Annotated in this window: 55 protein-coding genes, 1 pseudogene and 1 riboswitch; of the genes and pseudogenes, 14 read left to right on the top strand and 42 right to left on the bottom strand. The window is 71.7% G+C overall.

What is annotated here, in order from left to right:
• Positions 1-53: 53 nt before the first annotated feature.
• From KJS59_RS07155 to eccB, 9 genes and pseudogenes are all read right to left on the bottom strand, one after another.
• A complete protein-coding gene (locus KJS59_RS07155; protein WP_213451514.1) occupies positions 54-1,220 on the bottom strand; it encodes an ABC transporter permease in 1,167 nt (388 codons plus the stop codon).
• Complete coding sequence (locus KJS59_RS07150) at positions 1,217-1,888, bottom strand: ABC transporter ATP-binding protein (RefSeq protein ID WP_213451513.1); 672 nt, start codon at positions 1,886-1,888, stop codon at positions 1,217-1,219. The genes KJS59_RS07155 and KJS59_RS07150 overlap by 4 nt, the downstream gene beginning before the upstream one ends.
• 4 nt (positions 1,889-1,892) lie before the next feature.
• Entirely contained in the window at positions 1,893-2,690 is a 798-nt protein-coding gene (locus tag KJS59_RS07145; RefSeq protein WP_213451512.1) for an efflux RND transporter periplasmic adaptor subunit, read from the bottom strand.
• A gap of 55 nt (positions 2,691-2,745) precedes the next feature.
• A complete protein-coding gene (locus KJS59_RS07140) occupies positions 2,746-3,201 on the bottom strand; it encodes a hypothetical protein (protein WP_213451511.1) in 456 nt (151 codons plus the stop codon).
• Between the two features lie 216 nt (positions 3,202-3,417).
• Positions 3,418-3,822 carry a hypothetical protein gene (locus KJS59_RS07135; protein WP_213451510.1) on the bottom strand — a complete coding sequence of 135 codons (405 nt, stop codon included), beginning with the start codon at positions 3,820-3,822 and terminating at the stop codon, positions 3,418-3,420.
• 970 nt (positions 3,823-4,792) lie between these two features.
• A pseudogene (locus KJS59_RS32450) lies at positions 4,793-5,705 on the bottom strand (IS982 family transposase).
• A gap of 355 nt (positions 5,706-6,060) precedes the next feature.
• A complete protein-coding gene (locus KJS59_RS07125; protein ID WP_213451509.1) occupies positions 6,061-6,351 on the bottom strand; it encodes a WXG100 family type VII secretion target in 291 nt (96 codons plus the stop codon).
• Positions 6,352-6,366: 15 nt separating this feature from the next.
• The gene (locus tag KJS59_RS07120; protein ID WP_213451508.1) at positions 6,367-6,690 is read right to left on the bottom strand and encodes a WXG100 family type VII secretion target; all 324 of its coding nucleotides are present in this window, start codon (positions 6,688-6,690) and stop codon (positions 6,367-6,369) included.
• A 153-nt stretch (positions 6,691-6,843) separates the two neighbouring features.
• Positions 6,844-8,214 carry a type VII secretion protein EccB gene (eccB, locus tag KJS59_RS07115; RefSeq protein ID WP_213451507.1) on the bottom strand — a complete coding sequence of 457 codons (1,371 nt, stop codon included), beginning with the start codon at positions 8,212-8,214 and terminating at the stop codon, positions 6,844-6,846.
• A gap of 345 nt (positions 8,215-8,559) precedes the next feature.
• On the opposite strand from eccB, the gene eccE reads away from it, so the two are divergent.
• The 4 genes from eccE (at position 8,560) to rarD (ending at position 12,386) form a co-directional block, all read left to right on the top strand.
• Positions 8,560-10,362, top strand: coding sequence for a type VII secretion protein EccE (gene eccE / locus KJS59_RS07110; RefSeq protein WP_213451506.1), 1,803 nt, complete (start codon positions 8,560-8,562; stop codon positions 10,360-10,362).
• 128 nt (positions 10,363-10,490) lie between these two features.
• Entirely contained in the window at positions 10,491-10,889 is a 399-nt protein-coding gene (locus KJS59_RS07105) for a phage holin family protein (RefSeq protein ID WP_376771138.1), read from the top strand.
• Between the two features lie 74 nt (positions 10,890-10,963).
• The gene (locus KJS59_RS07100; RefSeq protein ID WP_213451504.1) at positions 10,964-11,398 is read left to right on the top strand and encodes a GNAT family N-acetyltransferase; all 435 of its coding nucleotides are present in this window, start codon (positions 10,964-10,966) and stop codon (positions 11,396-11,398) included.
• Between the two features lie 52 nt (positions 11,399-11,450).
• Entirely contained in the window at positions 11,451-12,386 is a 936-nt protein-coding gene (rarD, locus tag KJS59_RS07095) for an EamA family transporter RarD (RefSeq protein ID WP_213451503.1), read from the top strand.
• Here rarD and KJS59_RS07090 read toward each other — a convergent pair.
• Together KJS59_RS07090 and KJS59_RS07085 are read right to left on the bottom strand one after the other, a co-directional pair.
• On the bottom strand, positions 12,367-13,065 hold the full coding sequence (locus tag KJS59_RS07090) for an anti-sigma factor family protein (protein WP_213451502.1): 699 nt from the start codon (positions 13,063-13,065) through the stop codon (positions 12,367-12,369). The genes rarD and KJS59_RS07090 overlap by 20 nt on opposite strands.
• Positions 13,062-13,556 (bottom strand): sigma-70 family RNA polymerase sigma factor, encoded by a 495-nt coding sequence (locus KJS59_RS07085; RefSeq protein ID WP_249713953.1) that lies wholly within the window; start codon positions 13,554-13,556, stop codon positions 13,062-13,064. The genes KJS59_RS07090 and KJS59_RS07085 overlap by 4 nt, the downstream gene beginning before the upstream one ends.
• A 232-nt stretch (positions 13,557-13,788) precedes the next feature.
• Between KJS59_RS07085 and KJS59_RS07080 the strand changes: the two genes are divergently transcribed.
• Complete coding sequence (locus KJS59_RS07080) at positions 13,789-15,900, top strand: PhoX family protein (RefSeq protein ID WP_213451500.1); 2,112 nt, start codon at positions 13,789-13,791, stop codon at positions 15,898-15,900.
• Between the two features lie 28 nt (positions 15,901-15,928).
• On the opposite strand, the gene KJS59_RS07075 is transcribed toward KJS59_RS07080, so the two are convergent.
• The 19 genes from KJS59_RS07075 to mqnC all read right to left on the bottom strand — a co-directional run bounded on the left by KJS59_RS07075 (position 15,929) and on the right by mqnC (position 37,492).
• Complete coding sequence (locus KJS59_RS07075) at positions 15,929-16,714, bottom strand: IclR family transcriptional regulator (RefSeq protein ID WP_213451499.1); 786 nt, start codon at positions 16,712-16,714, stop codon at positions 15,929-15,931.
• A gap of 225 nt (positions 16,715-16,939) precedes the next feature.
• Positions 16,940-18,001, bottom strand: coding sequence for a polyprenyl synthetase family protein (locus tag KJS59_RS07070; protein ID WP_213451498.1), 1,062 nt, complete (start codon positions 17,999-18,001; stop codon positions 16,940-16,942).
• Positions 18,002-18,053: 52 nt separating this feature from the next.
• Complete coding sequence (gene nuoN, locus KJS59_RS07065; protein WP_213451497.1) at positions 18,054-19,586, bottom strand: NADH-quinone oxidoreductase subunit NuoN; 1,533 nt, start codon at positions 19,584-19,586, stop codon at positions 18,054-18,056.
• Positions 19,583-21,109, bottom strand: coding sequence for an NADH-quinone oxidoreductase subunit M (locus KJS59_RS07060; protein ID WP_213451496.1), 1,527 nt, complete (start codon positions 21,107-21,109; stop codon positions 19,583-19,585). The genes nuoN and KJS59_RS07060 overlap by 4 nt, the downstream gene beginning before the upstream one ends.
• Positions 21,106-22,974 carry an NADH-quinone oxidoreductase subunit L gene (gene nuoL / locus KJS59_RS07055; protein WP_213451623.1) on the bottom strand — a complete coding sequence of 623 codons (1,869 nt, stop codon included), beginning with the start codon at positions 22,972-22,974 and terminating at the stop codon, positions 21,106-21,108. Before nuoL ends, KJS59_RS07060 begins: the two co-directional genes overlap by 4 nt.
• A 61-nt stretch (positions 22,975-23,035) precedes the next feature.
• Entirely contained in the window at positions 23,036-23,341 is a 306-nt protein-coding gene (nuoK, locus tag KJS59_RS07050; protein WP_249713940.1) for an NADH-quinone oxidoreductase subunit NuoK, read from the bottom strand.
• Entirely contained in the window at positions 23,338-24,096 is a 759-nt protein-coding gene (locus KJS59_RS07045; protein WP_283775751.1) for an NADH-quinone oxidoreductase subunit J, read from the bottom strand. The genes nuoK and KJS59_RS07045 overlap by 4 nt, the downstream gene beginning before the upstream one ends.
• A gap of 11 nt (positions 24,097-24,107) precedes the next feature.
• A complete protein-coding gene (gene nuoI / locus KJS59_RS07040) occupies positions 24,108-24,698 on the bottom strand; it encodes an NADH-quinone oxidoreductase subunit NuoI (protein WP_213451494.1) in 591 nt (196 codons plus the stop codon).
• A 1-nt stretch (position 24,699) separates the two neighbouring features.
• Complete coding sequence (nuoH, locus tag KJS59_RS07035; RefSeq protein WP_213451493.1) at positions 24,700-26,079, bottom strand: NADH-quinone oxidoreductase subunit NuoH; 1,380 nt, start codon at positions 26,077-26,079, stop codon at positions 24,700-24,702.
• Entirely contained in the window at positions 26,076-28,589 is a 2,514-nt protein-coding gene (locus KJS59_RS07030) for an NADH-quinone oxidoreductase subunit G (RefSeq protein ID WP_213451492.1), read from the bottom strand. Before KJS59_RS07030 ends, nuoH begins: the two co-directional genes overlap by 4 nt.
• A complete protein-coding gene (gene nuoF / locus KJS59_RS07025; RefSeq protein WP_213451621.1) occupies positions 28,589-29,905 on the bottom strand; it encodes an NADH-quinone oxidoreductase subunit NuoF in 1,317 nt (438 codons plus the stop codon). The genes KJS59_RS07030 and nuoF overlap by 1 nt, the downstream gene beginning before the upstream one ends.
• An 11-nt stretch (positions 29,906-29,916) precedes the next feature.
• Positions 29,917-30,738, bottom strand: coding sequence for an NADH-quinone oxidoreductase subunit NuoE (nuoE, locus tag KJS59_RS07020; protein WP_213451491.1), 822 nt, complete (start codon positions 30,736-30,738; stop codon positions 29,917-29,919).
• Complete coding sequence (locus KJS59_RS07015; protein ID WP_213451490.1) at positions 30,738-32,063, bottom strand: NADH-quinone oxidoreductase subunit D; 1,326 nt, start codon at positions 32,061-32,063, stop codon at positions 30,738-30,740. Before KJS59_RS07015 ends, nuoE begins: the two co-directional genes overlap by 1 nt.
• Positions 32,060-32,755 carry an NADH-quinone oxidoreductase subunit C gene (locus tag KJS59_RS07010; RefSeq protein WP_249713951.1) on the bottom strand — a complete coding sequence of 232 codons (696 nt, stop codon included), beginning with the start codon at positions 32,753-32,755 and terminating at the stop codon, positions 32,060-32,062. Before KJS59_RS07010 ends, KJS59_RS07015 begins: the two co-directional genes overlap by 4 nt.
• Before the next feature lie 89 nt (positions 32,756-32,844).
• On the bottom strand, positions 32,845-33,519 hold the full coding sequence (locus tag KJS59_RS07005; RefSeq protein ID WP_213451488.1) for a NuoB/complex I 20 kDa subunit family protein: 675 nt from the start codon (positions 33,517-33,519) through the stop codon (positions 32,845-32,847).
• Between the two features lie 4 nt (positions 33,520-33,523).
• The gene (locus KJS59_RS07000; protein WP_213451487.1) at positions 33,524-33,889 is read right to left on the bottom strand and encodes an NADH-quinone oxidoreductase subunit A; all 366 of its coding nucleotides are present in this window, start codon (positions 33,887-33,889) and stop codon (positions 33,524-33,526) included.
• Positions 33,890-33,948: 59 nt separating this feature from the next.
• The gene (locus KJS59_RS06995; protein WP_376771137.1) at positions 33,949-35,220 is read right to left on the bottom strand and encodes a geranylgeranyl reductase family protein; all 1,272 of its coding nucleotides are present in this window, start codon (positions 35,218-35,220) and stop codon (positions 33,949-33,951) included.
• Positions 35,221-35,425: 205 nt separating this feature from the next.
• Complete coding sequence (locus KJS59_RS06990) at positions 35,426-36,115, bottom strand: demethylmenaquinone methyltransferase (RefSeq protein WP_213451485.1); 690 nt, start codon at positions 36,113-36,115, stop codon at positions 35,426-35,428.
• A 186-nt stretch (positions 36,116-36,301) separates the two neighbouring features.
• A complete protein-coding gene (gene mqnC, locus KJS59_RS06985) occupies positions 36,302-37,492 on the bottom strand; it encodes a cyclic dehypoxanthinyl futalosine synthase (protein ID WP_213451620.1) in 1,191 nt (396 codons plus the stop codon).
• A gap of 175 nt (positions 37,493-37,667) precedes the next feature.
• On the opposite strand from mqnC, the gene KJS59_RS06980 reads away from it, so the two are divergent.
• A complete protein-coding gene (locus tag KJS59_RS06980) occupies positions 37,668-38,285 on the top strand; it encodes a Uma2 family endonuclease (protein WP_249713949.1) in 618 nt (205 codons plus the stop codon).
• Positions 38,286-38,318: 33 nt separating this feature from the next.
• Positions 38,319-39,269: an aldo/keto reductase gene (locus tag KJS59_RS06975; RefSeq protein WP_213451619.1), complete on the top strand. Its 951-nt coding sequence runs from the start codon at positions 38,319-38,321 to the stop codon at positions 39,267-39,269.
• Here KJS59_RS06975 and paaE read toward each other — a convergent pair.
• The 5 genes from paaE to paaA all read right to left on the bottom strand — a co-directional run bounded on the left by paaE (position 39,257) and on the right by paaA (position 43,044).
• Positions 39,257-40,348: a 1,2-phenylacetyl-CoA epoxidase subunit PaaE gene (paaE, locus tag KJS59_RS06970; RefSeq protein WP_213451483.1), complete on the bottom strand. Its 1,092-nt coding sequence runs from the start codon at positions 40,346-40,348 to the stop codon at positions 39,257-39,259. The two genes, KJS59_RS06975 and paaE, sit on opposite strands and share 13 nt — an antisense overlap.
• Positions 40,349-40,819 carry a 1,2-phenylacetyl-CoA epoxidase subunit PaaD gene (gene paaD, locus KJS59_RS06965; protein WP_213451482.1) on the bottom strand — a complete coding sequence of 157 codons (471 nt, stop codon included), beginning with the start codon at positions 40,817-40,819 and terminating at the stop codon, positions 40,349-40,351.
• Between the two features lie 17 nt (positions 40,820-40,836).
• A complete protein-coding gene (gene paaC, locus KJS59_RS06960) occupies positions 40,837-41,577 on the bottom strand; it encodes a 1,2-phenylacetyl-CoA epoxidase subunit PaaC (RefSeq protein ID WP_249713948.1) in 741 nt (246 codons plus the stop codon).
• A 148-nt stretch (positions 41,578-41,725) separates the two neighbouring features.
• Positions 41,726-42,010, bottom strand: coding sequence for a 1,2-phenylacetyl-CoA epoxidase subunit PaaB (paaB, locus tag KJS59_RS06955; RefSeq protein ID WP_213451480.1), 285 nt, complete (start codon positions 42,008-42,010; stop codon positions 41,726-41,728).
• Positions 42,007-43,044 (bottom strand): 1,2-phenylacetyl-CoA epoxidase subunit PaaA, encoded by a 1,038-nt coding sequence (gene paaA / locus KJS59_RS06950; protein ID WP_213451479.1) that lies wholly within the window; start codon positions 43,042-43,044, stop codon positions 42,007-42,009. The genes paaB and paaA overlap by 4 nt, the downstream gene beginning before the upstream one ends.
• A 207-nt stretch (positions 43,045-43,251) precedes the next feature.
• On the opposite strand from paaA, the gene KJS59_RS06945 reads away from it, so the two are divergent.
• Positions 43,252-44,178 carry a serine hydrolase gene (locus KJS59_RS06945; RefSeq protein WP_213451478.1) on the top strand — a complete coding sequence of 309 codons (927 nt, stop codon included), beginning with the start codon at positions 43,252-43,254 and terminating at the stop codon, positions 44,176-44,178.
• Here the strand turns inward: KJS59_RS06945 and KJS59_RS06940 are convergent.
• A complete protein-coding gene (locus KJS59_RS06940; RefSeq protein WP_213451477.1) occupies positions 44,175-45,023 on the bottom strand; it encodes a menaquinone biosynthetic enzyme MqnA/MqnD family protein in 849 nt (282 codons plus the stop codon). The genes KJS59_RS06945 and KJS59_RS06940 overlap by 4 nt on opposite strands.
• Positions 45,024-45,318: 295 nt before the next feature.
• On the opposite strand from KJS59_RS06940, the gene KJS59_RS06935 reads away from it, so the two are divergent.
• From KJS59_RS06935 to KJS59_RS06915, 5 genes are all read left to right on the top strand, one after another.
• The gene (locus KJS59_RS06935) at positions 45,319-47,319 is read left to right on the top strand and encodes a HelD family protein (RefSeq protein WP_249713939.1); all 2,001 of its coding nucleotides are present in this window, start codon (positions 45,319-45,321) and stop codon (positions 47,317-47,319) included.
• A gap of 64 nt (positions 47,320-47,383) precedes the next feature.
• Positions 47,384-48,061, top strand: coding sequence for a transporter (locus tag KJS59_RS06930; protein ID WP_249713938.1), 678 nt, complete (start codon positions 47,384-47,386; stop codon positions 48,059-48,061).
• Positions 48,058-48,387 carry a winged helix-turn-helix domain-containing protein gene (locus tag KJS59_RS06925; RefSeq protein WP_249713937.1) on the top strand — a complete coding sequence of 110 codons (330 nt, stop codon included), beginning with the start codon at positions 48,058-48,060 and terminating at the stop codon, positions 48,385-48,387. The genes KJS59_RS06930 and KJS59_RS06925 overlap by 4 nt, the downstream gene beginning before the upstream one ends.
• Positions 48,384-49,283: an ABC transporter ATP-binding protein gene (locus tag KJS59_RS06920; protein ID WP_213451476.1), complete on the top strand. Its 900-nt coding sequence runs from the start codon at positions 48,384-48,386 to the stop codon at positions 49,281-49,283. Before KJS59_RS06925 ends, KJS59_RS06920 begins: the two co-directional genes overlap by 4 nt.
• 10 nt (positions 49,284-49,293) lie before the next feature.
• Positions 49,294-50,031: an ABC transporter permease gene (locus KJS59_RS06915; RefSeq protein WP_213451475.1), complete on the top strand. Its 738-nt coding sequence runs from the start codon at positions 49,294-49,296 to the stop codon at positions 50,029-50,031.
• Between the two features lie 20 nt (positions 50,032-50,051).
• Here the strand turns inward: KJS59_RS06915 and KJS59_RS06910 are convergent, their stop codons facing one another.
• The 6 genes from KJS59_RS06910 to mqnE all read right to left on the bottom strand — a co-directional run bounded on the left by KJS59_RS06910 (position 50,052) and on the right by mqnE (position 55,025).
• Positions 50,052-50,825: an ABC transporter ATP-binding protein gene (locus KJS59_RS06910; RefSeq protein WP_213451474.1), complete on the bottom strand. Its 774-nt coding sequence runs from the start codon at positions 50,823-50,825 to the stop codon at positions 50,052-50,054.
• On the bottom strand, positions 50,822-51,862 hold the full coding sequence (locus tag KJS59_RS06905; protein WP_213451473.1) for a FecCD family ABC transporter permease: 1,041 nt from the start codon (positions 51,860-51,862) through the stop codon (positions 50,822-50,824). Before KJS59_RS06905 ends, KJS59_RS06910 begins: the two co-directional genes overlap by 4 nt.
• The gene (locus tag KJS59_RS06900) at positions 51,859-52,791 is read right to left on the bottom strand and encodes an ABC transporter substrate-binding protein (RefSeq protein ID WP_213451472.1); all 933 of its coding nucleotides are present in this window, start codon (positions 52,789-52,791) and stop codon (positions 51,859-51,861) included. The genes KJS59_RS06905 and KJS59_RS06900 overlap by 4 nt, the downstream gene beginning before the upstream one ends.
• 121 nt (positions 52,792-52,912) lie before the next feature.
• Positions 52,913-52,977: riboswitch (cobalamin riboswitch) on the bottom strand.
• Positions 52,978-53,147: 170 nt separating this feature from the next.
• Complete coding sequence (locus KJS59_RS06895) at positions 53,148-53,438, bottom strand: DUF4229 domain-containing protein (protein WP_213451471.1); 291 nt, start codon at positions 53,436-53,438, stop codon at positions 53,148-53,150.
• A complete protein-coding gene (locus KJS59_RS06890) occupies positions 53,435-53,851 on the bottom strand; it encodes a hypothetical protein (protein WP_213451470.1) in 417 nt (138 codons plus the stop codon). The genes KJS59_RS06895 and KJS59_RS06890 overlap by 4 nt, the downstream gene beginning before the upstream one ends.
• 4 nt (positions 53,852-53,855) lie before the next feature.
• Positions 53,856-55,025: an aminofutalosine synthase MqnE gene (gene mqnE / locus KJS59_RS06885; RefSeq protein WP_213451469.1), complete on the bottom strand. Its 1,170-nt coding sequence runs from the start codon at positions 55,023-55,025 to the stop codon at positions 53,856-53,858.
• A gap of 224 nt (positions 55,026-55,249) precedes the next feature.
• Between mqnE and KJS59_RS06880 the strand changes: the two genes are divergently transcribed.
• On the top strand, positions 55,250-56,628 hold a 1,379-nt coding region (locus KJS59_RS06880), incomplete at its 3' end, for a C40 family peptidase (RefSeq protein ID WP_213451468.1).

Below are 56,628 nucleotides of genomic sequence, written 5' to 3'. Positions count from 1 at the left end.
AGCAGCACGTAGCCGTACCGGGGCGCCGAGGGGCGAGGGTCTGCGAAGCGGCGTCAGGCGCGCATAACGGCGGCGATCGGCAGGCGGGCTGCACGGATCGCGGGGATCAGCCCGCCGAGTAGTCCGGCGAGGGCTCCGACGGCGATGCCGATCAGTGCTGCGCCGAGCGGGAAGGCGGGTCGGCTGTCGGCGGGGAAGAGCCGGGCCGCCAGCGGCGCGAACAGGCCGGCGGCGATGGCTACCGCGCTCACCGCACCGGCCAGTCCGACCAGGACGGCCTCGAAGAGCACGAGGAGCGCGATGTCCCGTCGGGTGGCGCCCAGTGACCGGCGCAGGGCCAACTCCTCGGCGCGTTCCCGGATGGTGGCCAGCCCGATGTTGAGCATGCCCATCACTCCAACCAGGACAGTGATGACACCGACGATCAGGAAGCCGATCCGGATGGTCCGCAAGGTACCGCCGAGGCCAGGGTCGGACCGTACCGGCTCGACGGCGCCGTCCAGCGGTATCTGATGGCGGGAAGCGAGGGCGTCGAGCCGGGCGACGCTGTCCGTAGGCCGGCCGGAGCCGTCTCGTACCAGCAGCGTGATGGTGGTTGACTGGCTGCTGCCAGCGTGTGCGGCCAGCGCCTGCCACGGCATATACGCCCTGGCTTCGAACTCGCCGTCACGGACTGTGCCGCGCACCCGCACGGGTGTGCCGACGTCCCCTTTCGCCACGCTCAGGCGCAGCGGCTGACCTGTCGTCAGCTGCCGGGCCGCCTCCTCGTTGACGAGGATCTCGGGTACCACGATGGCCTCCGTCGAGGGCCAGCCGCCAGCGACGGTGTCCCACGGGCGGATGGTTCGCAGGGCGCCTGCATAGGCGATCAGGCCCACCCGGCGGCCGCCGGCGTCTATGGTCGCACCGGTGTCCCGACCGATCGCGGCAACGGCGGTGCCGTCGGCGCGGTCCGGACTGATCGGATCGTTCACGCCGTCCAAAGTGGCCTGCGTCCCCAGCGGTCCGCCGCGCACACTGGCCCAGGCGGTGCCGGCGCGGCCGGTGGTCAACTCGGACTGGTTGATGATGATCTGGCGGGCGGCGCCGGCGGTCGCCTCGATCGCGGTGATCGCGAGGACACCGATGACCAGGCTGATGCCGGCCAGCGCACTGCGACCCAGCCGGGTGCGCAGCTGCCGGGCACTGATGGTGAGCAGGGTTCCGATCCGTGGCCTCATCCGGCCCAGGCTCCTTCCACCAGGTGGAGGACCCGGTCAGTTCGTGCGGCGACCTGCGCATCGTGGGTAACCACCACGACCGCGGCACCGCGGGACCGTGTGGTCTCCATCAGCAGGGACATCACCGAGTCGGCGGTCTGCTCATCGAGCGCTCCGGTGGGCTCGTCGGCCAGCACGATCGACGGGTTCCGGACGAGTGCGCGGGCAATGGCGACCCGTTGCTGTTCCCCGCCGCTGAGCTGTACAGGTCGGTGAGTGACCCGATCGGCCAGGCCGACCTGGCTCAGGGCCTCCATGACCAGTTGACGACGTCGACGCCGGGGCACCGGGCCGCCGTGGTGCAGCGCGGTTTCGACGTTCTCATAGGCGGACAGGTGAGACAGGAGGAAGAACCTCTGGTACACAAAGCCCAACTGTTCGCTACGGATACGGGCCAGGGCCCCGTCGCGTAGCCCGATGGTGTCTCGACCGTCGATCTCGTAACGTCCGGAGTCCGGCTGGTCGAGCAGACCGAGGATGGCCAGCAGGGTGCTCTTGCCGGATCCGGAACGGCCGAGGATGGCCGTACTGCTGCCAGCATCGACCACCATGGAGATCCCGCGAAGCACGCTGACCGTCGAGCCGTGCGGTCCGATGAAGGTCTTGTGCACGTCCGTCAAATTCAGCATGGGATCACCGTTGGCGGGACGTTGGGAGGATTGGTGCTTGTCGGCGGACCCGGTCACCGGCGGCGAGTCCGTCGAGGATCTGAACGAAGGACCCGTCGTTGATGCCGAGCCGGACATCACGTTCCTCGAACTTGCCGGGGCTGGTCTCGACGGCTACCCGACCACGCTCGGCTGATCCGGCCACCGCCTCCATCGGCAGGGCAAGCGCCGCGGTCGCCCGGGCCGTGTCCACCGCCATGATTCCCTTGAGCCCGGGGTAAAGCCGTAGGTTGCCCGGGGGCGCGCAGGTCACCGAGACGCCTTCGCCCTCCTCAACGGGGCCACCCAGCACAGGACAAGGTACCGGCCCGGGCCCCTTTTCGATCTGCATCCTGGCCGTACCGGGAAGGTCGAGCAGCCGGTAGCGCACCGCATCGGCGATCTGCGCCCGCAGACCGAACCCGCTGGCCTGGAAGACGATGAGGGGGAGCCCCGCCGGAACGTGTGCACCGATGTTGGCGGCCACCTCGACCAGTTTGGCCTCGACGGGAAGGGTGACCGGTGTCCGCTCGGCGTCCTGCTCGATCCAGCCGACGACTGACTTGGCTGGCAACACCTTCTGACTCGCGCTGCGCGTGGTGAAGCGACCCGCGTGCGGCGCGATCAGGCTGAACCGTGGGTTGGCGACGACGGTCCCGTCGAGGGCCACGACGCTGACAATGTCCCGAGATTCGACCGGCACGGTTTCGGTGGCGTCCTGCTGACCGGGCGCGGCACCGGGGACGGTCGGCCCTGGCACCGTGGTGCAGGCGGCCAGCGTCACCAGGCCGCCCAAGAGAAGAGCGAACAGGATCGGCCGGTGTCGGGGCTGCCGCGGTTTACTCACAGTTGGCTCTGACGTCCTGCTGGAACCCGCTGGGATCACCCAGCTTTGCCTTGGCCATGAATTCCTGGAAAAATCGCTGCCCGGTTTCGTCGAGCTTGGCGTAGCTGACCATGTCGGGGTAGGTGGCAAGCTGCTCCAGGGCCTTGGTCTCCCGGGCGGTATCACGCCCCCGTTGCGCGAGCCACTCCTTTTCCCACGCGCATTGCCAGTAGGACTGAGCCATGCCAGTCGCGGCATCCGGCTGGTAGGTTACAGACGCGCCATCTTGTTGGGATTTCAGACCCGGCCAGTCGGCGGCGCCCGGTGGCAATGTGAGCTTGGCGGTCGCCGCCTGGTATTCCTTCATCGCTTCGTCGTAGCTCTTGGCCGAGCCGGAGTTGTCCGTGGAGGAACAACCGGCGACCAGGAGCGCTGTTACCAGTAGGACCCTACCGAAGCGGATGTTCATAGGCGACCTCATCAGACTAGAACGATGATGAATGGGCTAATGCAAGATCACGAAGTACTTCACGGCTACTGGTGCCGCGACCTTGGTTCAAAGGCCATTGTTCCCAGGTGTAGCCGTGTCGAAGGAGTCTCCAAATGATCTTCCGAGGAAGCGGCTGGTGCGGCCGAGCACTTGGCCGCACCAGCCGCTTGTCCTTAGTGGAAGAACATACTGGATCTACCAGTAAAGCGTACCACCCCAGCCAGTGTTGACTGAAACGGACTCACTGGCCCGCCATTGCAACCTGAACTTCGTCGTCGCCAGTACGTTCGTCGCCAGGTTGTAGGTGCCGCCAGTGCTGGGCCCCATGACTGTCGTCGTGGCGAACTGCTCGCCTGTGCTATCCTTGATCGGTCCGATGCGGAGCGACGTGCTGTTGAAGAGGCCGATGCCATCATTGTAGTAGAGCTGGATCGTGGTCCCGTTGCTGGCCACGGTCCGGACCGTTGAGCCTACGACGAGTTCCGTGCCGTTCACCTCGCCGGAAACTGCTCCACTAGCGGCCATTGCTGGCCCCGACGCCGCAACCGCAAGTGCGATTGCGAGCGCAACGACTGCAGAAGCTTTCGCCGTCTTTCTCATAGGGCTCCAATCACGAATATTCCGTTGCCGGAGTAGCAACGGGCACGGCGAACCGAGCGCACGCACTTTTTTCGCCTGGAGACGAAGAAGCTGATGCGAAGGGCTCGCGTATAGCCAGATTTCGCTGACGTATGCAACTGCATACGGAAGTTGATTGGCTTGCTCGGAAGTTTCTCGGCCCCGTTATGTACTAGCGATCACCCCGCGTGATGCCAAACGGTAGCAGGATGGTAGCGCTGCGTCAATCGTCAACTTCGATGCGAAGCGACGTGTCGGGAGGGCATCAATCCGCGTTCTACCGTTCGTCCGCGGAGCGCCTCAACTCTAGCTAGGCGTCGAGAACGCCGCCTCGTTCATGACCCGGTCCACATCATCGCACCGGCGCAGGGGCGGGTCAGCGCGCAGCGTCAGGTCCGCGTCCACATCACCCAACCGAGCCCCAACGACATCCAGCCCACCGGCGACCCCCCGCACACCACCCCAGCCCGTACCGCCTGGGACGTAGCGACCTGGCTACCCACCATCGACGCGGTGGCCATCGTAGACACCATGCTCCGCGGCGGGTTCGTAACCCGCCACGACCTGGACCAAGAGCTGACCAGGCACCAGCGCCGGCGGGGCAGCAAAAAAAAGGCCCACCTCGTATTCGAAACCGCCGACGGAACCCCAGTCGACCAGTTAGTCTCGTGCCTGCGGACCCGGCTAATGCTGGCCGGCCTCCCACGCCCCGCAACTGCGCTACCCGCTACGGCACGACTCCGGCCTGGAAGTAGTAACGGAGATCGCGTGGCCCGAACAGCGGGTCACACTCGAATTCACCATGCGCGCCACGATGCTACTGACCTTCCGGAGGATGGCTGGTGATACACGCATCACGGCAACGCATCCGCCACGACTACCCGCCGTACTCAACGAGGTACGCCAGGCATTTACCCGGCGAGGTGCACACCTAGACGATCTATTCCAAGGGTCAGTGGTCGTACGCGATGAGCGATCGCATGACGGGTTGACCGGTGGTCCTGTTGTGCCAGATCGATGCGGTCAGCGCGAGGATGCGTTGTAGGACGCGGACGGCTACGCCGGCGGGGGTGCGTCCGCCGTGTCGTTCGAGGTCGAGTTGGCCGTTGAAGGTTTGGTTGACCGATTCGATGTTCTGCCGCAGGGCGCGTAGCAGTGTCCGTCCGGGGCGTGGCGCTTCGGTGCGGTAGGCGGGGCGGATCATGGTGACGTTCCGTTCGGTCAGTTGTCGTTCGGTGGGGGCGTCGCGGTAGCCCTTGTCCACCATGAGGATCAGCCCGTCGGGGTGGTTCAACAGGCCGGTGTCGAGGTTGAACAGGTCCGTGAGTACGTTGCGTTCGTCGGTCTTGGCGGTGGCCAGGGCGAATGCGACGGGCAGTCCTGGATGGTGGTGATCAGGTGCAGGCGTAGTCCCCAGAAGCGGCGCGAGTGCGAGGCGCAGTAGCCGTAGCTGGCCCATCCGGCCAGGTCGGAACGCTTCACGGTCTCGCGGGATCGTCCGCATTCCACGGGGTGGAGTCGGCGATATGGACCGGGTGCTGCCACAGGGCCGTGTCCAGGGTCAGGGCGCGGATGATGTGGGTGATCTGTGCGCCGAGTGTCCGTAGCCGCTTGTTGTACCCGGGCTGTTTCGGCAGGTAGGGGAACAGGTGGGTCAGGTTCTCGCGCGCGTGGCGGATCCAGCGGGCTTCCTTGTGGTAGCCGAGCAGTGCCTGCAACACCGACAGGGTGATCAGTTCAGCGTCGGTGATCTTCGGGGCGATCCCGACAGCGGGCCGCCACCGGTTGAGCTGGGGTGACGACTTCAACTCGTCGTCGATCTTGACGTACAGTGCGGTAGCGAGGGTGTCCGTATCGACGTGCACGTGGCCTCCATGGTCATCGTTGCTTCGCAACGTCGATCATGGACACCCTCGCTCTTGTTCGCTGCCCCGTACCCCTTGGAATAGATCGTCTAGGAAAGGTGGACGCACCGCTGTAACGGGTGGTGCGGCACGTTACCGAGCGGAATCGGGCAGGAAGGAGGGCGCCGGCCGGCGGGGCATGTCGCCGGCCGGCGCAAGGGGGTGCGCCTGCCGCTAAGCGCACCAACCCAGGGGCGCCTCGACCGAGCGAAGGAGGCGCCCCGATAGACGGTGGTGGACGGCCGAGAGCCACCCGTCCACCACCAGCACATGCCGCTCTGCGGCGCGGCCATGTCGTGGCTACTGGAAGTCGCGGCTACCGGAACAGGCCGGTGTTGCGCCGTTCGGTGTTCTGGTAGTCGGCGACCGAGTCGTCCACGGCGACCTTGATGTCGCGCAGCATCGTCGCCAGGTCGGTCGCCGCGGCGCGCCAGCGGCTCTGGCGCGCCTCGTACGCCTGCTTGGCGTCGCCGCTCCACGTCTGCACCAGCGGGGCCGCGTCGCGCTCCAACTGGCCGAGCTGGGAGTGCAGCGCGCCGAGCGCCGCGGTGATGTCCGCGCTGGCCTGGTGCAGCGCGGCGAAGTTGACGAACAGGGTGTCGCCCATGTGATCTCCTCCTCCCTACAGCGGCAGGGTCAGCCCGCCCCGGCGGCCGGTGGCGCCGACCCGGGACGCGGCTTCGGTGTCCGTGGCGTCGTACTGGTGCCCCGCGGTGCGGATGGCGCTCGCCGTCTCGCGCAGGGCGCGGTGCAGCGCGGTCTGATCCTCCGACCAGGCCACCTTGACCTGTTCGAACGAGCGGCCGCCGGTGCCCTGCCAGGCGGTGCGCAGCCCCTCGAGCTGGGCGAGCAGGCGCCGGAGCATGGCCTGCAGGGAATCGTCGACCTGCTCGAACTTGGCGGCGGTCTGCGCCATCACCGCCGCTTGAGCACGTGTTTCCGGCACGGGCGTTCCTCCCCAGGTACGTCGCGAAACGGTTAATGATCGCCGAGGGTGAAGAAGTATGTGCCCTCCGCAACCGGACCCGTCTCAAGGTAACCGCTCGACCACCCTCGCCACAGCCCCTGTGGATAACTGCGCGGGGCCCTGTGGACAACCTCAGTCGGCGGTCGCCCCGGCGGCGGCGGGGTCGAGCGCCGGCCCGGCCGGGACGAGGCTGACCAGGGATGTTGGCATCCTCAGTGGATGGACATCGGCGTATCCGAGGGTGGCCAGGAGCGCCCGGCTCGCCAGCGCGTGGCGGCGGCCGAGGTCGGTGACGACGCTCAGGGCGCCGGGCGCGCCGGGGGCCGGCGCGGCCTCGACCAACGCGCCGTGACCGGGCGGGACGAGCACCCGGTCGGCGAGGAGCGTGCCGTCCTCGGTGGCGGCCGCGGTGCGCGGGACGGCGGTCAGGTCGGGAAGCGCGGCGCCGGTCCGGACGGCCGGCACCGTGGCCTCGTCGCGGACGGCGGCGCAGGTCGGGCCCTGGGCCTCCGCGAGGGGCGGCGCGCTGGCGGGGATGTCACCGCTGTCCAGTTTGGAGGTTCTGGCGAGCGCCGTGAACTCACCCGGGGTGAGCCGGGTCGGGGCGGACTGCCCGACCGCGCGGCGGGTTTCCGGATCGGTGAGCACGAGGTCGGCCTGCACCGGCGTGGCGTCGGCGAGGCCAGCGCGGGTGACGACCGCGTACTGGCGGGCTCCGCCCTGGGTGACCACCACGAACACCTCGCCGACCATGGCGCCCGGGACGTTCGGGGAACGCTCGCCGCGCCCCGGGATCGGCGGGAAGTCCAGCGGCGCGCCCATGGGGAGGGCGTTGACGAAGGCGGCCGGGACCGGTAGGGCGTCGCGCCCGGCCCAGCCGAGCGCCGCCAGGACCGACTCCTGTGCCACCGTGTGCCGGCGCCCGCGCAGGACGAGGTACCGGGCGCCGCCGGGCTCGCGGACCAGCAGGCCACGGTCGGCGAGCGGGGCGCCGGGCGGCTCGCGCCCGATGAGGAGGACGGAGCTTGGCGGGGTGGTGGGCAGCGCGCACACGGTCCACGGGGTGCCGACGATCTGGCCGCCCAGGGGCATCGGGTCCGGAGCGCCGGGGATGCCGAGCGGGGCGCCGCGCGGGGCGGCGGACAGGGTCCGACGTCCGGTGAGGACGGTGCGGGGCTGGGCGGTGCCGAGAATGAGCAGCGCCGAGGCGTGATTGAGGACCGGGTGCAGGGCCCCCTCCCGGTAGACGTAGCGCGCGCCGGACTCGCGCTCCACGATGATCGCGGAGCCGTCCCGCCAGCCGGTCGAGCCGGCGCCGGTGAGCAGGCCGTACGCGGCCACCGCGCCGACCGCGATGGCGGCGACCAGCACGCCGGCGAGCGTGGTGCCGGCGGCCCGGCGCAGCGGGGACCGGGCGGGGTCGGTGTCGCGCTGAGTCAGGGCGGCCACCACCCGCTGGATCGTGAACTGGTACGAGTGCAGCAGCTCCTGGCGCGTCGGCATCGGGCCTCCCCATCCGTGCCGGCCACGGCGAATCCCGCCGCGGCTTTAACCAACCACCGACCCGCTCCCTCCGGCAACCCCGCGGACCAAGGACTCAACGTTGCGCGAGGAACGGCCACCCGACACCGAGACGGGCCGCCGGGTGGGGCCCCGGGGCCATACGATGGGGCCACTGAGACGAAGCGCTGACCCCGGACCGTGCCGCGTCCGGCGTCACGACGGGTGAGACACGACGGGTGACACAGGGAGGCATCTCCAGTGACGATCAGTGTTGCTGGCCCTCCGGCTGGCCCCCCGGCCGGCCCGCCGGCTGGCCCCGCGGGATCGGCGGGACCGGCCCATTCGGTGATCCGTCCGGTGCCGGCCACGAAGTCGCGGCCGGCCCGCAGCGGCGTGCGGGCGGGGCAGATCGTCGCCCTGCAGGCGGCCGCCGCCGCGGTGATCGCGTCGCTCGGGCGCGGTCCGGTCCTGATCGCGGCCGCCGCCGTGGTGGCGATCGTGCTGCTGGTACCGGCCTGGGTGCGGCTGCGGCGGCGCTGGCTCTACCAGTGGATCGGCGTGGGGCTGCGGTACCTGGGCCGCCGGCACACGCTGCCGCCGAACGCGGCGCCCACCGCGCTGCTGGAACTGATCGCGCCGAACACCCGGCTGGCCACCGCCGAGGTGGCCGGCGAGGACGCGGCGGTGCTCACCGGCGAGTACGGCGTGACGGCGCTGCTCGAACTGGGCGACGGCGGCGCGCTCTTCGGTGACCTGGGCCGCGCCCTGCCGAACCCGGCGGCGCTGCTCCCGCCGGCCACCGTGGAGGCGCCGCAGGTGCGGCTCCAGTTGCTCGTGGACGCCGCACCGGCGCCGGCCGTGCGCGCCGGCGCGGGTACGCCCGGCACGTCGTACCGGCAGCTCACCGAGGGCCGGATGCTCAGCCGGCGGCAGGCGATCCTCGCGGTCCGGGTGCTGCGCGGCGAGCAGTGGACCGAGGAGGACCTGCGCCGGTCGCTGTCCAGCGCGGTGCGCAAGGCGCGGCGACGCCTGGCCGGGCTGTCCGCGCGGACGCTGGGCGAGGCGGCGACCCTGCGGGTCCTGGCGGAACTGGCGCACCACGACGAGGCGCAGGCGGCGCGCGAAGCCTGGCAGGCGATCCACCTGGGCGGTCTGCTCCAGGCGTCCTTCCGGCTGCGCAGTTGGCCGGACCTGCGCGCCGAGACCGCCGCGAATCTGATCCCCCGCCTGCTGGCGCTGCCCGCTGCGGGCACGACCGTCTCGCTGAGCGTCGGCCCGCGCCCGATTGAGGGCGACACCTACCCCGTGGACCTGACCGTCCGGCTCGCCGCCACCGACATGGCCGGACTGACGGCCGCCGCGCAAACGCTGGACCGGCTGGTCAGTGGCGAGCGGGCCACCGTGCGCCGGCTGGACGGCGAGCAGTTGGCCGGGCTGGCCGCGACCCTGCCGCTCGGGGGCGACGAGGCGCCCACACCGCCGGGGGTCAACCGGAAGTTGCCGCCGGTGCCGGCCGGCCTGACCGACCTGGCGATACCGGAGCCCGCCGCCGGGCTGATGCTGGGCCGCAACCGGCGGGGCGAGCCGGTCACGCTGCGGATGTTCCGGCCGGAGGCGACCCGCGCGCTGTTCGTGGGCGGGGTGCGGGGCGCCCAGCTCGTGGTGCTCCGGGCGATCGCGCTGGGCGCGCGAGTGGTCGTGCAGACCGGGCGCCCCCAGGCGTGGGAGCGGTTCGTGCGCGGGGCCAGCGCGCCCGGCGAGGCCATCCTGCTGGTACCGCCGGGCCGGCCGATCGCGGCGGCGCCCGGGACGTCGCTCCAGCCGCTGCTGGTCGTCGTCGACATCGGCCCGGTCGGCGTGGACCCGAACGCCGCACCGGGCTGGCAGGCGACGCTGATCGTGCGGGACGAGCTGAGCCCGGTGGACCTGGACGCCCTGACCCGTTCCGACGTGGTGATCCTCCAGCCGCTGCGCCCGGACGAGGCGAGCCTGGTCGGCGCGGCGCTGGGCATCGGCGACTCGGCGCAGTACCTGCCGCGGATCCGCCAGGACATGGTGGGCGTGATCCACCGCCGGACGCTGCGCTGGGCGCTGCTCACCCCGACACCGATCGAACTCCAGCTCGTCGGCCCCCCGGCCCGCGGCTAGCGACCGCCGAAAACGCCGCACGGCACGGCACAGGTGGCCCGCCGTGGTCGGCGCCGGACCCGGATCGAGCGAGGGTGCGCGGGCGGGGTGGCTGACGTGGCGGGCACGGGCATGGCACTATGCCCGCCATGGGAGTCATCATCCGGCTCGCGATCAGTGCGGTGGCGCTGTGGATCGCCACACTGCTGATCCCCGGCATCACGCTGGAGACCGCCTCGGTGCCCGGCAAGGTCGGCACGCTGCTCGCGGTGGCCGTCATCTTCGGGCTGATCAACGCCGTGCTGCGGCCGATCATCAAGACCCTCGGCTGCGCCTTCTACGTCCTGACGCTCGGCCTGATCGCGGTGGTGGTCAACGGCCTGCTGTTCCTGCTGACCAGCTGGGTGGCCGGGAAGCTGGACCTGCCGTTCCACGTCGACCACTTCTGGCCGTCCGCCGTGCTCGGCGCACTGCTGGTCGGCATCGTGAGCTGGCTGCTGAACGCGGTGGTGCCGGACGGCCACAAGCGCTCCGACCGCCGCGCCTAGCGCCACCGCCACGCGGGCCACCGGCGGGGGCAGGCCCGCGACGGGCGCGATCGGAATTCGCTACCGTCAGGCCCGTGCTGACGATCACACGGACCGATGGGTACGAATTGTCCACCGATCCCGACCGGATCGACGTGGCGCGGGTCTACGAGTGGCTGTCCACCGACGCCTACTGGGCCACGGGCCGAACGCTGGACGTGGTGCAGCGGGCGATCACGGGCTCCGTGTCGTTCGGGGTGTACCGGCCCGGTGACGGCGCCCAGGTGGCGTTCGCGCGGGCGGTCACGGACGGGGCCACGTTCGCCTGGGTGTGCGACGTCTACGTGGATCGGTCGGAGCGGGGGCGCGGGCTGGGTACCTGGCTGGTCGACGGGGTGCGCCAGGAGTTGAGCGGGTGCGGCGTGCGCCGGCTGCTGCTGGCCACATTGGACGCGCACGGGGTGTACGCCAAGCTCGGCTTCCAGCCGCTGGCCCGGCCCGACCTGTGGATGGAACTGGACCGGCGGTGAGCCGCGTCACGGGCGACGATCCGTGGGCCGCGCCGGCCGTACCGTTCGGGATATGAACGAGTCGCGCCGGGGGTACCTGTACGGGCTCGGGGCGTACCTGTGGTGGGGCGTCTTCCCGATCTACCTGAAGCTGCTGAAGCCGTCCGGCCCGCTGGAGATCCTGGCGCACCGGGTGATCTGGTCGGTGGTCTTCGTCGGGCTGGTACTCACCGCCCTGCGCAACTGGGGGTTCCTGCGACGCCTCGCCCGGCGGCGCCGGTCGCTGGCCGGGATCGGCATCGCCGCGGTGCTGATCTCGGTGAACTGGGGCACGTACATCTACGGCGTCAACTCCGATCGGGTGGTGGAGACGGCGCTCGGGTACTTCATCAACCCGCTGGTCACGGTGCTGCTGGGCGTGGTGGCGCTGCGCGAGCGGCTGCGGCCGGCACAGTGGGCCGCCGTCGGGGTGGGTGCGATCGCGGTGGCCGTGCTGACCGTCGACTACGGGCACCTGCCGTACATCGCGCTCGCGCTGGCCGCCAGCTTCGGGTCATACGGGCTGGTCAAGAAGCGGTTGGCGCTGCCGGCCGCCGACGCGCTGTTCGTGGAGTCGGCGGCACTGGCCCTGCCGTGCCTGGCGTACCTGGGGTGGCTGACGGCGCGGGGTCAGGCCACGTTCGGCCACGTCTCGGCGGGGCACACGGTGCTGATGCTCGCCGCCGGGGCGGCCACCGCCGTGCCGCTGCTGCTGTTCGCCGGCGCCGCGAACCGGATCCCCCTGACCGGGCTGGGCATCCTGCAGTACATCACCCCGATCATGCAGCTCGGCTTCGCGGTGCTGCTGTTCCACGAGCCGATGCCGGCCGCCCGGCTGGCCGGGTTCGCGCTGGTCTGGATCGCCCTGCTGGTCTTCACGGCGGACGCGCTGCGGCACGGCCACCGGACGCGGCGGGCCGCGGCCGTCCCGGTCGACCCGGAGCCGGCGGCTACGGCGGGTCGTAGCTGAGCAGGGCGGTGCCGTCGTACTTCTTGACGACCAGGCGGGCCAGGTCCTCCCGGCCGAAGCGGGTCACCCCGGAGATCGTCAGGTCGTCGCCCGCGCCGGCCCGCCAGGATGCCACCTGCTCCTCGTCGCCGTCCGTGCCGATGGCGTACAGCCGGAACACGTACGGCATGGCGTGGCCCGTCTCGCCGTACCGGCAGCGCATGGTGATCTGGCTGCCGCCCTTGCCCGGGGTGATGGCGATCTCGGCGGTGACCGGGCTCGTGACCAGCGGCGTCATGGCCACCATGCCCAGGGTCGGCGAGGCGGAGGGGTGCGCGCCGGAGGACTCCCCCCGGGTGAGGTTGACGCCGAGGCCGACGACCAGGGCGACGCTGGCGACCGCGAGCCCTGCCGCGGCGGTCTGTAACCAGGAGCGGCGGCGGCGCCGGGACCGGTCGGCGGCGACCGCGCGGGCGGCGACCACGACCCGGTCCGCCCGGGGCGGCGGGGTATCGGCGGCGACGGCGCGGGCCGTTTCGGCGTCCAGGCGGCCCAGCAGCCCGGGCAGGACGGCGATCTCGGCGACCGAGCGCTGGCACCCGGCGCAGGTCGCCAGGTGCCGCTCGTAGGCGAGGCGCTCGGCCGGGGAGAGGGCGCCGAGGACGTAGGCACCGTCGTCCAGGGATCGGTCGCACGTCATCGGGTCACCCCCATCTCTTCCAGGACCAGCCTCAACGATCTCAACGCGTAGTGCGTGCGGGATTTCACGGTGCCCGGCGGCACGCCGAGCCGATTGGCCGCCTCCACCACCGAGCGTCCCTGGTAGAAGCACTCGAAGAGTACTTCCCGGTGGGTCGGGGAGAGCCGGCCGAGCGCCTCGGCGATGGTCCACGCCTCCACCGCCCGGTCGGTCTCGTCGACGTGCGGCGGCGGCTCGGGCAGGTCGTCGGTGACGATCTCGCCGACCCGGACGCTGCGCCGCCGCCACGCGTCGATGGCCAGGTGCCGGGCCGTGGTGAACAGCCAGGCCCGGATCGGTCCCCGGGCCGGGTCCATCGCCTCCGGGTGCCGCCAGGCGCGCAGCAGCGTCTCCTGGACCAGGTCCTCGGCCCGCTGGCGGTCCCCGCCGGTCAGCCGCAGGGCGTGCGCCAACAGCGCGTCGCCGTGCTCGTCGTGCAACGCCCGCAGCAGGTCGGCATCGGGGTCGGTCACGGTGCCCCGCGCGCCACCCGTTCGTCCATCTCCGCTCCTCGCCGGGGCGTCGCGCCCCTCGCCGTGCCTCTGATCTCATTCACGGCGGCCGCCCCGGTTTGGTTCAAGCCCGGTCCGCCCTGGTCGAGAGCCGCAGAGGTTCACTGCGCATTCACCGGGGCGACCGCGGGTTCTCACCGGTTTCGTGCCCCTCGCCCCTACCTTCCGGGCCATGACCAACCGTCCACGTTTCCTTCCGCTGCTCGGCGCGCCCGGCCACACCGGGCGCGACAGCATGACGTGCCGCTATCGCTGCGGCAACGCCTGCGGCCACCCGGTACCCAACGAGTCCGACAACGAGTACCTCGGTGACCTGGTACGGGCCGAGATGTCCCGCCGGGGCGTGCTGGGCGCGGGCGCCGGCGCGCTCGTGCTGGGCCTCGGCGGTGGCGCGCTCGCGGCCGCCGCCCCGGCCGCCGCCGCGCCCGCCACCGGCAAGGGCAAAGGCAAGGGCGGCGGTGCGGGCAACGGCCCGGTCAAGGCCGGCCCCCTGACCTTCAAGCCCATCCCCCCGAACCGGCTCGACACGTTCATCGTTCCCAACGGGTACGACCACTCGGTGGTCATCCGCTGGGGTGACGAGGTGGTGCCCGGTGCGCCCGCGCTGAACGTGCACAAGCAGACGGCGGCGAGCCAGTCGGCGCAGTTCGGGTACAACAACGACTTCGTGGCGGTGCTGCCGCTGCCCGGCAACGGCGACCGCGCCCTGCTGGTGGTGAACCACGAGTACACCAACGAGGAGCTGATGTTCCCCGGCTTCACCAGCCTGGACGCGCTGAGCGTGGAGCAGGTGAAGGCCGCCATCGCCGCGCACGGCCTGTCCGTGGTGGAGATCGAACGGGACGGGCGCTCGGGCCGGTGGGTCCGGGTGGACCGGGGTGGGCGCCACTACAACCGGCGGATCACCGCGCTGGCGACCAAGTTCGACCTGACCGGCCCGGCGGCCGGCTCGGCGTGGCTGAAGACCGCGGCGGACCCGGCCGGGCGCACGGTCGTCGGCACGCTGAACAACTGCGCCGGCGGGGTGACCCCGTGGGGCACGGTGCTCTCCGGCGAGGAGAACTTCAACCAGTACTTCGTCGGCGGCGACGGCGCGCCGGCCGCGATCCAGCCGAAGCTGGCCCGGTACGGGATCGACGTGAAGAACCGGTACCCGTCCGGCAGCCGCAAGTGGGACCGCGCGGACAAGCGCTTCGACCTGGCCAAGCACCCGAACGAGGCGCACCGCTTCGGCTGGATCGTCGAGGTGGACCCGTTCGACCCGGCCTCCCGGCCGCGCAAGCACACCGCGCTGGGCCGGTTCAAGCACGAGGGCGCCAACGTGATCCTGGCGCGCAGCGGCCACGCGGTCGCGTACATGGGCGACGACGAGCGCTTCGACTACCTGTACAAGTTCGTCTCGGAGAAGAAGTTCAAGCCGGGCAACTCCCGGCAGGCCAAGGAGCACAACCTGACCCTGCTGGAGTCGGGGACGCTGTACGTGGCGAAGCTGTCGTTCAGCAGCGCCGACGAGATCGACGGCAGCGGCAAGCTGCCCAGCGACGGCGCGTTCAACGGAACCGGCCGGTGGATCAAGCTGGTCAGCGGCACCCGGTCGTACGTGGACGGGATGCCCGTCGTGGACGTGCTCACCTTCACCCGGCTGGCCGGCGACGCGGTCGGCGCCACGAAGATGGACCGCCCGGAGGACGTCGAGCCGAACCCGGTCAACGGCAAGATCTACGCGGCGCTGACCAACAACACCAACCGGGGCGTCGGCAGCGACCCGGCCGTGGACGAGGCGAACCCGCGCCCCGGCAACAAGCACGGCCACATCCTCGCGATCACCGAGGACGGCGGTGACCACACGGCGGAGACGTTCACCTGGGAGCTGCCGATCGTCTGCGGCGACCCGACCGACCCGTCGACGTACTTCGCCGGCTACGACAAGAGCAAGGTCTCGCCGATCTCCTGCCCGGACAACGTGGCGTTCGACGGCGCGGGCAACCTGTGGATCGCCACCGACGGCAACGCCCTCGGCAGCAACGACGGGCTGTTCGCGACGGCGGTCGAGGGGCCGGAGAAGGGGCACCTGAAGCAGTTCCTGACGGTGCCGTACGGCGCCGAGACCTGCGGGCCGTTCATCACCGGGGACAACCGCTCGGTGTTCGTGGCGGTGCAGCACCCCGGCGAGATCACCGGCGCGAGCCTGGAGGAGCCCGCCTCGACCTGGCCGGACGGCGACTTCAGCAAGCCCGGCGTGGTGGTGACCTGGCGCCTGGACGGCGGCGCCATCGGCGCCTAGTCGCGCCCTGAGGGGCCGGCCCCGCCGCTCAGGCGGGGTCGGCCTCCAGCACGTCGGCCAGCCCGCGCGCGGTCGAGAGCAGCTTCGACCGGATCACCCGCGCGGAGGCCATCAGGTCGGCGGCCGGCATCGAGCAGGCCAGCACGACGCGGCGCTCCAGATCCCGGTCGGGGATCACGACCACGGCGGCGCACGCGACCCCGGGGCGGTACTGCCCCACCTCGATCTGCATGCCGCGCCGGTCGCCGGCGAGCAGGTCGGCCTCCAGCGCCTCGGGCGAGACCAGCGTCGCGGGGGTGAACTGCCGCATCCCCCACTCCTTCAGGTACCGGAACCGCTGGTCGGGTGTGAGGGTGGCCAGCAGCGCCTTGCCCATGGCGGTGGCGTGGGCGCCCTCGTCGAAGCCGGGGGCGAACTCCTCCTGGTACGGGGAGCGGGGCCCGTCGGCGGAGGCGCTGACCGCCACCCGGGTGCCGACGAAGCGGCCCAGGTAGTGGGTGTAGCCGGTGTCGGCGGCGGCCCGGCGCAGGGTCTCCCCCACGGCGGCCGGGCCACGGAAGGCGACGACGAGTTCCCGGTACCGGTCGGCGATCTCCAGGCCGACCACGTAGGTACCGTCCTCCCGGCGGATCACGTAGCCCTCGTAGGCGAGCGTGCGGACCAGGTGGTAGGTCGTCGCCACGGTCAGCTCGCAGCGCCGGGCGATCTGCTTCACGGTCAACCCCCGCGGCGCCCTACCCACCGCCTCCAGCACACGCAGCGCGCGGGACACGCTGCGGATGAGATCAGAAGGTTCCGCCAGGGGGTCGCGCACCACCGCACCTCCGCCACCATGGACTTACACCATATGAAAAAGCTCCGGTGCGGGAAAAGGCCCTCGACCCGGGAGCCGGAAGGCGATGCCACGCACCGTACGCACATCGCTACAACTCTATTCGTCGATCACGCTTCGCGCATCACCCTATTTCGGGCCATTTCGCGCGCACGAGCACGAGAAATCGAACGAACCTCGTATAACTGGCGCGTGGCGGGGTAAATGTCAGCTCGTACGGTCGACGATGAAGTCACACAGCGACTCCAGCGCGACACGGGCCGGCCGCTGCGGCAGCGGCGCCAGCCGGGCACGGGCGTTCTCCGCGTACGAGCGGACCGTCTCCCGGGCCCGCTTCAACGCCGGCGACTCCCGCAGCAGGCCCAGCGCCTCCGCGTGCAGGGCGTCGTCGGTGATCGGCCCGGCCGACAGGATCTCCCGCAGCCGGGTGGACGCGGCATCCGCATCGTCGGCCGCCAACGCGTACAGCACGGGCAGCGTCAGCACACCCTCGCGCAGGTCGGTGCCGGGCGTCTTGCCGGACTGGTACGACTCGGAGGCGATGTCGAGCAGATCGTCGGAGAGCTGGAACGCCACGCCGATCGCCTCGCCGTACGCCGCCAGGCGCTCCACCTGCTCCGGGTTGGCTCCGCCGAACATGGCGCCGAACCGGGCGGACGTGGCGATCAGCGAGCCGGTCTTCTCCGCGATGACCCGCAGGTAGTGGGTGATCGGGTCGGCGCCGTCCCGCGGGCCGACCGTCTCGGCGATCTGGCCCTGCACCAGCCGGGCGAACGTGCGGGCCTGGATACGGACCGCATCGGCACCCAGGTCAGCGGCGACATCGGCGGCCCGGGCGAACAGGTAGTCACCGACCAGGATGGCCACCGAGTTGGTCCAGCGGGAGTTGGCGCTCGGGGCGCCCCGGCGCACGGGCGCCTCATCCATCACGTCGTCGTGGTACAGGGTGGCCAGGTGGGTCAGCTCCACCACCACGGCGGCCGGGACCACCATCGACGCCATCGGGTCGCCGAAATGCGCCCCCAGCGCCACCAGCAGCGGGCGGAACCGCTTGCCGCCCGCCTCAGCCAGGTGCCGGGCCGCCTCGGTGACGAACGGGTCGGCGCTGGTGACCGCGGTTAGCAACTCGCCCTCGACCCGGTTCAGCACGGTGGTGATGGTGCTCGTCAACTCCGGGTCGGCGAACTCCACGCCGATCGCGGTCAGCGCCCCCAGATCGAACCCACCGGGCTGCACGGCGCTCAGGCTCCCCACCACGCACCCAACCATGCCACAGCGCCGCGACCAGGTGTGGGCCGGGGGCGGCGCTGCGGCACGTCGGTCATCTGACGAAGTCGCCGGCCCTCGTGGTCAGGTCCAGCAGCGGGCCGGGCAGGACGCCCAGCAGCAGCGTGACCAGCACGCCGATGACCAGCGCCGCCGAGGTGAACGCGCCGGGCACCGAGACGCTCGGGGTGCTCTCCCCCGGCTCGGACAGCCACATCATCACCACGACCCGCAGGTACGGGAAGGCCAGCAGCATGCTGGTGACCACACCGGCCACCACCAGCCACACCTGCCCGCCGCCGAAGGCCGCCCCGAAGACCGCGAACTTGCTGGTGAAGCCGCTGGTCAACGGGATGCCGGCGAAGGCCAGCAGCAGGAAGGTGAACACCCCGGCGAACAGCGGCGAGCGACGCCCCAGCCCGGCCCAGCGGGACAGGTGGGTGGCCTCGCCGTCCGCGTCCCGGACCAGGGTCACCACGGCGAACGCGGCGATCACCGTAAAGCCGTACGCCACCAGGTAGAACAGGGTGCTGGAGACGCCCTCCGGGGTCATCGCGAGCACGCCGACCAGCAGGTACCCGGCGTTGGCGATCGACGAGTACGCCAGCAGGCGCTTCATGTCGGTCTGCGTCACCGCCAAGACCGCGCCGACCAGCATCGTCAGGATCGCGATGACCCCGATGATCGGCCGGAAGTCCCAGGTGGCCCCCGGGAACCCGACGTACAGCACGCGCAGCAGCGCGCCGAACGCCGCGGTCTTGGTGCACGCCGCCATCAGGCTGGTGATCGGGGTCGGCGCACCCTGGTACACGTCCGGGGTCCAGACGTGGAACGGCGCGGCGGCCGCCTTGAACAGCAGGCCGATCGCCAGCAGGGCCAGGCCGGCGAACAGCAGCACCCCGCTGCCGGTGCCGGCGGTGACCGCCTGGTGGATGCGGGAGAAGGTGATCGCCCCGGCGTACCCGTAGATCAGCGCGATGCCGAACAGGAAGAACGCGGACGCGTACGCGCCAAGCAGGAAGTACTTCAGCGCCGCCTCCTGGCTGAGCAGCCGGCGCCGCCGGGCCAGCGCGCAGAGCAGGTACAGCGGCAGCGAGAAGACCTCCAGCGCGACGAACATCGTCAGCAGGTCGTTCGCGGCGACGAACAGCAGCATGCCGGCCAGGGCGAACATCACCAGGGGGTACGCCTCGGTGGCGCCGCCCTCGCCGGCGGCCTGGGAGCGGTCCGCCTCGGAGCCGACCGGGCGGGCCGGCTGGGCGACGAACGGGCCGCCGGGCTCCAGCGAGCGCTCCGCGATCAGCAGCAGCGCGACCACCCCGAGCACGATGATCGCGCCCTGGAGGAACAGCGCCGGGCCGTCGATCGCGATCGCCTCGCCGGCGGTGCGCTTGCGGGTACCCGCCTCGGCGATGACGAACACCAGCGCCGCCACCAGCCCCAGCAGCCCCAGCGGCACCTGGACCAGGCCGCGCCGGGCGCGCGGGACCGCCGCCTCGACCAGCACGCCGAGGCACGCGACGCCGAACAGGATCAGCATGGGCGCCAGCGCCGCGTAGTCGATCGCGGGCAGCTTCAGGTCGTTCATCGAGCAGCCTCCGTGGTGCCGGCGGCCGGCGCCGGGTCGGACGCGCCGACGTCGGCCATGGTGGCCTTGACGGCGGGGTTGATGACGTCGGTGACCGGCTTCGGGTAGAAGCCGAGCAGCACGATCAGCGCGATCAGCGGCGCGACGACGACCTTCTCGCGCAGCGACATGTCGTGGCGCATGCCCTCGTTGCTGGCCAGCGCCGGGTTCACCGTGCCCTGGGTGGTGCGCTGGATCATCCACAGCACGTACCCGGCGGCCAGGATGATGCCGCTGGTGGCGATCACCGCGACGGTCTTGTTCACCGTGAACGAGCCGAGCAGCACCAGGAACTCGGAGACGAACGGCGCGGTGCCCGGCAGCGCCAGGGACGCCAGGCCGGCGAAGAGCAGCACGCCGGCCAGCAGCGGCAGCAGCTTCCCGGCCCCGCCGAAGTCGCTGACCAGGGCCGAGTTGCGCCGGGCGACGAACATGCCGACGACCAGGAACAGCAGGCCGGTGGCCAGACCGTGGTTGACCATGTAGAGCACCGCGCCGGTGCCGGCCTGGGTGGTGAACGCGAAGATGCCCACCCCGATGAAGCCGAAGTGCGCGATCGAGGTGTACGAGACCAGCCGCTTGAGGTCGTTCTGGCCGACCGCCAGCAGGGCGGCGTAGATGATGCCGATGACCGCCAGGGTCAGCGCCAGCGGCGCGAAGTACCGCGACGCCTCGGGAAACAGCGGCAGGCAGTACCGCAGGATGCCGAACGTGCCGACCTTGTCCAGCACGCCGACGAGGATCGCCGCGGCACCGGCCGGCGCCGCGCCGCCGGCGTCCGGCAGCCAGGTGTGGAACGGGAAGAACGGCGCCTTGATCGCGAACGCGGCGAAGAAACCGAGGAACAGCCAGCGCTCCGCCCCGGTGGAGAAGTTGGCGTCGACCAGCGCCTGCCAGTCGAAGGTGTGACCGCCCAGCACCCACAGGCCGATCACCGCGGCCAGCATGAACAGGCCGCCGACCAGCGAGTACAGGAAGAACTTCACCGCCGCGTACTGGCGCTTGCCGCCGCCGTAGCTGCCGATGAGGAAGTACATCGGCACGAGCATGACCTCGAAGAACACGTAGAACAGGAAGACGTCCGCGGCGGCGAACACCCCGAACATCGTGCTCTGCAGGGCCAGCAGCAGGGCGAAGTACACCGGCACGTTGCGCTTGCCGCGCTCGGCGTCGTGCCAGGAGGCGAGGATCACCAGCGGCATCAGCACCGCGATCAGCATGAGCATGACCAGCGCGATGCCGTCGGCCGCGAAGGTGAACCGCACGCCCCAGTTCGGGATCCACGGGTACGACTCGCGGAACTGGAACCGGTCGCCGCCGGCCTGGTACGCGATCCACATCGCCACGGACAGCGCCAGCACCGCCACCGACCAGCCGAGCGCGACCTGCTTGGCCAGCGCCGGCCTGGTCCGGGGCAGCAGCGCCACGACGACCGCGCCGACCAGCGGCGCCACCGTCAGAACCGAGAGGAACGGAAAATTCATGCGAACCACCCGTACTGAACCGCGAGGAACGCGGCCACGACCAGCAGCGCACCCGTGAGCATGGACATCGCGTAGGAGCGGACGAAGCCGGTCTGGAGCCGGCGCAACCGGCCCGAACCGCCGCCCACCGAGGCGGCGATCCCGTTGACCGCGCCATCGATGCCCTTGCCGTCCAGGAAGACCAGGGCGCGGGTGAGGAAGATGCCGGGCTTCTCGAACACCGCCTCGTTGAACGCGTCGATGTAGAGGTTCTTGCGCGCGGCGGTGACCAGCGCACCGGCGGGCTGCGGCGCGGTCGCCGTGCCGTCCCGGAACAGCAGGTACGCCAGGCCCGCGCCGATCAGGGTCACCGCGATGGCCAGGATCGTGATGGCGCTGTGCGCGAGGACCGCCTCGCCCCGCACCTCGTGGCCGAGGACCGGGGTGAGCCACTTCGGCACCGGACCGACCATCAGGCCACCGGCGGCGACCGAGCCGACCGCCAGCAGAACCAGCGGAATCGTCATGATCGGCGGCGACTCGTGCGGGTGTTCGATGTCGTCCGTCCACCGCTTCGGCCCGTGGAAGGTCAGCATGAACAGCCGGGTCATGTAGAAGGCGGTGAGCCCGGCGCCGAGCAGCGCCGCGATGCCGAACAGCCAGGCCGTCCAGTCCTTGCGCTCGAACGCCGCCACGATGATCGGCTCCTTGGAGAAGAAGCCGGACAGCGGCGGGAGGCCGATGATCGCCAGCCAGGCCAGGCCGAAGGTGACCCAGGTGATCTTCATGTACTTCCACAGCCCGCCGAACCGGCGGATGTCCACCTGGTCGCGCATGCCGTGCATGACCGAGCCGGCGCCGAGGAACAGCCCGGCCTTGAAGAAGCCGTGCGCCAGCAGGTGGACGATCGCCAGCGCGTACGCCGCGCCGCCGAGGCCGACGCCGAGGAACATGTAGCCGATCTGGCTGACCGTGGACCAGGCGAGCACCCGCTTGATGTCGTCCTTGGCGCAGCCGATGATCGCGCCGATCAGCAGCGTGAGCGCGCCGACGCTGACCACGACCAACTGGAGCGTGCTGTTCGCGGTGAAGATGAAGTTGGACCGGGCGATCAGGTAGACGCCGCCGGTCACCATCGTGGCGGCGTGGATCAGCGCGGAGACCGGGGTCGGGCCCTCCATCGCGTCCGGCAACCAGGCGGTCAGCGGGAACTGGCCGCTCTTACCGGTCGCGCCGAGCAGCAGCAGCAGGCCCAGCATCAGGGTGACGCCCGAGCTGAGCGTGTGCACCTGGTTGGCGACGCCGTCGAAGTTCACCGTGCCGAGCTGGGCGAACAGCAGGAAGATCGCGATGACGAAGGCGGCGTCGCCGACCCGGTTCATCAGGAACGCCTTCTTGCCCGCGGTCGCCGCCGACGGCCGGACGTACCAGAACGAGATGAGCAGGTAGCTGGCGAGACCCACGCCCTCCCAGCCGAGGAACGTCATCACGTAGTTGTTGCCGAGCACCAGCACCAGCATCGCGGCGACGAAGAGGTTGAAGTACCCGAAGAACCGGCGCCGGCCCTCGTCGTGCTCCATGTAGCCGACCGCGTACACGTGGATCAGGAAGCCCACGCCGGTGATCAGCAGCACGAAGACGGCGGAGAGCGGGTCGAACAGCAGGCCGAAGTCGACCCTGAACGAGCCGGCCGAGATGAACTCCCACAGGTTCAGCTGCACGGCGCGGTTCTCCTGCCCGCGCAGCGCGAAGAAGGAGAGCAGGCCGAGCACGAACGCGGCGCCGACGCTCAGGCAGCCGAGCCAGTGCCCCCACCGGTCGGCGCGGCGGCCGAGCAGCAGCAGGACGGCCGCGCTGACCGCCGGCAGCGCCACCAGCAGCCACATGCCGCTCAGCAGGCCGGTGGCCGGCGCGAACTGCACAGTGTGTTCCACGGGTCAGGCCCCTTTAGTACTTCAGGAGGTTGGAATCGTCAACGCTGGCCGAGCGCCGCGTCCGGAAGATCGACATGATGATGGCCAGGCCGACGACGACCTCGGCGGCGGCCACCACCATCACGAAGAACGCGATGATCTGGCCGTCCAGCGTGCCGTTGATCCGGCTGAACGTGACCAGCGCCAGGTTCGCCGCGTTGAGCATCAACTCGACGCACATGAACAGCACGATCGCGTTGCGGCGGATCAGCACCCCGACCGCGCCGATGGTGAACAGCGCCGCGGCCAGCAGCAGGTACCACTCGGGGGTCAGCGTCATCGGTCCGTACCCTTCGGTGCGGTCTCGGAACTGGTCAGCTCCCGCGGCGGCAGGATCTCCGGGATGCTCCGTGCGGCAAGCGTGCCGTCTGGCAGGAGGCCGGCCGTGGCGACCGAGTCCGAGGTGGCGTACACGCCCGGACCGGCCTTCGGCGCCGGGTAGTTGCCGGGGGCGAACCGGGCCCGCATCTGCTCCGGCTGGGTCGGCCGCTCGCCCTTGCGCCGCTCGATGTGGGCCAGCAGCATCGCGCCGACCGCAGCCGTGATCAGCAACGCGGAGGTGACCTCGAACGCGAACACGTACCTGGTGAACAGCAGACTGGCCAGGCCCTGCACGTTGCCGCCGTGGGCGCTGTTCGCCTCGGCCAGCCCCTTGGCGGTCGTGCCGGCCAGCGCCCGGCCCAGGCCGACGCAGACCAGGCCGGCGAAGCCGACGCCGAGCAGGATCGCCGCGACCCGCTGCCCGCGCAGCGTCTCGATCAGCGAGTCGGACGCGTCCCGCCCGACCAGCATCAGCACGAACAGGAACAGCATCATGATCGCGCCGGTGTAGACGATGATCTGCGCGACGCCGAGGAACGGCCCGGACTGGACGATGTAGAACACGCCCAGGCAGAGCATGGTGAGCACCAGGAACAGCGCGGAGTGCACCGCGTTGCGGGCGGCGACCATGCCCAGGGCGCCGACCAGGGCGAGGATGCCGAGCGGGATGAACACCCACATCTCGCCGGTCGACATCGGGGTGGCGGCGAGCACGGCGGCGGGGGTCACGACAGCTCCCCGGCGCTGCCCGAGCCGTCCGCGGTGTGCTGCTGCGACCAGGGCGCCCGCTCGGCGCCGGCCGACGTGCCGGGGTTGGTCAGGGCCCCCACGTAGTAGTCCTTCTCGCTGTCGCCCAGCCGCATCGGGTGCGGCGGGTGCTCCATGCCCGGCAGCAGCGGCGCGAGCAGCTGCTCCTTCGTGAAGATCAGATCCCGCCGGTTGTCCCGGGCCAGCTCGTACTCGTTGCTCATCGTCAGCGAGCGGGTCGGGCACGCCTCGATACACAGCCCGCAGAAGATGCAGCGGGCGTAGTTGATCTGGTAGACCGAGGCGTACCGCTCGCCCGGCGAGAACCGCTGCTCGTCGGTGTTGTCGCCGCCCTGCACGTAGATCGCGTCCGCCGGGCAGGCCCAGGCGCACAGCTCGCAGCCGATGCACTTCTCCAGGCCGTCCGGGTGCCGGTTCAGGATGTGCCGCCCGTGGTAGCGCGGCGCCGTCTTCGGCTGTTCGAACGGGTAGTCGGTGGTGACCACCTTGCGGAACAGGTGGGAGAAGGTGACGCCGAAGCCCTTCACCGAGTCGGTGACCGCGCCCACGTCACACCTCCTTGCGGGTCTCGTCGGAGTCGTTCGAAGTTTCGGTGCCGCCGACGTTCGCCGGCTGCCGCTCGGCCACCGCCCGGCGGGCCCGTGGGCTGGGCGGGACGACCAGGTCCATCGGCGGCAGCGGGAAGCTGCCGGCCGGCCGGGCCGCCACCTGCTCCTCCAGCGACGGCGTCGGCTGCGCCTTGCGGGACGGCCACAGCAGGGCGACCAGCAGCGCCGCGACCACCACGCCGGCCACGATCAGCCAGCGGTTGCGGCTGGTCAGCTCGCTGCCCTGGAACACCTTCACGCCGGCCAGCAACACGATCCAGGCCAGGTTCAGCGGCAGCAGGACCTTCCAGCCCAGCCGCATGAACTGGTCGTACCGCAGCCGGGGCAGCGTGGCCCGGACCCAGACGAACACGAACAGCAGCAGCACGACCTTGCCGAGGAACCACAGCAGCGGCCACCACCCGGAGTTCGCCCCGGACCAGAGCGTGATCGGCCAGGGTGCCCGCCAGCCGCCGAGGAACAGCGTCACCATGATCGAGGACATCGAGACCATGGCGACGTACTCGGAGAGCATGTAGAGCAGGAACTTGATCGAGCTGTACTCGGTCATGTACCCCGCGACCAGTTCGCTCTCCGCCTCGGGCAGGTCGAACGGCGCCCGGTTGGTCTCGCCGAACGCCGACACCAGGAAGATCAGGAAGCTGGGGATCAGCAGGAGGCCGTACCAGCCCGGCACGTACAGGTCGAACCCGCCGATCGAGGCGAACTTCGAACCGCCCGCCTGGCTGGCCACGATCCCGCTGGTGGACATCGTGCCGGCGGTCATGAACACGGCCACGATGGACAGGCCCATGGCGACCTCGTACGAGATCATCTGAGCGGTCGAGCGGAGGCCGCCGAGCAACGGGTACGTCGAGCCGGAGGCCCAGCCGCCGAGCACGATCCCGTAGATGCCCAGGGACGAGCAGGCCAGCACGATCAGCACGGCGACCGGCACATCGGTGACCTGCAACGCGGTCCGGTGCCCGAAGATGCTCACCAGCGGGCCGAACGGGATGACCGACAGCGCGGTCAGCGCCATGATCGCCGAGACCGTCGGGGCGAAGAAGAACACCACCTTGTCCGCGGTACGCGGCAGCACGTCCTCCTTCAGCATCCCCTTGACGCCGTCGATCAGCGTCTGGAGCAGGCCGAACGGGCCGACCTGGTTCGGGCCGGGGCGGACCGCCATCCGGGCCACCACGCGGCGCTCGAACCAGACGCCGAGCACGGTCAGGCCCATGCCGAACGCGAAGGCGACGACGATCTTGATGAGGATCAGCCACCACGGGTCGTGGCCGAAGTCCTCAAGTCGGGGATCCTGCGCGAGATACGCGGTCACCGGGAACCTCCACTTGCCAGGATCGGCCCCGCCGGCGCACCGGCGGAGACCTTCACGACCGCGCCGGCGGTCACGCCGAGGGTGCGGCGCACCGTCGCGCCCGGCGAGTTCGTCGGCACCCAGACCACGCCGTCCGGCAGCTCGGTGATCGCCGCCGGCAGGGTCAGCGCGCCCCGCTCGGTGCCGACGGTCACCGGGTCGCCCTCGGCGACGCCGAGCCGCTCGGCCAGCACCTTGCCCAGCCGGACCACCGGAACCCGGGCCGTGCCGGCCAGGTACTCGTCGCCCTCCAGCAGGCGGCTCAGGTCGATCAGGTGGTGCCAGGTGGCCAGCACCGCCTCGCCGTCGCCCGGACGGGCCGCGCCGATGCCCGACACCCGCGGGGGCTCGATACGATCCGCCCGGGTCGCGGGCAGGCCGCCCAGCTCCCGCCGGACCGCGTTGACGTCGCCGGTGCCCAGCGCCACGCCGAGCTGGGCGGCGATCGCGTCCAGCACCCGGGCGTCGGTCATCGCGGTCGTGGTCAGGACCCGGTCGAAGGTGCGCAGCCGGCCCTCCCAGTCCACGAAGCTGCCGGCCTTCTCGACCACCGGGGCGACGGGGAACACCACGTCCGCCCGGCGGCTCACCGCGCTGCGACGCACCTCCAGCGAGACCAGGAAGCCGACGTTGTCCAGGGCCTGCTCGGCCAGGCGGGGGTCGGCCAGGTCGGCCGGGTCCACGCCGGCGACCACCAGGGCGCCCAGCCGGCCGACGGCCGCGTCCGCGACCATCTGGTCGGTGCTGCGGCCCGGACGGCTCGGGATGATCCCGGCCTCGAGGTCCCAGATCCCGGCCAGCTCGGCGCGGGCCGTCGCCTCGATCACCGGGCGGCCGCCCGGCAACAGGTTCGGCAGGCAGCCGGCGTCGACCGCCCCCCGGTCGCCCGCGCGCCGCGGCACCCAGGCCAGCTTCGCGCCGGTCCGGGCGGCCAGCTCCGCCGCGGCCGAGAGCCCACCGGGGACGGTCGCCAGCCGCTCGCCGACGATCAGCAGCGCACCCGGCGCGCGCAGCGTCTCGGCCACCCGCGGATCGTCGCGCAGCAGGTCGGCCTCCCCACCCGGGACCGCCTCGACCAGGGCCGCGTCCAGCTTGGTGAAGCCGCGGCTGAGGAACGGGGCGACCGCGGTCACCGCGAACCCGCCCTTGCGGTACGCCTTGCGCAGCCGCAGGAACAGGATCGGGCACTCCTCCTCGGGCTCCAGCCCGACGACCACCGCGGCCGACGCGGCATCGACGTCCGCGTACGTCACGTCGGTGCCGCCGACGACGGTGGAGCCGAGGAAGTCCGCCTCCTCGTTCGACAGCGGGCGGGCCCGGAAGTCGATGTCGTTGGTGCGCAGCGCGACCCGGGCGAACTTGGCGTAGGCGTACGCGTCCTCAACGGTCAGCCGGCCGCCGGTCAGCACGCCCACGCCGTAGGCGCCGTCCCGGGCGTTGCGCAGCCCCTCGGCCGCCATCTCCAGCGCCTCGGACCAGGACGCCTCGTGCAGCTCGCCGTCCTCCCGCCGGACCATTGGGTTGGTGATCCGGTCGGACGCGGTGGCGTACCGGAAGCCCCAGCGCCCCTTGTCGCAGTTCCACTCCTCGTTCACCGCCGGGTCGTCGCCGGCCAGCCGGCGCATGACCTTGCCCCGGCGGTGGTCGGTGCGCTGGGCGCACCCGGCCGAGCAGTGCTCGCAGACGCTCGGCGAGGAGACCAGGTCGAACGGGCGGGCGCGGAACCGGTACTGGGTGCCGGTCAGCGCGCCCACCGGGCAGATCTGCACCGTGTTGCCGGAGAAGTACGAGTTGAAGGGCTCGTCGCCCGGCTCGGCCGTCTCCTGCTCGTACCCGGGCTCGTCGATCGCCGAGCGCGGGTGGTCGCCGCTGAACGCGTCGTCCCGGTACACGCCGATCTGCTCGGCCGCGGAGCGGTCCATCAGGTCGATGAACCGGTCGCCGGCGATCTCGTCCGAGAACCGGGTGCAGCGCTGGCACAGCACGCAGCGCTCCCGGTCCAGCAGCACCTGCGTCGAGATGGCGACGGGCTTGGGGTACTCCCGCTTGTGGTCGTGGAAGCGGGTGTCCGTCCGCCCCGTCGACATCGCCTGGTTCTGCAGCGGGCACTCGCCGCCCTTGTCGCACATCGGGCAGTCGAGCGGGTGGTTGATCAGCAGCAGCTCCATGATGCCGGCCTGCGCCTTCTTGGCGACCGGCGAGGTGAGCTGCGTCTTGACCACCATTCCGTCGGCCACCGTCTGGGTGCACGAGGCGACCGGCTTGCGCTGCCCCTCCACCTCGACCAGGCACTGCCGGCAGGCGCCGGCCGGCGCCAGCAGCGGGTGGTCGCAGAACCGCGGGATCTCGATGCCGAGCTGCTCGGCGACCCGGATCAGCAGCGCACCCTTGGGCGCGGTCACCTCCACCCCGTCGATCGTGAGGGTGACCGTCTCGACGCCGTTGGAACCAGCCTTGACAACGTCCGCCATCAGTGCGCTCCCACCAGGGCCTTGTCCGACAGCTTGGGCGCCGTCCGGCCCTCGATGTAGTCCAGGTAGTCCTGCTTGAAGTACTTGAGCGAGGAGGTCACCGGGCTGGTCGCGCCGTCACCCAGGCCGCAGAACGCCCGGCCGAGGATGTTGTCGCAGGTGTCCAGCAGGGTGTCCAGGTCCTCGTACGTGCCCTGGCCGGAGAGGATCCGCCGGTAGACCCGCACCATCCAGTAGTTGCCCTCGCGGCACGGGGTGCACTTGCCACACGACTCGTGGTAGTAGAACTCCAGCCACCGGTACGTCGCGTACACCGGGCAGTCCTGGTCGGAGAAGATCTGCGTGGCCGTGGTGCCGAGGATGCTCCCGGCGGCGGCGACGCCCTCGAAGTCCAGCGGCACGTCCAGGTGCTCGGCCGTCAGCAGCGGCGTCGACGAGCCGCCCGGCGTCCAGAACCGCAGGCTGTGCCCCGGCTGCATCCCGCCGGCCAGCTCGATCAGCTCGCGCAGCGTGATGCCCAGCGAGCACTCGTACTGGCCGGGGTTGGCGATCCGGCCGGACAGCGAGTAGATCATCGGGCCGGAGGACTTCTCGGTGCCCATCGTCTTCCACCAGGCGGCGCCGCCTAGCACGATGTACGGCACGCTGGAGATCGTCCCGACGTTGTTGACCACGGTCGGCGAGGCGTAGAGGCCGTGCGTGGCCGGGAACGGCGGGCGCAGCCGCGGCTGGCCGCGGAAGCCCTCCAGCGAGTCCAGCAGCGCCGTCTCCTCGCCGCAGATGTAGGCGCCGGCGCCGCTGTGCACCACCAGGTCGAGGTCGAAGCCCGACCCCAGGATGTTCCGGCCGAGGTACCCGGCGGCGTACGCCTCCTTCACCGCGTTGCGCAGCCGGCGTGCCGCGTGCACCGCCTCGCCCCGGATGTAGATGTACGCCCGGTCGGCCCGGATCGCGTACGCGGCGATGATCACGCCCTCGACCAGCGAGTGCGGGTCGTGCATCATCAGCGGCAGATCCTTGCAGGTGCCCGGCTCGCCCTCGTCGGCGTTGACCACCAGGTAGTGCGGCTTGCCGTCGTTCTGCGGGATGAAGCCCCACTTCAGGCCGGTCGGGAAGCCGGCGCCGCCGCGGCCGCGCAGGCCGGAGTCCTTGATGAGCTGGATCAGCGCGTCCGGGTGCGCCGCGAGCGCCTTGCGCAGCGCCGCGTACCCGTCCAGCCGCTCGTACACGTCGATCCGCCAGGCGTCCGGCGACAGCCAGCGCTTGGTGAGCACCGGGGTGAGCTTCTCCAGCACCTCCCGCCGGGGGACGGTCACAGCGGTCGCGCTCACTTGGCCTCCTTGAGGTTGCGCTGCCGCGGCTCGCTCGGCTGCCCGGACGGCGAGGCGTCCCGGGCCGGCTCGTTGCTGGCCACGCCGGCCGCCGTCGCCGCGCCGGCGTTGGCCTTCTCCGGCCCGGCCGGCCGCTCGGCGGGCTTGCCGATCGGGGTGCCGGGGTCGAAGCCGGCGACGGTGATGCCGTTCTCCTGGGCCAACCGCACGCCGCGCAGGGTCGACGCGCCGGGCGGGCCGTCCGCGACCGCGCCCTCGCGCTCGTCGGCGAACCCGGCGAGCTGGAGCGACATCTCCTTCAGCGTGCAGAGCCGGGCGCCCCGGGTCGGCTGCGGGCGCTCGCCCGCGCGCAGCCGCTCCACGAGGTTCAGGGCGATGTCCGGGTCCACGTTGTCGAAGAAGTCGTAGTTCACGGTCATGACCGGCCCGTAGTCGCACGCCGCCAGGCACTCGGCGTGCTCCAGCGTGATCGTGCCGTCCTCGGTGGTCTCGTCGTGACCCACGCCCAGGTGCTCGCTCAGCGCGTCGTAGACCGCCTGGCCGCCCAGCACGTTGCACATCGTGTTGGTGCACACGCTGACCAGCCAGTCGCCGGTGGGCTTGCGCTTGTACATCGTGTAGAAGGTGGCCACGGCGCTCACCTGCGCCTTGGTCAGCCCGAGCTGTTCGGCGCAGAACTGCACGCCGGCCGGGGTCACGTGCCCCTCCTCGGACTGCACCAGGTGCAGCAGCGGCAGCAGCGCCGACCGCTCCCGACCCGCCGGGTAGCGCGCAATGATCTCCCGCGCCCGCGCGTGGGTCGCCTCACTAAAGCCCATTACCGATCACACCCACCCATCACGGGGTCCAGCGATGCGCCGCCGGCGATCACGTCGGCGATCAGGCCGCCCTCGGCCATCGCCGGGAGCGACTGCAGGTTGATGAAGCTCGGCTCCCGGTAGTGCACCCGGTACGGCCGGGTGCCGCCGTCCGAGACCGCGTGCACGCCCAGCTCGCCGCGCGGCGCCTCGATACCCACGTACACCTGGCCCGGCGGGACCCGGAAGCCCTCGGTGACCAGCTTGAAGTGGTGGATCAGCGACTCCATCGACTGACCCATGATCTTCGCGACGTGCTCCAGCGAGTTGCCCATGCCGTCCACGCCGATCGCGAGCTGCGCCGGCCAGGCGATCTTCCGGTCGGCCACCATGATGGGGCCGGGGCGCAGCCGCTCCAGGCACTGCTCGACGATCTTCATGGACTCGCGGATCTCGGCCATCCGCACCTCGTACCGGCCCCACACGTCGCCGGTCTGGGCGGTCGGCACCTCGAAGTCGTAGGTCTCGTAGCCGCAGTACGGCATGGTCTTGCGCAGGTCCCAGGCGAGGCCGGCCGAGCGCAGCACCGGGCCGGTGATGCCCAGCGCCACGCAGCCGGTGACGTCCAGCACCGCGACGTCCTTGGTCCGCTCCTGCCAGATCGGCTGGCCGGAGAGCAGATCCTCGTACTCCTTGAGCTTCTTCGGCATCATCGCCAGGAACTCGCGGATCTTGACGATCGCCTCGTCCGGCACGTCCTGCGCGACGCCGCCGGGGCGCACGTAGGCGTGGTTCATCCGCAGCCCGGTGATCATCTCGAAGATCTCGAGGACGTACTCGCGCTCCCGGAAGCCGTACAGCATCATCGAGATCGCGCCGAGCTCCATGCCCGTGGTGGCCAGCCACACCAGGTGGGACGAGATCCGGTTCAGCTCCATCATGAGCACCCGGATCGTGGTGGCCCGCTCGGTGACCTGGTCCTCGATGCCGAGCAGCTTCTCCACCGCGAGGCTGTACGCCGTCTCGTTGAAGATCGGTGCGAGGTAGTCCATCCGGGTCACGAACGTGCTGCCCTGCACCCAGTTGCGGAACTCGAGGTTCTTCTCGATGCCGGTGTGCAGGTACCCGACGACCAGCCGGGCCTCGGTGACGGTCTCGCCCTCCAGCTCGAGGACCAGCCGCAGCACGCCGTGCGTGGACGGGTGCTGCGGACCCATGTTCACGACGATCCGCTCGTCGTGCCCATAGTCGACACCGCTGACCACCTCGTCCCAGTCCCCACCGGTGACGGTGAAGACCTTGCCCTCGGTGGTCTCGCGCTCGGTCGCGTAGCCAGGAGTGGTCACTGGTAGCTCCTTCGGCGGTCGGGCGGGGGAATTTCAGCGCCCTTGTACTCGACCGGCACGCCGCCGAGCGGGTAGTCCTTGCGCTGGGGGTGCCCCTCCCAGTCGTCCGGCATCAGGATCCGGGTCAGGTTGGGGTGGCCGGTGAAGACGGTCCCGAACATGTCGTACGTCTCCCGCTCCTGCCAGTCGGCGGTCGGGTAGACGCTCGTCACGCTCGGCAGTTCCGGGCGCTCGACGGACACCGCGCACTCCAGCCGGATCCGCCGCCGGTAGGTCATCGAGGTCAGGTGGTAGACGACGTGCAGCCGGCGCTCGTCGCCGCCCAGGTAGTCCGCGCCGGAGACCGAGGAGCACAGCTCGAACCGCAGGGATTCGTCGTCCCGCAGCACCTGGCAGACCTCGGCGATCTTCTCCGGGTGGATGTGCAGGGTCAGCTCGCCCCGGTACACCACGACCTTCTCGATCGCGTCGTGCAGCCCGGGGTACGCCTCCTCCAGCGCGTCGTACACCTCGTCGAAGTAGCCGCCGTACGGGCGGGGGCTGCCGATCACCTGCGGCCGCCGCCGGACCAGCCCGCCGAAGCCGGACGTGTCGCCGGAGCCGTGGATGCCGAACATGCCCCGCCCGGCCGGGGACGACGGCGGCAACTCCGCCGGCGCCCCGCTGGTCGCGCCGATCGGCGGGCCCGGCAGCGGTACGCCGCCGCCCGGGTCCTCGCTGGGCCGGTTCGGCTCGACGCCGCTGTCGCGGTTGCCGTCCGAGCCGCTGCCGTTGGGCGTGCTCACCAGCGCCCCCCTCCCTGCAGGTGCCGCTGCGCTTCCATCCACTTCTCGATCCGCAACTGCTCCTCGCGGCCCTCCTTCACGGCCTGCTCCCACTCGACCCGCTTCGCCTTGTCCGAGCGGTACGACGAGGGCATGGCCCCGGGGGCGACGGCGGGCAGCTTGCCGGCGGCCGCGCGGGCCTCCAGCATCCTGCGCCCACCCGCGCCGAGCGGCTGGTACAGGATCTTCTCGCGCAGCTTGAGGATCGCGTCGATGAGCATCTCCGGCCGCGGCGGGCAGCCCGGCAGGTACATGTCCACCGGCACCACGTGATCGACGCCCTGGACGATCGCGTAGTTGTTGAACATGCCGCCGGACGAGGCACACACGCCCATCGAGAGCACCCACTTGGGCTCGCTCATCTGGTCGTAGATCTGGCGCAGCACCGGGGCCATCTTCTGGCTGACCCGGCCGGCCACGATCATCAGGTCGGCCTGCCGGGGCGAGGCGCGGAACACCTCCATGCCCCAGCGGCCCAGGTCGTAGTGCGGCGCGCCGGCCGCCATCATCTCGATCGCGCAGCAGGCGAGGCCGAAGGTGGCGCCCCAGGTCGACGACTTGCGCGACCAGTTGACCAGCCGCTCCACGGTGGTGAGCAGGACCCCGCTCGGGAGCTTCTCCTCGATTCCCATGGCTCTAGTCCCACTCCAGACCACCGCGGCGCCAGACGTAGGCGTACGCGATGAACACGGTTGTGATGAAGAGGATCATCTCCACGAAGCCGAACAGGCCCAGGGCGTCGAAGGTGACCGCCCACGGATAGAGGAAGATGATCTCGATGTCGAAGATGATGAACAGCATCGCCGTCAGGTAGAACTTGATCGGGAAGCGGCCACCGCCGACCGGCTGCGGAGACGGCTCGATGCCGCACTCGTACGCCTCCAGTTTGGCCCGGTTGTAACGCTTGGGCCCGACGATCTGCGACACGCCCACGGAGAACAGCGCGAACGCCGCCGCGAGCGCGAACAGCGCGATGATGGGCACATAAGCCGAGAGCGACATCGTTCTCCCCTGCGGGTCCTTTCCTGGCCTGGCTGGCGGTTCACCTTATGCGGATGGGCTCACACGGCTGGCGCCACCCTGGTCAGCGCGTTGATGATGCGGTCCATGGCGTCCCCGCCGCGCGGGTCGGTCAGGTTCGCCAGCAGCTTGAGCACGAAGCGCATGAGCGTCGGGTGCGGCATGCCGTGCCGGGTCGCGATCCGCATCAGGTGCGGATTGCCGATCACCTTCACGAACACGTTGCCCAGCCGGTAGTAGCCGCCGTAGCGGGCTCGCAACTCGGCCGAGTACTGCCCGAGCGCCCGCTCCCGCCCGGGGCCGGCCGGCCGGGCCAGCGCCTGCACCGCGATCTCCGCCGCCAGTTCGCCGGACTCCATCGCGTACGCGATGCCTTCGCCGTTGAAGGGGTTGACCATACCGCCCGAGTCACCGACGAGCATCAATCCCCTGGTGTAGTGCGGCACCCGGTTGAAGCCCATCGGCAACGCCGCGCCGAGCACCTTGCCCTCGGCGTTCTCCTCGGTGAGGCCCCACTCGGCGGGGGTGCTGGTCAGCCAGTCGGTCAGCATCGTGCGGTAGTTCGTGCGGCCGAAGGCCGCGCTGCTGTTGAGCACGCCCAGGCCCACGTTGACCCGGCCGTCGCCCATCCCGAAGATCCAACCGTACCCGGGCAGCAGGTTGTCGCCGCCCTCCCGGCTGCGCAGCTCCAGCCAGGACTCAAGGTAGTCGTCGTCGTGCCGCGCCGGCGAGGCGTAGTACCGGCGCACGGCCACGCCCATCGGCCGGTCGGTGCGCTTGGCCAGCCCCAGCGCCAGCGGCAGCCGGCCGGAGACGCCGTCCGCGGCGATCACGAGCGGGGCGCGGAACTCGCCCTGGCCGCCCTCGGGCAGCTGGGCGGTCACGCCCTCGACCCGGCCGGCGCCGTCCAGCAGCGGGCCGGTCACGGTGACCCCGGTGCGCAGCTCGGCGCCGACCTTCACCGCCTGCTTGGCCAGCGCGTCGTCCAGGTCCAGCCGGGTGCGGACCAGGCCGTAGCCCGGGAAGCTGGCCAGCTCGGGCCAGTCCAGCTCCAGCCGGACGCCGCCGCCGATAACCCGCAGCCCCCGGTTGCGCAGCCAGCCGACCTCCGGCGAGGTGTCCACGCCCATCCGGATCAGCTGCTTCACCGCGCGCGGGGTCAGCCCGTCGCCGCAGACCTTCTCCCGGGGGAACTCGGTCTTCTCCAGCAGCAGCACCCGCAGCCCGTGCCGGGCCAGGTGGTACGAGGCCGCGGAGCCGCCCGGACCGGCTCCGACGACGATGACATCGGCGTGGCGTTCGTTGTCGGGCACGGTCACCTCCGTCTCCGGCGGGCGCTCGTGAAAGGCTTCACAAGCGGGCTCATGGCCAGTCTAGAGCCGCTTCCCGCACCCCTTACGGGTGAGGGGCCCCTAACCGCTCGCCGGCCACAGGATCTTGGAGTAAGAGTGCCAGAAACAGGCGTTTTGCGGTATTTGATGTGCACCACACAACTCCAAGATCGTCGCTGCGAGGGGCTCAGCGGTAGGCGCGATGGAGGGCCACGACGCCACCGGTGAGGTTGCGCCAGGCCACCTTGCGCCAGCCGGCCGCGGCGATCCGCTCGGCCAGGCGGCGCTGGTCCGGCCAGGCACGGATCGACTCGGCCAGGTACACGTAGGCGTCCGGGTTGCTGGAGACCCGGCGGGCGACCGCCGGCAGCGAGCCCATCAGGTACGTCAGGTACCCGGTCCGGAACGGCTCGGTCGTCGGGTGACTGAACTCGCACACCACCAGCCGTCCGCCGGGCCGGGTGACCCGCGCCAACTCGGCCAGCGCGGCGTCCGGGTCCGAGACGTTGCGCAGCGCGAGCGAAATCGTCACCGCGTCGAAAGCGGCATCGGGGAACGGCAGCCGCAGCGCGTCGCCGGCCAGCAACGGCACCACCGGGCGGACCCGCTTGCCGTGGGCGAGCATGCCGAGCGAGAGGTCGGCGCCCACCGCGTAGGCGCCCGAGCGGGCCAGTTCCTCCGTCGAGACGCCGGTCCCCGCGCCCACGTCGAGCACCCGCTCGCCCGGGCGCAGGTCCAGCGCCTCCCGGGTGGCACGCCGCCACGACCGGTCCCGGCCGAACGAGATCACCGTGTTGGTCAGGTCGTACCGCCGGGCCACGCCGTCGAACATCGCGGCGACCTCGTGCGGCTGCTTGTCCAGCTGAGCCCTGGTCACGAGGGACCACTCTGCCAGCCGACCCCCCGCCCGTGGCAGGGCGGGGGGCGGCCGAGGTGGTAGCCGGCACGCACCGGCGCCGCGCCGGGCCGGTCGTCGTGGTGATCAGCGAGGTACGGCTCGCCGCATGAGATGCGGCGGGCCCACGCACCATGAGTCGCCGGCGGGACCGTCAGGCCGCTCGCCTCAGCTGGCCTGCACCAGCGGCAACGCGCGGCCCGCGCCGCCGCCCGGCAACGCGATCGAGGAGAAGTGCGACACCACCCGCTCGTCCGTCGGGTCGTCCGCGGGCGTCCAGTGCACCTTCAGATGCCGGTAGACGGTGTCCCGCTGCGCCGGCACCCGGCCCGCGCCGCGGATCATGTCCACCAGCTCCAGCAGGTTCGACCGGTGCCGCGCGCCCGCCGAGGAGATGACGTTCTCCTCCAGCATGATTGAGCCGAGGTCGTCCACCCCCATGTGCAGCGCGAGCTGCCCCACGTCCTTGCCGGTGGTCAGCCAGGACGCCTGCAGGTGCGGCACCGTGTCGAAGAACAGCCGGGCCACCGCGATCAACCGCAGGTACTCCAGGCTGGTCGCCTGGGTGCGCCCCTTCAGGTGGTTGTTCTCCGGCTGGTAGGTCCACGGGATGAACGACCGGAACCCGCGGGTCCGATCCTGCACGTCCCGGATCATGCGCATGTGCTCGATCCGCTCCGCGTTCGTCTCGCCGGTGCCCATCATCATCGTCGCCGTGGACTCCACACCGTGCCGGTGCGCGACCTCCATGACCTCCAGCCATCGCTCGCCGGACTCCTTCAGCGGCGCGATCGCCGTCCGCGGCCGCGCCGGCAGCATCTCCGCGCCGGCGCCGGCGATCGAATCCAGCCCCGCCGCCTTGATCCGGACGACCGCCTCCTCGATGGAGACCCCGGACACCTTGGCCATGTGCAGGATCTCGCTCGGCCCGATCGAGTGGATGACCAGGCCCGGGTACGCCGCCTTCACCGCGGCGAACAGCTCCTCGTAGTACCCGACTCCGTACTCCGGGTGGTGCCCGCCCTGGAGCATCACCTGCGTGGCGCCCAACTCCACCGCCTCGCCGCAGCGGCGCAGGATCTCCTCGGTGGAGTGCGTCCAGCCCTCGGCGTGCTTCGGCGCCCGGAAGAACGCGCAGAACTTGCACGCGGTCACGCAGACGTTCGTGTAGTTGATGTTCCGGTCGATGAGGTACGTGACGATGCCCTCCGGGTACCGCCGCCGGCGCACCGCGTCCGCCGCCTCGCCGAGCGCGTGCAACGGCGCCTCCGTGTAGAGCAGCAGCGCCTCCTCCGGCGAAATCCGGCCGCCGTCCGCGCCGCGCTGCAGAATCCCGTCGATCTCCGCGTTCACCGTCACCACCCGAGCGTACGTGCCGGGCCGGGCGACCGTCCCGGTGGTCTTCGGCACTGTGACCTGGATACGCCGGTAACGCCGGGTAAGGAAAAGTCATACAGAGCGATTCGCCTGGCGGGTATGCGCGGGCACGTGCGACCGTGAATAGTGAGCCGCGGGGAGGTGACCGCCCGTGGCGATGCCGATAGAGGTGGAGACGATGTCGCACGTGTGGCCCAAGCCGCCCTTCACCGTTGACACCCTGTTCGAGCTGCCCGACACCGGGCTGCGCTACGAGGTTCTGGAAGGCGCGCTCGTCGTGGTCCCACCGCCGACACCCGAGCACAATCTCGTTCATGACCGGCTGAGATACCTGTTCATCAACCGAATTCCAGCCGACGCCGAGGCCATCACCACCTGCGCCGTGCGGCTGCCGAACGGGGATGGGCCGGTGCCGGATCTGCTGGTGACGACGGCCAACCCGGTCGAGTACCCGAAGGGGGTTCCGGCGGAGCTGACGCACACCGTGGTCGAGGTGGTCTCGCCGTCGAACGCGTCCGACGACCGGACCAAGAAGACAGCCCTCTACGCCCGCGCCGGCATCCCGTGCTACTGGCGGGTCGAGCTGCGGTCGTGGCGGGAGCACTTCGGGCCGGTGCCGGCGGTGGTGGTGCGGCTGCTGGGCGACGACGGCGAGTGGCGCACGACGACGCACCCGGCCGGCGAGCGGCACCTGCTGCCGGTGGCGGTGGACCGGCTGGGAACGATCCTTCCGGTGGAACTGGACCCGGCGGATCTGGTCGGCAAGCGGCGGTGATCCGGGCCGGAATAGGGTCGGATCATGGGTGAGATGACGTATCGACGCCTCGGGCGGTCCGGGCTCGTGGTGTCGGCGGTCGGGCTGGGGTGCAACAACTTCGGGCGGAAGCTGGACCTGGACGGTACGCGGGCGGTGGTGCACGCGGCGCTGGCCGCCGGGATCACGCTGTTCGACACCGCCGACATGTATGGCAGACCGCGCGGAACGTCGGAGGAACTGCTCGGCGCGGCGCTGAAGGGCCGGCGGGACGACGTGGTGCTGGCCACCAAGTTCGGGATGACCATGGAGGGCGACAACGGGCCGGACTGGGGGGCGCGCGGGGCGCGGCGGTACATCGCGCGGGCGGTGGAGGCGTCGCTGCGGCGGCTGGACACCGACTACATCGATCTGTACCAGATGCACGAACCGGACCCGGCCACCCCGATTGAGGAGACGCTGAGCGCGCTGGACGACCTGGTGCGCGCCGGGAAGGTCCGCTACCTGGGTAACTCGAACTTCGCGGCCTGGCAGGTGGCGGAGGCGGACTGGGTGGCCCGGACGAACCGGCTGACCCCGTTCGTCAGCGCGCAGAACGAGTACAGCCTGCTGACCCGGGGCGTGGAGGCCGAATTGGTGCCGGCCTGCGAGCGCTACGGCCTGGGCATCCTGCCGTTCTTCCCGCTGAACAGCGGACTGCTGTCCGGCAAGTACCGGCGGGGCGCGGCGCCCGCACCGGGTTCCCGGCTGTCGCAGGAGCGGTACGCGCAGGTGCTCGCGAACGCGCCGTGGGACACGGTCGAGGCGCTGGAGGCGTACGCCAGCCAGCGCGGCCGCACGCTGCTGGAGGTGGCGATCGGCGGGCTGGCGGCGCGGCCGGCGGTGGCGTCGGTGATCGCCGGCGCGACGACACCCGAGCAGGTGTGGACGAACGCCGGCGCGATCGGCTGGAAGCCGACCGGGGCGGACATGGCGGCCCTGGACGCCGTCCTTCAGGCGTCGTAGTCGACCGTGACGGTGGCCGAGGTGACCGTGGACTGGCAGGTCAGCACGTACCCGCCGGCCAGCTCGTCGGGCTCGAGCGCCCAGTTCGCGGCCATCTCGACCGTCCCCTCGACGACCCTGGCGCGGCAGGTGGAACAGACGCCGCCCCGGCACGCGTAGGGCAGCTCCGGCCGGACCCGCAGGGCCGCGTCCAGCACCCGCTCGTGCCGGCCCATCGCGACCGTGGACGCCCGCCCGTCCAGCAGGATCGTGGCCTGCACGTCGGCGGCGGCACCCGGCTCGGGGTCGGGCGGCGGGGCGGGCGGCGACTCGGCGAAGAACAGTTCGACGTGCACCGACGCACGCGGGACGCCCCGCGCGGCGAGCACCTTCTGCGCGTCCGTGACCATCCCGTACGGGCCGCAGAGGAACCACTCGTCGCGCTCGCCGGCCAACGCGTCCAGCAGCCGGGGCAGCCGCTCGGCGTCCAGCCGGCCGGAGAGCAGTTCGGCCTCGCGGGGCTCGCGGGAGAGCACGTGCACCACCTGGAGCCGCTGCGGGTACCGGTCCTTCAGGTCCGCCAGTTCCTCCGCGAACATCACGCTGCGGGCGTACCGGTTGCCGTAGATCAGCAGGAACGTGCTGGCCGGCTCGGTGGCGAGCGCCGTGGCGATGATCGACAGGACCGGGGTGATCCCGGAGCCGGCGACGATCGCCGCGTAGCGGCGGGCGCGGGTCGGGTCGAGGTCGGTGGTGAAATGGCCGAGCGGCGGCAGCACGTCCACCCGGTCGCCGGCCCGCAGCTTGGCCGCGGCGTGACCGGAGAAGACCCCGCCGGGGACCCGCTTCACCCCGATGCGGACCAGCCCTCGCTCCGCGAGCAGGGCGGGGGGCGAGCAGATCGAGTACGAGCGGCGGGCGTCGCCGAGCCGGACCGTGAGGTGCTGGCCGGCGCGGAACGCGAACGCCTCGCGAAGCTCCTCCGGGACGGCGAACGTGACCGCGACGGCGTCGTCGGTGAGCCGGTCCACGGCGGTGACCGGGAGCGGGTGGAACGCGGGGCGGCGACGCGCCGGCCGCCGGATGCTGACCTCCGGCATCTACAGCGCCTTGACGTGCTCGAACGGCTCGACGCAGGAGCGGCACCGCCACAGCGCCTTGCAGGCGGTCGAGCCGAAGCGGCTCAGCTGTTCGGTCTCGGCCGACCCGCAGCGCGGGCAGCGCACGGTCAGGGCGACCGGTACCGGGCCGCGCGCCCCGGCCGGTCCGGGCGGCGCCATGCCGGCGGCCGCAAGCTTGGCCCGCCCGGCCGGCGTGATCCAGTCGGTGCTCCAGGGCGCTCCGTACCGGGTGGTCACCCGCACCTGCGGGTAGCCGGCGGCGTGCAGGGCCCGCTCAATGTCTGCGCGGATGGCGTCCATGGCGGGGCAGCCGCTGTACGTGGGGGTGATCGTCACGGTGACCCGGCCGCCGTCCTCCGACACCTCGCGCAGGATGCCCAACTCCTCGATGGTCAGCGCCCGGATCTCCGGGTCGACCACCCGCGCGGCCGCCTCCCAGGCACTCCTCATCCTTGTAGCGCGTGCGCTCACCAGGTCGCCCCCGGGTGGGCGCGGTGGACGACCTGCATCTCGGCCAGCAGGTACGACAGGTGCTCGGTGTGCAGGCCCCGCCGGCCGCCCCCGGGGGTCCAGCCGTCCACCGGGCGGGTGAGCGTGGCCTCGTCGAGGACCTTCTCAACCGTGTCGAGCCAGCCGTCCCGCACGGCGGCCGGGTTGACCGCCACGCCCGCCTTGTCCAGCCGCTCCAGCAGGTCGTCCGTGGCGAACAGCTCGTGCGTGTACGGCCAGACCTCGTCCACGGCCGCCCGCATCCGCCGGTGCGACTCGTCGGTGCCGTCGCCGAGCCGGACGGTCCACAGCGCGGCGTGCTCCAGGTGGTACGCGGACTCCTTGCGCGCCTTCGCCGCGATCCCCGCCAGCCGGTCGTCGGCGGAGCCGGCCAGCCACCCGTACAGCGGGTGCTGGTACGCGGCGAGGAACAGCAGCTTCGCCATGGTGACCGCGAAGTCGCCGTTGGGCAGCTCGACCAGCAGGCAGTTGGCGAACTCGCGGTCGGTGCGCAGGTACGCCAGGTCGTCCTCGTCGCGCCCGGCGCCCTCCAGCTCCCCGGCGTAGGTGAGCAGGGCGCGGGCGGCACCCAACTGGTCCAGGGCGATGTTGGTGAGGGCGATGTCCTCTTCCATCTCCGGGGCGCGCGACGACCACTCGGCGAGCCGCTGCGCCGCGATCAGCGCGTCATCACCGAGCCGCAGCAGGTACCCGACCAGGTCGGTGGCTGCGCGGTCGCCGACCCTGCGGCCCGGCGCGCTCCGGGCGCTCCTCGCGCTCACCGTGCCAACCTTTCGTTCGCGACTGCGGTGCTTCCTGCGCGGTCGCCGACCCTGCGGCCCGGCGCGCTCCGGGCGCTCCTCGCGCTCACAGATGGTCGACCCCTTCGGGTACCTCGTAGAAAGTCGGATGCCGGTACACCTTGTCGGCGGCGGGGTCGAAGTAGGCGTCCTTCTCGTCGGGGCTGGACGCGGTGATCTCCGCGGCCGGGACCACCCAGATCGACACGCCCTCCTGCCGGCGGGTGTACACGTCGCGGGCGTGCTGGAGGGCCATCCGCGGGTCCGGGGCGTGCAGGCTGCCGACGTGCCCGTGCGCCAGCCCGCGCCGGGGCCGCACGAACACCTCCCACAGCGGCCACTGCTCGCTCATGCCGCTGCCGCCTTCTTCGCGTCGGCCGCCTTCTTCGCGTGCGCCACCACGGCCTCGCGCACCCAGGCACCGTCGGCCTGGGCGCGCCGCCGGTGCGCCATGCGCCGGCGGTTGCACGGCCCGTCGCCGGCGATCACGCGCATCAGCTCGGCGTAGTCCGGCTGGGTGTAGTCGTAGGCCCCGCGCTCGTCGTTCCAGCGCAGGTCAGGGTCGGGGATGCGCAGGCCGAGGGCGCCGATCTGCTGGGCGCACATGTCCACGAACCGCTGCCGCAACTCGTCGTTGGAGAACCGCTTGATCTTCCAGGCCATCGACTGCGCCGAGTGGGTGGACTCCCCGTCCGGCGGGCCGAACATCGCCAGCGACGGGTACCACCAGCGGTCCACCGCGTCCTGGGCCATCTGGTGCTGGGCCGGGGTGCCGTGCGCCAGCGTGTAGAGGATCTCGTACCCCTGCCGCTGGTGGAACGACTCCTCCTTGCAGATGCGGATCATGGCCCGCGCGTAGGGGCCGTACGAGCACCGGCACAGCGGCACCTGATTGACGATCGCCGCCCCGTCCACCAGCCAGCCGATCGCGCCCATGTCGGCCCAGGTCAGCGTGGGGTAGTTGAAGATCGAGCTGTACTTCTGCCGGCCGGCGAGGAGCAGGTCGACCAGTTCGTCGCGGCCGACCCCGAGGGTTTCCGCCGCCGCGTACAGGTACAGCCCGTGGCCGGCCTCGTCCTGCACCTTCGCCAGCAGGCTCGCCTTGCGCTTCAGCGACGGCGCCCGGGTGATCCAGTTGCCCTCGGGCTGCATGCCGATGATCTCGGAGTGGGCGTGCTGGGCGATCTGCCGGACCAGCGTGCGCCGGTACGCCTCGGGCATCCAGTCCCGCGGCTCGATCTTCTGATCGGCCGCGATGAGCGCGTCGAACCGTTCCCGCCCGGCGCCGCCCGCCTGCGCCCCGCGCTCCGCGGCGGCACGTAGCGCCGCCTCGGCCGCCTCGACCTCGTCGAGCAGGCCGCCACCCTGCGCGTCCACGTCGTACACCCCCCAAGTGTTACAGCCGACTGCATTTGTGACAACAGGTTGTAATAGAAACGTGGTGCTCACCCCCCGCTTCCAGCGCGTTCCCAGGTACTCTCCGTAAACTGCGGAGCGGTTTCGAACCCTACGGCCGGGGTCGGACGTACTCCGTGCCGAGCCCATCGATACGGCGCCGCGCAGCGGCCTATACCCCATGGAGCCTGAACCCCCATGTCGAGCCGGACCCGTCGCGGCTTCCCGACGCTTCAGGTGGCACTGTCGTTCCTGCTCGTCATCGGCGTGGCACTGGTGCTCGTCGGGCTGCGCCTGGCACCCGGCTCCCCGCTCGCCGGGCGCGGCAACCCGGCCTCGGCCGGCACCGCCGGCAGCGGTGCGACGCCGACCCCCACCCCCACGCCCACCCCCACGTTGCCGCCGCTCGCGGTGCATAACGCCCCGGTCAACCTCACCGTCGACGGCTGGTACGCCTGGGCGATGATGGACCAGCGCACCGGCGAGATCTACGGCTCGAAGAACATGGGCTCCACCAGCGGCACCGCGTCCATGATCAAGGCGTGGATCGCCTCGGACTTCCTGCGTCGCAGCGCCGAGCAGGGCGTCACCCCGAGCAAGGCCCGGCTGAACGAGGTCAGCATCATGATCCGGGACAGCGACAACAACGCCGCCCAGGATCTCTGGGAGTACGTCGGCGGCGCACCGTCGATCACCCGGATGGTCAAGACCTGCAAGCTGACCGACAGCAAGGCCCAGAAGAACTCGTGGAGCCAGACCCAGGTCTCCCCGCGCGACACCACCCGCCTGGCGGCGTGCATCGCCGACGGCCGGGCGGCCGGCAAGAAGTGGACGAGCTGGCTGCTCAACGAGATGCGCCAGGTCCGCGGCGTCGGCGACTTCGGCATCCGCAAGGCGTTCCCGGCCGACGAGCAGAAGACCATCGCGATCAAGAACGGCTGGGTGACCCGGAGCGCCACCGGCGAATGGAACGTCAACTGCCTCGCCATTGGCGACGGCTGGACCATGGGCGTGATGAGCCGGTACGAGGCCAGCAAGGGCTACACGTACGGGGCGGACATCTGCAAGAAGGTCGCCAAGCAGCTCCTGAACCCGGACGCCGCCGCAGGCTCCCCGCCGGCCTAGAGCGGGGCGAAGTCGGGGCCGGCGGTCGGCAGCGGCGCGACGGCGCCGAGCCGGGCGGCCCGGGTCGCGAACTCCCGCAGCCCCGCCACCTGCCGCTCGCCGAGCGAGAAGTCCAGCGCCCGGAAGTACGTGGCGAGCGTGGCCGCCGAGAACGGCTCCCAGCGCGCCGCCGACCGCGCCACCTCGTCCAGCTCGGACAGGCACAGGTCCCGGGAGCGCCGGAACGCCTCGTGCACGTCCTTGACCTGCCCCGGCTGCCCCGCGGCGAAGTCCCGACGGACCGCCCAGACCGCGAACACCATGGGCAGCCCCGTCCAGTCCCGCCACGCCTGCCCCAGGTCCGTGACCGACAGGCCGCGCCGCGGCGCCTCGTACAGCGCCCGCAGCGCCACGTCGCCGATCAGCACCCCGGCGTCCGCCTCCAGCAGCATCTGCGTCAGCTCCGGCGGGCAGGTGAAGTACTCGGGCCGCACGCCGTAGCGCTCGGCCAGCAGCATCTGCGCCAGCAGCACCCCGGTCCGGGAGGTGGAGCCGAGGGCCACCCGGGCGCCGTCCAGGTCGGCCGGCTGCCGCGTCGACACCAGGTTCACGCTCAGCACCGGCCCGTCGCTGCCCACCGCCAGGTCCGGCAGCAGGAGCAGTTCGTCCGCGTGCCGCAGGTACTCGACCAGCGAGATCGGGCCGATGTCGAGATCACCGGCGACGAGCGCGGCGTTCAGCCGGTCCGGCGTGTCCTTGTGTAGATCTACGTCGATGAGAGCGCCGGAGCGCATCAACCCCCAGTAGATCGGCAGGCAGTTCAGGAACTGGATGTGCCCGACCCGGGGGCGCCGCGGTGCGCTCATGATCCCCACGGTAACCCCGCGGGTGTGCCCGGGCGTGCGGGGTGCCGTTACCGGTGACGGACCGCACCGCCACGGCACCGTCAGGAGTGGTGGACGTCGGCACGATGGTCGACGCGGACGACGTGGACCCTCCTCGATGCGGTAGACGACGCGGGTGGAGTCGGCATCCGGGTCGGCGTAACCTGGTTGACCGCTTGACGGCCGAGGTGAGGTAGGCACCGCAGCGGACGTCCCACGCGCCAGGAGATCTCCTGGATACGCGAGCGAGCCGACCCAGACCGCCAAGAGGATCACCGTGCCCGCACCCGAAGAACGCCTTGAAGAAGAGCTCGCCGCCGAGCGAGCGCACCTCGACGCCGCCCGCAAGGCCCTGCGCCGGATGCGGGAACGCGCCGAAGGTCTTTTCGCCACCGGTGACCGGGTGGCCGGGGACGCCTACTCGGCCGAGACCCTCGGCCGGACGCTGTCCCGGCGCATCGCCGAGCTGGCGGACAACCCCGACACGCCCCTGTTCTTCGGGCGACTGGATATCGACAGTGACCGGTTCCATATCGGGCGCCGGCACGTCAGCGACGCGACCGGCGAGCCGATGGTGCTCGACTGGCGGGCCCCGCTGTCGCGCAAGTTCTACCAGGCCAGCGCCCGGGAGCCGGAGCGGGTACGGACGCGCCGGCGGTTCGGCTTTGTCCGGGGCGAGCTGACCAGCTTCGAGGACGAACACCTCGACCGCGGCCAGGAACTGGGCACCAGCAGCACCATCCTCACCGCGGAGATCGAGCGGCCCCGCGTCGGGCCGATGCGGGACATCGTGGCCACGATCCAGCCGGAGCAGGACGAGCTGGTCCGGGCGGAGCTGGACCGGTCGATCTGCGTGCAGGGCGCGCCGGGCACCGGCAAGACGGCGGTCGGGCTGCACCGGGCGGCGTACCTGCTGTACCTGCACCGGGAGCGGCTGCGCCGGTCGGGGGTTCTGGTCGTGGGGCCGAACCGGGCGTTCCTGCGGTACATCTCGGCGGTGTTGCCGGCGCTCGGCGAGGTGGAGGTGGCGCAGACCACGGTGGACGAGTTGGTGGCTCGGGTGCCGGTGCGGGCGGCGGACCCGCCGGCCGCCGCCGCGGTCAAGCACGACGCGCGGATGGCGACCGTCGTCGCCAGGGCCGTCCAGGGGTACGGGGGGCAGCCGGCGAACCCGATCGAGGTGCCGGACGGGGCGTACCGGTGGCGGATCGGCGTGGAGCCGCTGCGCCGCCTGGTGGCGGAGGTCCGGGCGGAGGGGCTGCCGTACGCGACCGGGCGGGAGCGGGTGCGGGCGCGGATCGGCGCGCTGTTGCAGCGGCAGGCGGAGGTGCGTTCGGGCGAGTCGCCCGGGGAGCCGTGGCTGCGGCGGATGTGCCGCAGCAAGCCGGTGACCGCGCTGCTGGACGAGGTGTGGCCGCCGCTGACCCCGGAGAACGTGATCTACGGGCTGCTGTCCGACCCGGAGGCGCTGGGCGCCGCCGCCGACGGGCTCCTGACCGCGCATGAGCAGGATCTCGTCCGCTGGGCGAAGCCCGCCCGCAGCCCGAAGGCGACCCGGTGGACCGCCGCCGACCAGGTGCTGCTGGACGAGGCGGCGGGGCTGATCGAGCGGCCGGCGGGGTTCGGCCACGTGGTGGTGGACGAGGCGCAGGACCTGTCGCCGATGCAGTGCCGGGCGCTGGCGCGGCGCTGCGAGCACGGGTCGGTGACGCTGCTCGGCGACCTGGCGCAGGGCACCGCACCGTGGGCGGCGACGAGCTGGGCGGAGACGCTTGGGCACCTGGGCAAGCCGGACGCCGCGGTGGTGCCGCTGACGGTCGGCTTCCGGGTACCGGCGGCCGTGGTCGCCCTGGCCAACCGCCTGCTGCCCGCCCTCGGTACCGATGTGCCGCCGGCCCGCTCGCTGCGCGGCGACGGCGACCTCCGGGTACTGCCGGTGGCCGACCTGGCGTCGGCGGCGGTGGCGGAGGTGCGGGCGGCGCTGGCGTACGACGGCTCGATCGCGGTGGTCTGCGCGGACCCGGACGCCGACCGGCTGCGCTCCGCGCTGGCCGCCGCCGGCATCGAGGCGGGGGACGCGGACGGCGAGACCCGCGTCTCGGTGGTGCCGGCGAGCCTGGTGAAGGGCCTCGAGTACGACCACGTGGTGGCGGTCGAGCCGGCCCGCATCGTGGCGGCCGAGCCGCGCGGGCTGCACCGGCTGTACGTGGTGCTCACCCGCGCCGTCTCCCGGCTGTCGGTGCTGCACGCCGAGCCGCTCCCCGAAGCGATCGGCTAGGCCCGCCCGGGCCGGCCCGGAGCTGGACTGCACGCAAAGAGGTTTGCGATGTAAAGTTCTTCGCATGACGGAGCACTTTGGCGATCGGGACAGCACGCCGCCCGCCGCCGGCCACGACGCGCCACCGGCGGATCTCGCCGAGTCGATGCGGTTGATCGCGGCGGGGCGGGCGGCGGCGGCGCGGCGGCTCCAGCCCGACCCGCGGCTCATCTTCTGGCCGTGGGCGTTCAGCTGGATCATCAGCTTCGGGCTCTACTTCCTGCACTACGGTCCGGGCGGCCGGGTCTTCGTCGACCTGCCCGGGTGGGTGCCCGGCGCCACGCTGGCGGCCACGCTGGTCGGGGCCGGGGTGGTCGCCGGGCTGGCCGGGGCCCGCGCCTACCGCCACGTCTTCGGCAACTCGTCCATCCGCGGCGCCATGTACGGCTGGACCTGGCTGCTGGGGTACCTGGCGATGGGCGTGATCCTCGGCCGGATCACGCCGGACCTGCCGGCACCCGAGGCGGGACTGCTCTGGGCCGCCGCCGCGGTCGGCGTCACCGGCCTGCTGCACGCCGCCGGCGGCGCCATCTGGCTGGACCGGAACCTGTTCGCGCTGGGCGCCTGGATCACCGTCACGAACCTCGCCGGCGTGCTCGCCGGTCCGGGCTGGCACTCGCTGGTCACGGCGGTGGCCGGCGGGGGCGGGCTGCTCGTCGCCGGGCTGCTCGCCTGGCGCCGCTGGCGGGCGGTCACGGCGTGATCCAGGTCCCCGAACTCGACCCGGTCATCCACGCGCAGGCCCGGCTGCGGGTGGTGGCGGCGCTGTCCGCGCTGACCTCCGGCGACCGGATCGCCTTCCCCCGGCTCCAGGAGGTGCTGGGGATGACCGCCGGGAACCTCTCGGTCCACCTGCGCAAGCTCGAGGACGCCGGCTACGTGGAGGTCACCAAGACGCACCACGGCCGCACCCCGGCCACCCTGGTCCAGCTCAGCCAGCGAGGCCGGGGCGCGTTCGAGCAGTACACGGCGGCGGTCCAGGCGCTGCTGAACCCCGCACCGCCCAGCATTCGCGAGGAGCGACGATGAGCGAGATCCTGGCCCGCGCCGAGCGCGTGAGCCGCCGGTACGGCGACGTGCTGGCGTTGAACGACGTGGACCTGACGGTGCGGGCGGGTGAGATCGTCGGCCTGCTGGGGCCGAACGGCGCCGGCAAGTCCACACTGATCAGCCTGCTCGTGGGGCACCGCCGGCCGAGCGCCGGGCGGGTGGAACTGTGCGGCGGCGATCCGCGCGACCCGCGGTACCGGCGGTGGCTCGGCACGACCCCGCAGGAGACGGGGCTGGCGGCCACGCTGCGCGTCGGCGAGGTCGTGGACTACGTGGCCGCGCACTTCGACCGGCCGGTCGGACGCGCCGAGCTACTCGACCGGTTCAGCCTGTCCGACCTGGTCGGGCGGCAGACCGGCGGGCTGTCGGGCGGGCAGAAGCGGCGGCTCGCGGTCGCCCTGGCGTTCGCCGGCCGGCCCCGGATCGTGCTGCTCGACGAGCCCACCACCGGCCTGGACGTCGCGGCCCGGCAGGCGCTGTGGGACGCGATCCGGGTATTCGGCGCCGAGGGCGGCACGGTGCTGCTGTCCAGCCACTACCTGGCGGAGGTCGAGGCGCTCGCCGGGCGGGTCGTGGTGCTCGGCAACGGGCGGGTCCTCGCCGACGACACGGTGCCGGCGATCCGGAGCCTGGTCGGCGTGAGCCGGGTCAGCCTCACCGCCGCCGGCCTGCCCGACCTGCCCGGCGTGGTGGCGACCGAGCAGGACGAGGGCCGCACGCACCTGCTCACCACCGACCCGGACGCGCTGGTCCGGGCGCTGGTGCTGGCGGGCACCCCGTTCGCCGGCCTGGAGATCCGCCCCACCTCCCTTGAGGAGGCGTTCCTGACCATCACCGCCCGCGCCGGCCACCCGGCCGTGGCCGCCGCAGCCTGAGGGAGCACCCGTGTCGCTCGTCCTGACCTCCGCCCGGTACGACCTGCTGGAGACCGTCCGCATCCCGATCGCGCTGGTCGGCAGCGCCTTCTTCCCGGCCGCGTCCATGCTGTTCTTCGTCGTCCCGTTCGCCGGGGACGAGCCGGCCGGGGCCACCTTCGCGACCGCGTCCATGCTCGTGTTCTCGGTCATGGTGAGCAACCTGTTCCGGTACGGCATCGGCGTGTCCGAGGAGCGGGCGCAGCCGTGGGAGCCGTACACCCGCACCCTCCCTGCCGGTCCGCTGCCCCGGTTCGCCGGGCGGCTGCTCTCCGGCCTGGTCATCATGCTGATCTCGCTGGTGCCGGTGGTGCTGATCGCCGCCCTGCTCACCGAGGCCACCATCACGCCGGCCCGGTTCGCGCTCGCGTCCGGCGCGGTGTTCGTCACGGCGCTGCCGTTCGCGCTGATGGGCTTCGCGGTCGGCTACGCGCTGCCGTCGAAAGCCGCCCTGGTCGTCTGCCAGCTCATCTTCTTCCCGCTGGCGTTCGGCGGCGGGCTGATGTCGGCACCCGGCCAGGCGCCCGGCTTCGTGGAGTCGTTGGCGCCGTTCCTGCCCACGCGGGGGGCCGCCGAACTGATGTGGGCCTCGGTCGGCGACTACCCGCCGCACCCGGTCGCGCTGGGCATGCTGGCGGTCTGGACGGTCGCCCTCGGCGCCCTGGCCGTCTGGGCCTACCGCCGCGACGAGGGCCGCCGCTTCTCTTGATTCCCCCGCGTCGCGATCGGTCACCGGGGCCTGACGGGTACCACCAGCGGACCCTGGTCACCGTCGATGACGCGGACCCGCGCCCCGTAGTGGGTGGCCAGCAACTCCTCGGTCAGCACCGTGCGGGGCGGGCCGGACGCGACCACCGCCCCGCCGGCCAGCAGGACGAGGCGGTCCGCGTACTCGCCGGCCACGGAGAGGTCGTGCATGGTGGCCAGCACGGTCAGGCCGGACTCGCCGCGCAGCCGGTCGACCAGTTCCAGAACCTCCTGCTGGTGGCCGATGTCCAGGGCGCTGGTCGGCTCGTCCAGCAGGAGCAGCGGGGCGCCCTGGGCCAGCGCCCGGGCCAGGAAGGCGCGCTGCCGCTCGCCGCCGGAGAGGGTGGCCAGCGGGCGCTCCGCGAAGCCGGTCAGGTCCAGGCGGTCCAGCACCTCCGCGACGGCGCCCAGGTCGCCGGCGGATTCGCGGCCCAGGGCGGGGATGTAGGGCGTGCGGCCGAGCAGCACGTAGTCGATGACCGCCATCCCGGCCGGGACGATCGGGGACTGCACGACGGTGGCGACGGTGCGGGCGTGCTCGCGGCGGCGCAACCGGCCCGCGCCGGTCCCGAAGAGGGAGATGCTGCCGGTGTACGGCACGCGGCCGCCGACGGCGCGCAACAGGGTGGACTTGCCGGCGCCGTTCGGGCCGATGATCGTGACCCACTCGCCGGGCGCCACGGTCAGGTCCACCCCGGCGAGGATCTCCTTGCCGCCCAGTTCCACCCGGAGCCCGCTGATCTCGACGGCGCTCACGCGGCGCCCCGGCGGGTGGTGCGCAGGATGACGACGAAGAACGGCGCGCCGAAGAACGCGGTGACCACGCCGAGCGGGATCTCGGCCGGGGCGGCCACGGTGCGCGCGGCGAGGTCGGTGATGGCCAGGAAGGCGCCGCCGAACAGCATGGACAGCGGCAGGATGGCCCGGTAGCTGGTGCCGGTGAGCAGGCGTACCACGTGCGGCACGATCACGCCGACGAAGGCGATCAGCCCCGATACGGACACCGCGGCGGCGGTGCCCAGCGAGGCGGCGGCCAGCAGCAGGTACCGGGAGCGCTGCGGGTGCAGACCCAGGCTCGCCGCCTCCTCGTCGCCCACGCTGAGCACGTCCAGTTCGCGGCGGTGCAGCAGGACCACGACGGCGGACAGCGCCGCGTACGGCAGGAGCACCAGCACGTCGTGCCAGCCGGCGGTGGCGAGTCGGCCGAGCAGCCAGGAGTACACCTCGCGGATGTTCTCGATGTTGCGCTGGAGCAGGTAGGTCTGGCCGGCGGCGAGGAACGCGGAGACCGCGATGCCGGCGAGGATCAGGGTGCCCGGCGACCGTTCCCGCCCGCCGGTCGCGCCCAGCAGGTAGGTCAGCACGACCGCGATCACGGCGCCGGCGAACGCGGCGACCGGCACCGTCGGGGCCAGCCCCTCGGTACCGCCCGCGTGCCGCAGCGCGACCACGGCGGTGACGCCCAGCCCGGCGCCGGCCGCCACGCCGAGCAGGTGCGGGTCGGCCAGCGGGTTGCGGAACACGCCCTGGTAGCAGCCGCCGGCCAGGGCCAGCATCGCGCCGACCAGCAGCCCCAGCACCACCCGCGGCAGGCGCAGCTCGGTGAGGATCGCCACCTCGCGCTCGGACAGGCCGCTGCGCAGGTGCACCCCGGGCAGCAGGTTGAGCAGCTCGGCGGCGACCCCGGCGGGCGGCAGCGTCACTGGGCCCACGGCGACGCCCGCGACGAGCGCGACGAGCACCGCCGCCACGCCCGCCGCGACCGCCGCCGGGCGCGGGTGCGACCGCCTCACGGCGCCTTGCTGACCGCTTCGGTGATCGACCGGAGCAGGTCCACGACGCGAGGACCCCAGCGGGAGGCGATGTCGTCGTCCAGGGCGATGATCTGGTTCGTCTTGACCGCCGTCATGCCGGACCAGCCCTTGCGGGCGGCCACGGTGGCCGCGGACTGCTGGCAGCACGTCACGTCCGCCAGAAAGATCATCTTCGGGTCCGACTGGATCAGCGACTCGGCGGACAGCTGCGGGTACCCGCCCTTCTTGCCGTCCGGGTCGGCCGGGTCCGCGACGTTCTCCAGGCCGACCATGGCGAACAGCGAGCCGATGAAGGTCTTGCTGGTCACCGTGTACAGGCTGGAGTCCAGCTCGTAGTAGTAGGTGAGCTTCGGCGTGCGCGGCGGCACGCTCTTCACCAGATCGGCGATGCCGGTGCGCATCTGCTCGGTTACCGACTCCGCCTCGGCCGGGTGGCCGGTCAACGCACCCAGGTCGGTGATCTCCTGGTACGTCTCCTCCAGCGTGGTAGCGGCGGGCACCAGGTACACCGGGATCTTCAGCGCGGTGAGCTGGCTGACGATCTTGTCGATGTCGTCGGAGAGCACCACCAGGTCCGGGTCCTTCGCCGCGACGGCCTCGGCGTTCGGCTTGTACCCCGACAGCGTCGTCCTGGGCGCCTCGGTCGGGTAGTTGGACATCTCGTCGACGGCGGTCACCTGGCTGCCGGCACCGATGGCGAACAGCATCTCGGTGGTGGTCGGCGACAGCGACACGATCTTCTCGGGGCGCTTGTCGACGGTGACCGAGCCGACGGTCACCGGGAAGCTGGCGTCCACCGAGGGCATACCGCCGGTGGTGGCGGCACCGGACCCGGGGTCGCCGCCGCAGCCGGCCAGGGCCAGGGCCCCGGCGACGAGCACCGCGAGCAGGGAACGTCTTGTCCGCATAGGAAACCTCCTGTCGGTCGAGGCTGGTGCTTCGCCGACAGGGTCCGCCACGCGATCGCCAGGTGGGCCTGCCCGCGAGGCGCCCTTCCTCGAGAGCGCTGGTCGCGACCGCGGCAGGCGACCTGGCTCGTCCGCCGGGCGGGCCGGGGCATCACAGTTGCGGGACAGCGCCGGATTCACACCGGCTTCGCTGCTGAACGGTCCGGCAGAACGGTATCCCACCCCGGGCCGCCGGATCGGCGTGGGATGCGGTGGCCGGCGGCTGCCGCCAGGCACCGGGCCTGCGCCGTCGTCGTCACGGCGCCGCCCATCGCCCGCTTCGTCCCGGCCGCCACCCGCCCGCGGGTTCCGCGAACCTAGTGTCGCTTCTCGTCCGCCTGATCGTCCTGGTCCGGCCCGGTCGCGTCCTCGCCGGCCAGGGCGGCCCGCAACTTGTTCCGCTGCGACTGCCGGCGCCGCAGCGAGCCCTCCATCCGCGAGGTCAACTCGTCCCGCCAGCGGCCGAGCACGAAGTACGACACCGCCGCCGACAGGAAGATCGCCAGGATCAGCCTCAGCAGGATGTCCATCGGCACCGGCAGCAGCAGCGCGAACACCACCAGGAACACGCCGATGCGCCCGAGCGTGTACTTCAGCGCCGGGTTCATGCCCCGCCTCCCGTCCGGTGCGCCAGCCAGCGCACACCGTGGTACCAGATCAGCCCGTACCCGAGCGCGCTGACCGCCGCCCCGGCGGCGCCGGAGACCAGCGGCGGCGCGCTGACGCCGATTATCCCCGCCGCCAGCAGGCCCGCCGCGACGGCCACCGCCGCGCCCACCAGCGCGACGACGACCCGGATCGGGCCGGGCGGCTCGGCCCGGAACTCCTCCAGATACAGCCACCCGGGCAGGACCAGCGCCAACCACCCGGACGAGTGCCCGAACCGGCCGTTGCCGAGCAGGCTCAGCAGCGCGTCGAACGCCACCGCGATGGCCACGCCGATGACCAGGCCGGCCAGCACCCGGCCGAGCAGTTCGCCGGCGGTCCGGGGGACGGCCCGCTCGGGCCGGGCGGCGGTCACCGGGTCAGGCCCAGACCTGCTGCGGCTCGGCCCGCCGCTGGGCCAGCGGCACCGGCGCGTCGTACTCGCGGACGATCTCGTACCGGGTGTTCCGCTCGACCGGGCGGAAGCCGGCGTCCCCGATCAGGGTCAGCAGGTCCTCGCGGTGCATGGTCTGCGGGGTGCCGTAGGCGTCCGCGTCGTGCGTGATCTTGTACTCGACCACCGAGCCGTCCAGGTCGTCCACCCCGAAGTTGAGCGACAACTGGGCGAGCGAGAGCCCGTGCATGACCCAGAAGCACTTGACGTGGGGCACGTTGTCGAACAGCAGCCGGGAGACCGCGAACGTCTTCAGCGACTCGGCCGGCGACGCCATCGTGGTCTCCGCCTGGATCCGGTTACGGACCTTGCCGTCCGCCGAGTCGTGGAAGTCGTGCTGGTACCGCAGCGGGATGAACACCGTGAAGCCGCCGGTCTCGTCCTGCAGTTCGCGCAGGCGCAGCACGTGGTCCACCCGGTGCCGGTGCTCCTCGATGTGCCCGTAGAGCATCGTGGCCGGGGTGCGCAGCCCCTTGCTGTGCGCCAGGCGGTGGATCCGCGACCAGTCCTCCCAGTGCGTCGCGTGGTCCACGATCTTCTGCCGGACCTCCCAGTCGAAGATCTCCGCGCCGCCGCCGGTCAGCGACTCCAGGCCGGCGTCGATCAGTTCGTCCAGGATCTCGTCGGCCGGCTTGCCGCTGATCTTCTCGAACCACTGGATCTCGGTGGCGGTGAACGCCTTGAGGTTGACGCCCGGCAGCGCCGCCTTCAGTTCGCGCAGCACCCTGGGGTAGTACCGCCACGGCAGGGTCGGGTGCAGGCCGTTGACGATGTGCAACTCGGTGAGCTGCTCGCCCTCCATCTCCTTGGCCTTGCGCACGGCCTCCTCGACGCGCATCGTGTACGCGTCCTTCTCGCCCGGCTTGCGCTGGAAGGAGCAGTAGGCGCAGCTGGCCGAGCAGACGTTGGTCAGGTTCAGGTGCCGGTTGACGTTGAACATCACCCGGTCGCCGTTCAGCTCGGTGCGCCGGTGGTGCGCCAGCCGCCCCAGCCAGGCCAGGTCGTCCGACGCGTACAGCGCCTCCCCGTCCACCCGGGTCAGCCGCTCCCCCGCGTAGACCTTGGCCTCCAGCTCGCGCTTCAGCCCCTCATCCATCGCGTCGCCGCTCCCCTCTACCCGGCACCCACCGGCCAAGGGGAAGCCTACGTCGCCCCTTTGGGCCGACTTGGCGCCGGACGGGGGTGGCCGCCCAGGTCACGTCCGGTCCATCCGTGATCGTCGCTGTCTCACAACTATCTCGCATCCGATAGGCAATCGACTTCCTTGTCCGGTTGGGGTAGACAGGTCTGGGAACGCCGAGGGGCACGGGGAGCTTGATCATGGCGCTGCGCCAGCGGACGAGGGCACTCGGTCCACTGCGATCTGTCGCACCACGACCGGTTGCACACCCGGCCCTGGTCGCCGCCGTTGTCGCCGCGATGCTCTCGCCGCTGCTGCCGGGCACCCCGTCCGCCGCCCTCGCCGCACCCCCCGCGGCGGCGCCGCCCGCCGCACCACCGGACACCGGCGCCCGTCCCGTGCCCGCCGGCACGCTTAACCTGCCCGGCCAGGTCCGGCCGGGCACCGGGGCCACCCTGCCGCCCGGGTCCGATCTGGCGTCCCGGAAGCTCGCCCTGGAGACCGAGGTCGCCCAGCGCGGCGAGGAGCTCAAGGGCGTCGACCAGGAGCGCGACCAGGCACGCACCAACCAGGCCCTCGCCGAGTACCACTGGCAGCAGGCGGAGGCCGCGCTGCACACCGCCGAGGAGGCCGCCGGCACCGCCGCCAGCGAGGCGTTCAAGGATGCCGCCGCGCTACCGCCGGGCTCGCTCGGCCCCCAACTGCGCGGGTACGGCAACCTGACCCGGGCGTTCGGTGGCGGCTCCCGCAACGAGGCGACCGCCCGCGAGGTGGCCCGGGCCCGCAGCGCCGAGCAGTCCGCCCGGCAGGCGCGGGACAGCGCCGCCCAGGCGTACCTGACGCTGGACCAGCGGCACACCCAGCTCTCGGCGATCTTCGCGCAGAAGCAGGTCGACCTGGAGCGGCTGCGCCAGCAGCACGCCGCCGAACTCGCCGCGATCGACCGGGCGAACGAGGCCGCCGAGCAGCAACTCGGCCAGCAGTTCCTGAACGAGTCCATCGACGGGATGCAGGCCAACCCGAAGGCGGTCGCGGCGATGAACTTCGCCAAGCGCCAGCTCGGCGACCCGTATCTCTGGGGTGCCGAGGGCCCCGACCGATACGACTGCTCCGGCCTGATGTGGGCGTCCTACCGCTCGACCGGGTACACCCTGCCCCGGGTCGCGAAGGACCAGTTCTTCGGCACCCGCGACCGCCAAGTCAGCCAGTACAAGCTGCTCGCCGGTGACCTGATCTTCTTCGCGACGAACCCGAGCGACTGGCGCACCATCTACCACGTCGGGATGTACGTGGGCGGCGGGCGCATGATCCAGGCCCCCACCACGGGGGATGTCGTCAAGATCTCCCAGGTGCGCTGGTCCCGGTTCTTCGGCGCCACGCGCGTGTACCCGGCGGTCCCGGCGCCCACGACACCCCCGACCACGACACCCCCGACCACGACACCCCCGAGCACGACACCCCCGAGCACGACACCGCCGGCCACCACACCGCCGAGCACGACACCCCCGACCACCACACCGCCGCCCGCGACGCCACCGACCACCCCGCCGGCCACCCCGCCGCCCCCCACCCAGGACCC

This window comes from Rhizomonospora bruguierae (assembly GCF_018397995.1).
Taxonomy (GTDB): Bacteria; Actinomycetota; Actinomycetes; order Mycobacteriales; family Micromonosporaceae; genus Rhizomonospora; species Rhizomonospora bruguierae.
Note: the sequence above shows the minus strand (reverse complement) of the source record. Positions and strands in the feature narration are given on the sequence as shown.

Bases quoted from the DNA above. Each gene is read 5' to 3' on its own strand.
- KJS59_RS06975 (WP_213451619.1), top strand. From the start codon at position 38,319: ATGACGTATCGACGCCTCGGGCGGTCCGGGCTCGTGGTGTCGGCGGTC.
- KJS59_RS06945 (WP_213451478.1), top strand. From the start codon at position 43,252: ATGTCGAGCCGGACCCGTCGCGGCTTCCCGACGCTTCAGGTGGCACTG.
- nuoE (WP_213451491.1), bottom strand. From the start codon at position 30,738: ATGGGCTTTAGTGAGGCGACCCACGCGCGGGCGCGGGAGATCATTGCG.
- KJS59_RS06895 (WP_213451471.1), bottom strand. From the start codon at position 53,438: ATGAACCCGGCGCTGAAGTACACGCTCGGGCGCATCGGCGTGTTCCTG.
- KJS59_RS06940 (WP_213451477.1), bottom strand. From the start codon at position 45,023: ATGAGCGCACCGCGGCGCCCCCGGGTCGGGCACATCCAGTTCCTGAAC.
- KJS59_RS07070 (WP_213451498.1), bottom strand. From the start codon at position 18,001: ATGGTTGGGTGCGTGGTGGGGAGCCTGAGCGCCGTGCAGCCCGGTGGG.
- eccB (WP_213451507.1), bottom strand. From the start codon at position 8,214: ATGCCGACGCGCCAGGAGCTGCTGCACTCGTACCAGTTCACGATCCAG.
- KJS59_RS07150 (WP_213451513.1), bottom strand. From the start codon at position 1,888: ATGCTGAATTTGACGGACGTGCACAAGACCTTCATCGGACCGCACGGC.
- paaE (WP_213451483.1), bottom strand. From the start codon at position 40,348: ATGCCGGAGGTCAGCATCCGGCGGCCGGCGCGTCGCCGCCCCGCGTTC.
- KJS59_RS06900 (WP_213451472.1), bottom strand. From the start codon at position 52,791: ATGCGGACAAGACGTTCCCTGCTCGCGGTGCTCGTCGCCGGGGCCCTG.
- nuoK (WP_249713940.1), bottom strand. From the start codon at position 23,341: ATGACGCTGACCCCCGAGTGGTACCTGCTGCTGGCCGCGGCGCTGTTC.
- KJS59_RS07135 (WP_213451510.1), bottom strand. From the start codon at position 3,822: ATGAGAAAGACGGCGAAAGCTTCTGCAGTCGTTGCGCTCGCAATCGCA.
- nuoN (WP_213451497.1), bottom strand. From the start codon at position 19,586: ATGAACGACCTGAAGCTGCCCGCGATCGACTACGCGGCGCTGGCGCCC.
- KJS59_RS06930 (WP_249713938.1), top strand. From the start codon at position 47,384: ATGACGGAGCACTTTGGCGATCGGGACAGCACGCCGCCCGCCGCCGGC.
- KJS59_RS06980 (WP_249713949.1), top strand. From the start codon at position 37,668: ATGCCGATAGAGGTGGAGACGATGTCGCACGTGTGGCCCAAGCCGCCC.
- KJS59_RS07155 (WP_213451514.1), bottom strand. From the start codon at position 1,220: ATGAGGCCACGGATCGGAACCCTGCTCACCATCAGTGCCCGGCAGCTG.
- paaD (WP_213451482.1), bottom strand. From the start codon at position 40,819: ATGAGGAGTGCCTGGGAGGCGGCCGCGCGGGTGGTCGACCCGGAGATC.
- rarD (WP_213451503.1), top strand. From the start codon at position 11,451: ATGAACGAGTCGCGCCGGGGGTACCTGTACGGGCTCGGGGCGTACCTG.
- KJS59_RS07125 (WP_213451509.1), bottom strand. From the start codon at position 6,351: ATGGGCGACACCCTGTTCGTCAACTTCGCCGCGCTGCACCAGGCCAGC.
- KJS59_RS07030 (WP_213451492.1), bottom strand. From the start codon at position 28,589: ATGGCGGACGTTGTCAAGGCTGGTTCCAACGGCGTCGAGACGGTCACC.
- KJS59_RS06920 (WP_213451476.1), top strand. From the start codon at position 48,384: ATGAGCGAGATCCTGGCCCGCGCCGAGCGCGTGAGCCGCCGGTACGGC.
- KJS59_RS07005 (WP_213451488.1), bottom strand. From the start codon at position 33,519: ATGGGAATCGAGGAGAAGCTCCCGAGCGGGGTCCTGCTCACCACCGTG.
- paaB (WP_213451480.1), bottom strand. From the start codon at position 42,010: ATGAGCGAGCAGTGGCCGCTGTGGGAGGTGTTCGTGCGGCCCCGGCGC.
- KJS59_RS07080 (WP_213451500.1), top strand. From the start codon at position 13,789: ATGACCAACCGTCCACGTTTCCTTCCGCTGCTCGGCGCGCCCGGCCAC.
- mqnE (WP_213451469.1), bottom strand. From the start codon at position 55,025: ATGGATGAGGGGCTGAAGCGCGAGCTGGAGGCCAAGGTCTACGCGGGG.
- KJS59_RS07140 (WP_213451511.1), bottom strand. From the start codon at position 3,201: ATGAACATCCGCTTCGGTAGGGTCCTACTGGTAACAGCGCTCCTGGTC.
- KJS59_RS07000 (WP_213451487.1), bottom strand. From the start codon at position 33,889: ATGTCGCTCTCGGCTTATGTGCCCATCATCGCGCTGTTCGCGCTCGCG.
- KJS59_RS07060 (WP_213451496.1), bottom strand. From the start codon at position 21,109: ATGAATTTTCCGTTCCTCTCGGTTCTGACGGTGGCGCCGCTGGTCGGC.
- nuoL (WP_213451623.1), bottom strand. From the start codon at position 22,974: ATGTGGCTGCTGGTGGCGCTGCCGGCGGTCAGCGCGGCCGTCCTGCTG.
- KJS59_RS07105 (WP_376771138.1), top strand. From the start codon at position 10,491: ATGGGAGTCATCATCCGGCTCGCGATCAGTGCGGTGGCGCTGTGGATC.
- KJS59_RS07090 (WP_213451502.1), bottom strand. From the start codon at position 13,065: ATGACGTGCGACCGATCCCTGGACGACGGTGCCTACGTCCTCGGCGCC.